Origin of the sequence: Gloeothece verrucosa PCC 7822, assembly GCF_000147335.1 — a bacterium.
Taxonomy (GTDB): Bacteria; Cyanobacteriota; Cyanobacteriia; order Cyanobacteriales; family Microcystaceae; genus Gloeothece; species Gloeothece verrucosa.
The window spans coordinates 1,627,501-1,685,171 of sequence record NC_014501.1 but is presented as its reverse complement, the minus strand read 5'-3'; the positions used below and the strand labels follow the sequence as shown (position 1 = coordinate 1,685,171).

General features: G+C 40.1%; 41 protein-coding genes, 1 tRNA gene, 2 rRNA genes, 2 pseudogenes and 1 riboswitch (2 of these 47 only partly in view). Of the genes and pseudogenes, 18 read left to right on the top strand and 28 right to left on the bottom strand.

Annotated features, from left to right (window positions below; translation table 11 throughout):
• Together CYAN7822_RS07505 and pbpC are read right to left on the bottom strand one after the other, a co-directional pair.
• A protein-coding gene (locus tag CYAN7822_RS07505; protein ID WP_013321637.1) for a PEP-CTERM sorting domain-containing protein crosses the window boundary here: on the bottom strand, positions 1–88 show its beginning. It extends 689 nt beyond the left edge of the window; 88 of the gene's 777 nt are visible here — the first part of the coding sequence; its start codon is at positions 86–88; its stop codon lies off the left edge, out of view.
• 164 nt (positions 89–252) lie between these two features.
• Positions 253–2,592 (bottom strand): penicillin-binding protein 1C, encoded by a 2,340-nt coding sequence (gene pbpC, locus CYAN7822_RS07500; RefSeq protein WP_013321636.1) that lies wholly within the window; start codon positions 2,590–2,592, stop codon positions 253–255.
• A 172-nt stretch (positions 2,593–2,764) separates the two neighbouring features.
• On the opposite strand from pbpC, the gene CYAN7822_RS07495 reads away from it, so the two are divergent.
• On the top strand, positions 2,765–3,334 hold the full coding sequence (locus tag CYAN7822_RS07495; RefSeq protein ID WP_013321635.1) for a Uma2 family endonuclease: 570 nt from the start codon (positions 2,765–2,767) through the stop codon (positions 3,332–3,334).
• Between the two features lie 14 nt (positions 3,335–3,348).
• On the opposite strand, the gene CYAN7822_RS07490 is transcribed toward CYAN7822_RS07495, so the two are convergent.
• On the bottom strand, positions 3,349–4,428 hold the full coding sequence (locus CYAN7822_RS07490) for an OST-HTH/LOTUS domain-containing protein (RefSeq protein ID WP_013321634.1): 1,080 nt from the start codon (positions 4,426–4,428) through the stop codon (positions 3,349–3,351).
• 12 nt (positions 4,429–4,440) lie between these two features.
• Positions 4,441–10,140 carry an alpha-2-macroglobulin family protein gene (locus tag CYAN7822_RS07485; RefSeq protein ID WP_013321633.1) on the bottom strand — a complete coding sequence of 1,900 codons (5,700 nt, stop codon included), beginning with the start codon at positions 10,138–10,140 and terminating at the stop codon, positions 4,441–4,443.
• Positions 10,141–10,367: 227 nt separating this feature from the next.
• On the opposite strand from CYAN7822_RS07485, the gene CYAN7822_RS07480 reads away from it, so the two are divergent.
• Positions 10,368–12,785 carry a GH116 family glycosyl hydrolase gene (locus CYAN7822_RS07480; RefSeq protein ID WP_013321632.1) on the top strand — a complete coding sequence of 806 codons (2,418 nt, stop codon included), beginning with the start codon at positions 10,368–10,370 and terminating at the stop codon, positions 12,783–12,785.
• Positions 12,786–13,121: 336 nt separating this feature from the next.
• Here the strand turns inward: CYAN7822_RS07480 and CYAN7822_RS35575 are convergent, their stop codons facing one another.
• The 3 genes and pseudogenes from CYAN7822_RS35575 to CYAN7822_RS07470 all read right to left on the bottom strand — a co-directional run bounded on the left by CYAN7822_RS35575 (position 13,122) and on the right by CYAN7822_RS07470 (position 18,784).
• Positions 13,122–13,355, bottom strand: coding sequence for a hypothetical protein (locus CYAN7822_RS35575; RefSeq protein ID WP_013321631.1), 234 nt, complete (start codon positions 13,353–13,355; stop codon positions 13,122–13,124).
• A gap of 154 nt (positions 13,356–13,509) precedes the next feature.
• Entirely contained in the window at positions 13,510–17,001 is a 3,492-nt protein-coding gene (locus CYAN7822_RS07475; RefSeq protein WP_013321630.1) for a WD40 domain-containing protein, read from the bottom strand.
• Positions 17,002–17,469: 468 nt separating this feature from the next.
• Positions 17,470–18,784 (bottom strand): annotated as a pseudogene (locus tag CYAN7822_RS07470) (RNA-guided endonuclease InsQ/TnpB family protein).
• A gap of 191 nt (positions 18,785–18,975) precedes the next feature.
• Here CYAN7822_RS07470 and CYAN7822_RS07465 point away from each other — a divergent pair.
• Positions 18,976–19,197, top strand: a complete 222-nt coding sequence (locus CYAN7822_RS07465; protein ID WP_041933168.1) for a hypothetical protein — start codon at positions 18,976–18,978, stop codon at positions 19,195–19,197.
• A gap of 55 nt (positions 19,198–19,252) precedes the next feature.
• On the opposite strand, the gene dprA is transcribed toward CYAN7822_RS07465, so the two are convergent.
• Entirely contained in the window at positions 19,253–20,383 is a 1,131-nt protein-coding gene (dprA, locus tag CYAN7822_RS07460; RefSeq protein WP_041933575.1) for a DNA-processing protein DprA, read from the bottom strand.
• A 187-nt stretch (positions 20,384–20,570) separates the two neighbouring features.
• Between dprA and CYAN7822_RS07455 the strand changes: the two genes are divergently transcribed.
• Entirely contained in the window at positions 20,571–21,113 is a 543-nt protein-coding gene (locus tag CYAN7822_RS07455; RefSeq protein ID WP_013321627.1) for a pilus assembly FimT family protein, read from the top strand.
• A 325-nt stretch (positions 21,114–21,438) separates the two neighbouring features.
• Here CYAN7822_RS07455 and CYAN7822_RS07450 read toward each other — a convergent pair whose 3' ends face one another.
• From CYAN7822_RS07450 to rimM, 7 genes are all read right to left on the bottom strand, one after another.
• Complete coding sequence (locus CYAN7822_RS07450; RefSeq protein ID WP_013321625.1) at positions 21,439–21,894, bottom strand: hypothetical protein; 456 nt, start codon at positions 21,892–21,894, stop codon at positions 21,439–21,441.
• Positions 21,895–22,007: 113 nt separating this feature from the next.
• Positions 22,008–23,813: a pyruvate kinase gene (gene pyk, locus CYAN7822_RS07445; protein ID WP_013321624.1), complete on the bottom strand. Its 1,806-nt coding sequence runs from the start codon at positions 23,811–23,813 to the stop codon at positions 22,008–22,010.
• Positions 23,814–24,362: 549 nt separating this feature from the next.
• The gene (locus CYAN7822_RS07435) at positions 24,363–25,520 is read right to left on the bottom strand and encodes an AI-2E family transporter (RefSeq protein WP_013321622.1); all 1,158 of its coding nucleotides are present in this window, start codon (positions 25,518–25,520) and stop codon (positions 24,363–24,365) included.
• A 34-nt stretch (positions 25,521–25,554) separates the two neighbouring features.
• Positions 25,555–25,905: a Rieske (2Fe-2S) protein gene (locus tag CYAN7822_RS07430; protein ID WP_013321621.1), complete on the bottom strand. Its 351-nt coding sequence runs from the start codon at positions 25,903–25,905 to the stop codon at positions 25,555–25,557.
• 275 nt (positions 25,906–26,180) lie between these two features.
• Positions 26,181–27,188, bottom strand: coding sequence for a DnaJ C-terminal domain-containing protein (locus tag CYAN7822_RS07425; protein WP_013321620.1), 1,008 nt, complete (start codon positions 27,186–27,188; stop codon positions 26,181–26,183).
• Positions 27,189–27,488: 300 nt separating this feature from the next.
• Positions 27,489–29,351, bottom strand: coding sequence for an ABC transporter ATP-binding protein (locus CYAN7822_RS07420; protein WP_013321619.1), 1,863 nt, complete (start codon positions 29,349–29,351; stop codon positions 27,489–27,491).
• Between the two features lie 104 nt (positions 29,352–29,455).
• On the bottom strand, positions 29,456–30,088 hold the full coding sequence (gene rimM, locus CYAN7822_RS07415; RefSeq protein ID WP_013321618.1) for a ribosome maturation factor RimM: 633 nt from the start codon (positions 30,086–30,088) through the stop codon (positions 29,456–29,458).
• A gap of 62 nt (positions 30,089–30,150) precedes the next feature.
• Between rimM and CYAN7822_RS07410 the strand changes: the two genes are divergently transcribed.
• Positions 30,151–30,987: a Tab2/Atab2 family RNA-binding protein gene (locus tag CYAN7822_RS07410; protein WP_013321617.1), complete on the top strand. Its 837-nt coding sequence runs from the start codon at positions 30,151–30,153 to the stop codon at positions 30,985–30,987.
• Positions 30,988–32,025: 1,038 nt separating this feature from the next.
• Here the strand turns inward: CYAN7822_RS07410 and CYAN7822_RS07400 are convergent.
• The 3 genes from CYAN7822_RS07400 to CYAN7822_RS07390 all read right to left on the bottom strand — a co-directional run bounded on the left by CYAN7822_RS07400 (position 32,026) and on the right by CYAN7822_RS07390 (position 35,025).
• Positions 32,026–32,982, bottom strand: coding sequence for a polyphosphate kinase 2 family protein (locus CYAN7822_RS07400; protein ID WP_013321615.1), 957 nt, complete (start codon positions 32,980–32,982; stop codon positions 32,026–32,028).
• Positions 32,983–33,172: 190 nt separating this feature from the next.
• Positions 33,173–33,988, bottom strand: coding sequence for a TIGR03943 family putative permease subunit (locus CYAN7822_RS07395; RefSeq protein WP_013321614.1), 816 nt, complete (start codon positions 33,986–33,988; stop codon positions 33,173–33,175).
• A 17-nt stretch (positions 33,989–34,005) separates the two neighbouring features.
• A complete protein-coding gene (locus CYAN7822_RS07390) occupies positions 34,006–35,025 on the bottom strand; it encodes a permease (protein WP_041933573.1) in 1,020 nt (339 codons plus the stop codon).
• Positions 35,026–35,328: 303 nt separating this feature from the next.
• Between CYAN7822_RS07390 and CYAN7822_RS07385 the strand changes: the two genes are divergently transcribed.
• The 8 genes from CYAN7822_RS07385 to CYAN7822_RS07350 all read left to right on the top strand — a co-directional run bounded on the left by CYAN7822_RS07385 (position 35,329) and on the right by CYAN7822_RS07350 (position 45,036).
• The gene (locus CYAN7822_RS07385; protein ID WP_013321612.1) at positions 35,329–37,125 is read left to right on the top strand and encodes an SLC13 family permease; all 1,797 of its coding nucleotides are present in this window, start codon (positions 35,329–35,331) and stop codon (positions 37,123–37,125) included.
• Between the two features lie 47 nt (positions 37,126–37,172).
• A riboswitch (cyclic di-AMP (ydaO/yuaA leader) is annotated at positions 37,173–37,331 on the top strand.
• Positions 37,332–37,643: 312 nt separating this feature from the next.
• A complete protein-coding gene (locus tag CYAN7822_RS07380) occupies positions 37,644–38,981 on the top strand; it encodes an ArsB/NhaD family transporter (protein WP_013321611.1) in 1,338 nt (445 codons plus the stop codon).
• 17 nt (positions 38,982–38,998) lie between these two features.
• Positions 38,999–39,595 (top strand): exopolysaccharide biosynthesis protein, encoded by a 597-nt coding sequence (locus tag CYAN7822_RS07375; protein ID WP_013321610.1) that lies wholly within the window; start codon positions 38,999–39,001, stop codon positions 39,593–39,595.
• A 155-nt stretch (positions 39,596–39,750) separates the two neighbouring features.
• Entirely contained in the window at positions 39,751–40,524 is a 774-nt protein-coding gene (gene hisA, locus CYAN7822_RS07370) for a 1-(5-phosphoribosyl)-5-[(5-phosphoribosylamino)methylideneamino]imidazole-4-carboxamide isomerase (RefSeq protein WP_013321609.1), read from the top strand.
• A gap of 142 nt (positions 40,525–40,666) precedes the next feature.
• Positions 40,667–41,428: a type I methionyl aminopeptidase gene (map, locus tag CYAN7822_RS07365; RefSeq protein ID WP_013321608.1), complete on the top strand. Its 762-nt coding sequence runs from the start codon at positions 40,667–40,669 to the stop codon at positions 41,426–41,428.
• Positions 41,429–41,840: 412 nt separating this feature from the next.
• Positions 41,841–42,500, top strand: a complete 660-nt coding sequence (locus CYAN7822_RS07360) for a hypothetical protein (protein WP_041933167.1) — start codon at positions 41,841–41,843, stop codon at positions 42,498–42,500.
• A 138-nt stretch (positions 42,501–42,638) separates the two neighbouring features.
• Positions 42,639–44,495 carry a flotillin family protein gene (locus CYAN7822_RS07355; RefSeq protein WP_013321606.1) on the top strand — a complete coding sequence of 619 codons (1,857 nt, stop codon included), beginning with the start codon at positions 42,639–42,641 and terminating at the stop codon, positions 44,493–44,495.
• 166 nt (positions 44,496–44,661) lie between these two features.
• A complete protein-coding gene (locus CYAN7822_RS07350; protein WP_013321605.1) occupies positions 44,662–45,036 on the top strand; it encodes a VOC family protein in 375 nt (124 codons plus the stop codon).
• Positions 45,037–45,055: 19 nt separating this feature from the next.
• Here CYAN7822_RS07350 and CYAN7822_RS07345 read toward each other — a convergent pair whose 3' ends face one another.
• From CYAN7822_RS07345 to CYAN7822_RS07320, 6 genes and pseudogenes are all read right to left on the bottom strand, one after another.
• Positions 45,056–46,261, bottom strand: a complete 1,206-nt coding sequence (locus CYAN7822_RS07345) for an RNA-guided endonuclease InsQ/TnpB family protein (protein ID WP_013321604.1) — start codon at positions 46,259–46,261, stop codon at positions 45,056–45,058.
• Between the two features lie 49 nt (positions 46,262–46,310).
• Positions 46,311–46,562, bottom strand: a complete 252-nt coding sequence (locus CYAN7822_RS40485) for an HNH endonuclease (RefSeq protein WP_049802508.1) — start codon at positions 46,560–46,562, stop codon at positions 46,311–46,313.
• Positions 46,563–46,612: 50 nt separating this feature from the next.
• Positions 46,613–47,254 (bottom strand): annotated as a pseudogene (locus tag CYAN7822_RS07335) (reverse transcriptase N-terminal domain-containing protein); the annotation flags it as partial.
• Between the two features lie 796 nt (positions 47,255–48,050).
• Positions 48,051–49,058, bottom strand: coding sequence for a GTPase ObgE (gene obgE / locus CYAN7822_RS07330; protein ID WP_013321603.1), 1,008 nt, complete (start codon positions 49,056–49,058; stop codon positions 48,051–48,053).
• Positions 49,059–49,099: 41 nt separating this feature from the next.
• Positions 49,100–49,795 carry a Mo-dependent nitrogenase C-terminal domain-containing protein gene (locus CYAN7822_RS07325; protein ID WP_013321602.1) on the bottom strand — a complete coding sequence of 232 codons (696 nt, stop codon included), beginning with the start codon at positions 49,793–49,795 and terminating at the stop codon, positions 49,100–49,102.
• 294 nt (positions 49,796–50,089) lie between these two features.
• Positions 50,090–51,151: a glucokinase gene (locus tag CYAN7822_RS07320; RefSeq protein ID WP_013321601.1), complete on the bottom strand. Its 1,062-nt coding sequence runs from the start codon at positions 51,149–51,151 to the stop codon at positions 50,090–50,092.
• Between the two features lie 293 nt (positions 51,152–51,444).
• Between CYAN7822_RS07320 and CYAN7822_RS07315 the strand changes: the two genes are divergently transcribed.
• On the top strand, positions 51,445–51,675 hold the full coding sequence (locus tag CYAN7822_RS07315; protein WP_013321600.1) for a hypothetical protein: 231 nt from the start codon (positions 51,445–51,447) through the stop codon (positions 51,673–51,675).
• Positions 51,676–51,767: 92 nt separating this feature from the next.
• Here CYAN7822_RS07315 and CYAN7822_RS07310 read toward each other — a convergent pair whose 3' ends face one another.
• Positions 51,768–52,514 (bottom strand): LmeA family phospholipid-binding protein, encoded by a 747-nt coding sequence (locus CYAN7822_RS07310; RefSeq protein ID WP_013321599.1) that lies wholly within the window; start codon positions 52,512–52,514, stop codon positions 51,768–51,770.
• Between the two features lie 216 nt (positions 52,515–52,730).
• Between CYAN7822_RS07310 and CYAN7822_RS07305 the strand changes: the two genes are divergently transcribed.
• The gene (locus CYAN7822_RS07305) at positions 52,731–53,360 is read left to right on the top strand and encodes a 4Fe-4S single cluster domain-containing protein (protein ID WP_013321598.1); all 630 of its coding nucleotides are present in this window, start codon (positions 52,731–52,733) and stop codon (positions 53,358–53,360) included.
• Between the two features lie 111 nt (positions 53,361–53,471).
• On the opposite strand, the gene CYAN7822_RS07300 is transcribed toward CYAN7822_RS07305, so the two are convergent.
• The 3 genes from CYAN7822_RS07300 to CYAN7822_RS07290 all read right to left on the bottom strand — a co-directional run bounded on the left by CYAN7822_RS07300 (position 53,472) and on the right by CYAN7822_RS07290 (position 55,053).
• Complete coding sequence (locus CYAN7822_RS07300; protein WP_013321597.1) at positions 53,472–53,693, bottom strand: hypothetical protein; 222 nt, start codon at positions 53,691–53,693, stop codon at positions 53,472–53,474.
• A gap of 363 nt (positions 53,694–54,056) precedes the next feature.
• The gene (locus tag CYAN7822_RS07295) at positions 54,057–54,422 is read right to left on the bottom strand and encodes a hypothetical protein (protein WP_013321595.1); all 366 of its coding nucleotides are present in this window, start codon (positions 54,420–54,422) and stop codon (positions 54,057–54,059) included.
• A gap of 82 nt (positions 54,423–54,504) precedes the next feature.
• Positions 54,505–55,053, bottom strand: a complete 549-nt coding sequence (locus CYAN7822_RS07290; protein WP_013321594.1) for a thioredoxin family protein — start codon at positions 55,051–55,053, stop codon at positions 54,505–54,507.
• Between the two features lie 541 nt (positions 55,054–55,594).
• On the opposite strand from CYAN7822_RS07290, the gene CYAN7822_RS07280 reads away from it, so the two are divergent.
• The 3 genes from CYAN7822_RS07280 to CYAN7822_RS07270 form a co-directional block, all read left to right on the top strand.
• Positions 55,595–57,085, top strand: a 16S ribosomal RNA gene (locus tag CYAN7822_RS07280).
• A 121-nt stretch (positions 57,086–57,206) separates the two neighbouring features.
• A tRNA-Ile gene (locus tag CYAN7822_RS07275) sits at positions 57,207–57,280 on the top strand.
• 131 nt (positions 57,281–57,411) lie between these two features.
• Positions 57,412–57,671: ribosomal RNA gene (locus CYAN7822_RS07270) — 23S ribosomal RNA — on the top strand; it runs 2,625 nt beyond the window's last position.
• Together the 16S and 23S rRNA genes with 1 tRNA gene alongside form the textbook arrangement of a ribosomal RNA operon.

The window sequence follows — 57,671 nt, the reverse complement described above, 5'->3', positions numbered from 1 at the left end:
GACTAGCCGCCTGTGAAGCTGTACAGGTTCCATTCAATAAAAGCACAGCTATAGGAATAATCCCAAAAATAGATGCTCTAAATTTCATTTACAAAATACTTATTGCTAATTAACTCAAACTGTTTTACCCTATTAAAATAAAACCTTTAAACAGCTAAATCAATCAATTATTTTTAGGCAGAAGCGGCTAGAAATTCAAAAAGAAGTGAATTGACTTTATTCAAACAATTAATGTACTAACCGATCACTTCTTTAACGCTCTTTAGCCACAGAAAACCCCCTCGGATAAGAACGCATCCTCGCCAAACGAACCTCAAAACTGACTCTTTTAACACTCTCTCCACTTCTAACTTCTAGAGTCCATTGTCCAGGATGAACCGGCCAGAAAAAACTTGAAGCGGTTCCTACCCCTAATTTTTGCCCATTTAAACGCCATTCTATAGCTTTATCGAAACTGCCGCCCACTTTAAAAGCTAAACGTTGATTTTCCCCGTTGCTCAAGAATATATCACCCTGACGAGGAAAAAGAATGCGTAAAGACGCAGACTCATAAGTGCTATTATCTTGCTGTTTTGCCAACCACTCATCATATTCAGGGGGTAAATTGAGACGGTATGCAGGTGAATTTCCCCCTCTGACAAGCTGATAAAACCTATCCGGATGAGTCTCATAATCCGCCAGATCGGCTGGTAAAAAGTATTCTTGTACTATAAAGGGACAAGCCGCACCGGGTTTTAATCCCGATAAAGCGCATACAGGACGTTTTACCATTCCTCGGGGTGATGGGAAAGGCGCAGGCGGATGATTTTCATGCAAATGAAGCATAATCCGATTCCAGAGGGGAGCGGCTCCCATAACGCCTGATACTTGTCGCATCGGTTCCCCATTAAAATTCCCTACCCATGTGGCGACTGTATAGTCAGTGGTAAACCCTACCGTCCAAGTATCGCGAAAATGGGAAGAGGTTCCGGTTTTTACGGCTGCCGGAAAGGGTAAATTGAGGACAGAATCTACCCCAAAAGCCTTTGCACGGGCATAGCGATCACTTAATATATCGGTAATGAGGGACCATGTAGGAGAAGAGGGAAAAGCCGACGAAGCACTGACTTTTGTACAGACATTGCAGGCCACCTCTTTTCTGAGTTGTCCTTGTTGTGCCAAAATTCGATAAGCATGGGCGAGTTCTAGAAGACTCACTTCCCCACTCCCGAGGGTCAATCCTAAACCATAATATTCGGGAGACTGGTTAAGATGAGTAAAACCGAGTTGATGCAAGCGTTCTAAAAAAACCGATACTCCCACTTTTTCTAAAACCCGCACTGCCGGAACGTTGAGAGAATTGGCCAAAGCAATACGAACCCGAGCCGGACCGTAGAAGGTTTCGCTATAATCACTAGGGCTGTAGAGTTTGGCTCCCGGAATAGCATAATGAGTGGGAACATCGGCTAAGACGGTATTCGGGCGAATGAGCCGCTTTTCTAAGGCTAATTGATAGAGAAAAGGTTTTAAGGTCGATCCCGGTTGACGTAATGCCTGTACGCCATCATTGCGCCCAAATTGCGCTGAATTAAAGTAATCCAGCGAACCCACATAAGCTAAAATTTCTCCGCTATGATTATCAATGACGATGGCGGCGGCTTGCTGAACGTTATGAGGGGCGAGGGTGCGAACCACTTCCCTTACTTGGGTTTCTACAAACTGCTGTAAAGGGCGATCTAGGGTGGTTTGAATTTGGGGAGGATGTTGTTTAGGTAATTGACTGGCTACCCAAAACAGGAAATGAGGAGCCGCTATAATTCCCTGTTGGCGAGGTTGTAAGCTGATGGCTTCATCTAGGGCGCGATCTCGTTGCGCGTCGGTAATATAACCCTCTTGCACCATACGATTGAGGACGTAGCGCTGTCGACGTTTGAGGGGTTGCCAGTTTTCGTAAGGGTTCAGTCTAGAGGGATCGTTGGGAATAGCCGCTAGGAGACTGGCTTGGGCGAGGGTTAATTCGGCTGCGGGAATGCCAAAATACACCCGAGAAGCGGCTTCTACACCATAAATATTGCTCCCCATCGGTAAACGGTTGATATAGGCGGCTAATATTTCATCTTTGTTCATTCCTGCACTGATGCGCCAAGAAAGCCAGATTTCTGCGCCTTTTGCTGTCAAAGTACGGGGAGCGGGTTCTAACATACGGGCGAGTTGCATGGTAATCGTCGAGGCACCACTGACAACCCGTTTTGCTTTAATGGCTTGTACGATAGCACGGGCGGTTGCTTTTAAGTCTAAGGCCCCATGATGATAGAAGTCCCCATCTTCGGTGGCTAAAATCGCTTGAATAAAGGTAGGAGAAACCGCTTTTAGACTCACAGCTACGGTATGGTCTTGGTCCCGCGTGAGGAGTGTGCCGAGGGGTAAACCGTTGCGGTCGCTAAATTGGGCGGCTTGGTCTTCTTGTTGGATATCTTGAGGGTGAATGGGGGCAAAATAGGGCAGTAAGCGACCGATAAAAAGGGATAAGAGGATGATTAAACCTAGCCGCGTTTTGTTGCTGCGTCGTTGCCAGAGGTGTTGATAAATAAACTCATACCCAATCTTTTTCATAGGATGCTTTAATTCTGGGTAGTTAACTTACAGATTAACAAATTTCTTCTCTAATTAAGTCAATAATCTCTAAAATCGAAAGAGAAACACCCGGATGAACCTTTAGGATAGATGTCCTTTGCCGGCATGGACAGATTTAAGATAAGATAAAAACACTAGGGAGGTAAAACTGATGCTAATAACCGAACCCTCGCCCATTCGCTGGACAACTGCCGATCTAGAATTATTTCCCGATGATGATAAACGTTATGAAATCATTGATGGAGAGTTATTTGTGACAAGAGCGCCTCACCTAAGACATCAACAAGTTTGTGTGAGAATTGCGACTCAGTTAGAAATTTGGTCAAATCAAACTGATTTAGGAATAACGGCTTTTGCACCGGGAATTATTTTTTCTGAGGATGATAATGTTATTCCTGATCTCATTTGGGCAAGCCGTGAACGTCTAGCAGAAATTATGGACGAAGCAGGACATTTAATCGGTGCGCCAGAATTGATTGTAGAAGTTTTATCCCCAGGAGAAAAGCAAGAAAAACGAGATAGACAGTTGAAATTAAAGCTTTATTCAGTTCAGGGGGTTCAAGAATATTGGATTGTTGATCGTCACCTACAAAAAATAGAAATTTATCGTCGGGAAAAGGCTATCTTAAAATTAGTCGCAACCTTGTTTAAAACCGATATTTTAACCAGTCCTCTATTACCCCAGTTTAGTTGTTCTGTTGAAGGGTTATTTAAAGAGTAAGCTTATCAAGAAAATTAGATGATGTTTTTTCCTAAAAAACGAAAATAAACTGTGTAGATTTTCTTATTTTTATGGTTATTTTTTTTAATTTCAAACAGATTTGAGCTTTCTATAATTTCAAGAAATTTATTAAATCCGTATTTTTCAGGCTTTATTTCAGGGTATTTTTTTCTAATCTCTTGACAACAAGCCGACAAAGATACCCATCCATCTTGATCGGCTATTTCTTTGGAAACATCTCGTACTGCTTCAATTATTTTAGTTTTTTGCCATGATTTTTGTTTTTCTTGCTGTAGATTAGATTTATCTATTTTATGTGTTTCAAAATTTTCTAGTAGTAAATTGTCAAGATATTTATCAAAATTTTGGTTCATCTCATGATAACTTATTTTTAATAAACCATTATCTTTTTTTAAAGAGTCATCCAAAAGCGAGTAAAGGTAATCTATCTTTTTTTGAATCTTTTCAAAGTCTTCCTCTTCTATAACTTTAACATTTTGATAAAGCATGATATAGACAGAGTATAAAATAGGAGCGAAAAGCTCATTAATACATTCTATAGTTTCTCTATACTGTTCTAAAAATTTTATTCCTGTATCTATACCTTCCTCTGTATAAAGATGAAAGCCAGGGACTTTGAAAATATGATGCACAACCTGATTTCTTTCCTCAATAAATTTATCAATCATAAATTGGGCATCTTCATTTAAAGTCATTCCCCAGTTTTTAAATTTATTAAAAATAAACCCTAGAGTTTTTTTTTCTAAACTTTTTTCTCTGGCAAAAAAATCTTCTTTAGGAATAGGAAAAATAAATTCATCAGGAGTGCGAGGGGTAAATCTACTTAAATGTTTTAGAATAATTTCAATTTGTTGACCTTCATATATACTAATTCCCAGTAATAAGAAGTATTTTTTCTGCTTCTTTAAAAGCTTATTTTCTTCTTCTTTCCGCTCTTGAAAGCTTATTTCTGCTGGTGGTTTTATAGATAAAGTTACTCGTTGTTTGAGGTCTTCTAAAAGGAGGCTTTGTTCTGTAATCGGAAGTTGATCAATTAAAGTTTTAATTTCTTCAAGGGTAGGGTTAGAAGTCATAATAATTTAAAGTTATTGAGTTGATTTAATCTCTAATCTTGAGGAAGTACAGCGCCCAAATTCTTCGGGAGCATATTGTAAGGAAACGGTTGCACCAGGCCAGTCAAAGCTACCAGGAGTAACAGAACGAACGAGATAATGTAAAGTATAAACGCCGGCTTCTAAATGATCGCTATAAGCCGCTATTTTATCCCGATAAATTTGCTGATAATTAATAGCCCAACTACTCTGTTGAGATTGGTAGTAACTCGAAGCGGTTTGAAAACTCGTATCAATGGCTTCTAATCCTGCGGGAAGAGGGTCTATAATTAATAGATGATCTATCGGATGATCGCTAATAATTTCTAAACCAATATCAAAGACTTCTCCTGGAGAAAGGGTTAAAGCTTTTTCGGATGGATAGAGTCCTTGTTTATCTAATAGTTTCGGTTGATTAGCCGCAAAAATTAGGCGGTTGACTCGCAGTCCATTAAATCGTCCATTTTGTTCTCCTTGTGGACGATAGTGCAAGGCAGTTAAATAATGAAGAGTTCCGTTGCCCGAGTTTTTCAACATTAAATTATGCTGCCCTCTGGGCAAAGATTGCATGGGAATTTTTAACGCATAATTCGCATTACGATTCTGTTTAAATTGAACATTTGCTAAAACTTTATTATCCAGTAAAATAGTGGTTTTAAAATTAGATAAGGGGGGTTGTTGTTGGCTATATTCAACTAAAGCGGCTAAAGCTTGGGCGGTATCATAACTATTAACCCAAGTTCCTTGACGCTGCATAGCAACTAATCCCTGCCAGAGACGATCTATAATTTCAGGTTGGGCATTTTGCGCCATAAATAAGCGTAAGGTTTGCGCTTGGGCGGTGGTATTCGAATTAAACCAATCCCAATTTTGGGGCAAGTTAACGGTTGCTGTCCGTCCCGTTTCATAAATAAATTCTTCTCTTTCGCGGCTTAAGCTTTGGGCTTCGGTTTTCCAGTCAGTAAATTGAGAGAGATAACGGGCTAATTTAATTTGTCCTACCCGGTCTAATTCTTGGCGTTGTTCATACAAAGACTGTAAAAAATCGCTTCGTTTTTCTCCTAATTGGGCTAAGGCGATTAAAGCTTCTAATCGAATTTGATTTTTACAAGCGATGGTATCACAAAATTTTTCTTGACTCGGATTAGCTAATCTTTGTTGTAAATAAGTTTTCAGAGGTTTAATCAGTTGAGGATTGACAAAAAATCCGGCTTTTTTTGCTTGGTAAAGACTTTCGGCCGCATAAGCCGTTAATAATGGATTAGCGGTTTTTTCTCGGGGAATGGTGGCAAATCCTCCATCAGCGAGTTGTAATTTTTGTAGGTTTTCTAAAGCTTTATTAGCGGCATCAGTTAGATTGAGTTCAGTAAATTTTTGCTTATAGGTTTGATTGAGAAGTTCTAAGTTGGCGGCAATGCTTAATTGACTGGCAGAGGTTTCTAAAAAGGGAAATTGATCTTGATCAAATACTTGTTCTGCTGAAACGGTAATCGACGGAACTAATGTACCCGATAGAGAGATGTCTAATCCCCCAACATCAGAGACAACATTCTGATCAATATTGATGGGAATTCTGATTTCATTTTTCGTTGTTCCAGAGGTAATCACTTGTTCAGTAATATCCAGTTTTTCAACTTCCAAAGGAACAGAAAAAGCATCTCTTTGTTGACCATTTAATTGAGTTAAAAATTGCACATTGCCGGTTCCCGTTTTTACCGCTTCCATCGGGAAACGATAAGCTTGTGTTCCTTCCGTTGCATCGGTGCGTAAATGGGAGTTATTGGTTAATTTGAGAAATTGATTTACATACCCTTCAATCGTTAAGTTACCGCCTTTTCCTGTGGTATTGGTGACAGCAACTCCGCCCGAAAAGCGATCACCATTACGCGCAAATGGCGGTAAAACGGGGTTAGTCGCGAGGGGTTTAGTGGTGATAAAAGTCGCTTCACCATTCCCAAAATGAAAGTTTCCATCAGTTGCAACCGCCATCACTCGCCAAGTGGTTAAATCATCAGGTAAATAAAAGCTAACTTTGGCTTTTCCGTTTCTATCGGTTAACACAGAACCATTGTAATAAGCTAGAGGACGAAAATTTGTGCGTATTTCTGTACTACCGAGGGCGGCTGATAATCCTCCTCCATATCCCCATCCTTTTTCTAAGGGGGAAGCGGGCGATTTTAACACTACTTGAGGACGATTATCGGATAAACGAGTGGTAATGTCTTGATCAGCATAAACCGTTTTTACTAAGTCGGGAGGACGATAACCGGTTAATTGTAAAATGGCTTCATTGACTACCATTAATGTCAATTGTCCTTGTAGGGGAGTTCCCTGATCATTTTTCAATTCTAGGTCTAGGGTTTGTTGTTTTCCGGGCTGTTGTTGGGTCGTTTGAGGAGTCAGTTTTACCTGTAAATATTTATCATCTAAGTTAGTATTAAAAGGCGCAAAGCCAATGCGGATTAAATTAGACACTTGACCGGATTCGACTTCAGATAAGGGTTTTCCCTGCCGCACTAAAACCGCTTCGACTGCCGCATTAGGGAGCATTTCTGGCGTGATTTTAAATTGAATTTTTGGGGCACTACTCTTGATTTTTTCTAAGGTACTATAGAGGATATTATGACGCACAACGGCAAAGTATAATTCCCCTTCTGGATAGGGAGATTGAATTAAAGCAGTGGCGATGTCTCCCACCTGATAATTTTGTTTATCTAGTTCAATTTCTAAGCGATTATTCTCATATCTATCACCCCAGTCGACGGCCGTTTCTCCCGTTACCCAAATTTGTGTGTCTGTAGCGGTTACCTCGTCTTTTTGGTTAGCAAAGTTAGCTTGAAGGCGATAGGAACCGGACTCTGAAGGGGTAAAAGAAATAGTTTGAGGTTCGTTTGCTGAAACGATTTCTTGTTGAGTGATAGTTTTGTATTCTACCTGATTTTGATCAGTGCTACTTCCTTCTTGTAATTGAGTGATACTGCTGTATTTCATCGCTTGCAGTTCTACCCGGATTTTTTCCCCTGAAATCGGTTCGCCTTGAGGATTTGTGACAATCAGTTTTATCGGGAAAGCTTGATTAGCATTGGCAACAAAATCATTCTGTAAACCGATTAATTTTTCATCGGGTAAAGCGGTGAAGGTTTTTACATTAGAAACCGATATATTAGACACATCAGTCACTTGTGCTTCCACCCGATAAGTCATCGGATAGGGTAAGTCTTTTGCGATAGGAATTTGTTGACTATTTTTCCCTGAATTATCTAAGCTTTGTGAAGATTGCAAAACATCATTAGGAACTTGCGGCGGTTCTTCTGGCCAAAACCACTGACGGCCAAAGGTGAATTTTTCCCAACCTTTCGGAATAAAATTGGTTTGCTGTCTCGTGACAAAGTAGTTTAATTTTCCGCTTTCTACAGGAGAACCAAAGAAATAATGACTATCAGTATTAGCGGTGACCACTTGATCGATACTGGCAAATTCTTTATCTAAATTGAGGTCAACTCCAAAAGTAGGCGGCTTAAATTCGGCTAGGCGAAATTCTCCATTAATTTCTACTCCTGCTTTGCTTTTTGCCACTAGAGAATAATAACCTAGCGGCAGATTTTTATCGATGGTAAATTCTAGAGAAAATGTCCCAAAGTTATTAGTCTTTTGAGTCCCTAAATTTGTTTTTTTGCCATCGGGATTAGTTAGAGTAATTTGATAGGCTGTATTTTTATCTTGCTGAAGACTGCCATTTTTTAAATAATAAGCTGTGCCGCTAAAATAGGCTGTTTCTCCGGGTTGATATAACTGCCGATCAGAAAAAATAACTCCCCTAGAAATGGGTTTCCCCTCATCCCATCCCGCATTAATTCCATATTCATAAGACCCACTGTATTCATCGGTGCGAGTATATGCCCAATCTTCTCCTTCTCGGGCAATGACTAAGAGTTTTGTTGCTCCGTTTTGGCTTATACATTGTTGCCAATTTTCTCCTTCAATAATGGCGATTCCGTTTAAATCTGTTTGAGAAGTGGCACAGGGTTTAGTTCCTATTTTCGTTTTTTGCTCTAACTTAGACTGATAAATTTCTATCTGGGCATTTTCTACCGCCGAACCATCAGAAAGATGATTGACTCGAATTAATCCTGATTCAGGAAACCACTGAGCAAATACGCCTAAATTCGTTAACTGAACTAACCCATAAAATTCGGGTTCTCGCCACAAGGTTTGATTATTTTCTTGATAGGTATAAGTTTTTGCTTTTACCCCATAAGCTAACATTCCAGTTAACCCACCGAGTTTTTCTTTTAAGGGGACAGGATTATCATAAGTTTGGTTTTTGGTTCCTCTGACGGGAAAGGTTGACCACTGTTGAGAACTGGGCAATAAATCCGTATCTGAACCACTGGGATAAGCGGATTCTGTATAGATTAAATCAGTTGGGTTAACCACTTGAAAAGCCGCTTGATAGTTAGACTCCGGTAAATTAACGGTAGAGATATCTAGTTGTAGATTATTGCCTGACGGAAAAATATTTAATCCACTGGGAACCCATATATCCCCTTCTACATCCCCAGTATTAAAAGTTAGGGTGACGGGTTTTTCTAAAGTTTGCCCAAATTTGTCTTTTAGGTCTTTGTTGATGGTAATACTATAATTCGTTTGTGGTTCTAATGCCCAAGGATTGAGGTTAATGATATTATCATCATCATAAGCTTCAAAGAGTTTTATTTTTTGTTTGGAGGCTGGAGAAAGGGTAATACTATTAAGGGCTGATTGGGCAACTAATCCATTATTAAACTTTAATTGAGGACTGCCTTTAACAAATCTTCCAGAAGTTCCCCCGGCATCGGGTTGGCCGTAATAATCCAGGCTTTTTAAGGCTAGGGGTGAATAGGTAAATACTTGAGAGGAGTAATTGAGAGAACTCGCTAAATTGCCATGCAGAGGACGCAACCCTGGCGAAAATTCTAAACGATAACGGGTGGCTTTTTTTAGGGTGGTGTTAGGGGTAATGGTATAAATCCAGTTACGCCCTGAAGGCTCAAATTTTTCCTCGGGATTATTGTTGGTGTTATCGTCGGGTTTTAAGGCGGCTTTTAGGTTAATGCCTTGCTGTTTTCCTTCTGGGATAAGCTGTGAATGTTCGCTAATCGAAGCTAGGTCTAGTTCTACGTTGGAGGTGAATTCTAAGATGGGTTTAATATCAATGGGTTGGGGGTCTTCTGAATTGGGAGGGTTGCCCGGTAAATTTGTGATTTGAATCGCTTCTGTCTGAAATGTCCAGGCAATATCTTGGTCGAGTTGATGGTTTTTTAAGTCTTTTAAGCCGCTTTTTAGGGTGACTTTTACTCGCGTGGCTTTGGGAATGGCTTCGTCTGCTTGAAACCCTACCATTCTCGGGGTTAAAAAGCGAAATTGACCGGCTAATGGGGGTATGATTTCAAATTTATTCAGTAAAGATTGTTGTTGTGTACTGTCGAGACTTTCGACGGGAATTAAGGGTTCTTTGAAGCGAATAAGAATTTGAGATAAAGGTTGTGCGTCGCCAGTGGGGCTAATTTGTTCTATCCACTGCGGGAGTTGAGGCAGGGGAAGGGATTCGACGACTGGGAGGGGTTCAACGCCCGATCCTATTTGTACTAGATTACAGCCGCCTAGACTCAGGATGAGGAGTAATATCCAGCAAAATTGATAAATTTTTTTCACGTTTCACTCCCCTTTCAATCACTCCATTTCCTGTAATATCTTATAGGACCAGGTTTTCAGGGGATTTCGCTATAATTCTTAATAACATAAAAGAATTTTGTCCGCCTTGTAAATTAGTTCTACGTTGCTTGAAAGAACAGCTATCGGCCAAAACTTGACCGGGTGGGGTAAATAAAAGGAGAGGTCATATTTTCTCAAAGCGCCACTCTCAATTTACAATAAAACACATGAAGAACCTGATCACCCTACCCGAAATCCCCCCTTTCGCTTGGAAACGTCCCATCGGCAAAGCATGGGACAACCCCTACACCGTTCGCTACAACAGTAACTTAGACGATGGCCCTTGGCATGGAGTGCCCCTTGGTGGGTTTGGTGCCGGCTGTATCGGACGTTCCCCAAAAGGAGATTTTAACCTCTGGCATCTCGACGGCGGCGAACACATCTTTCGCACTCTTGCCGCTTGTCAATTTAGCATCTTTGAACAACCTGAAGGCGGAGAGGCCCAAGCTTATGCCCTTTCCACTGAACCCCCAGAAGACGGAACCCTTTCGCGTTGGTCTTGGTATCCTACTGAAAAAGGAACCTATCACGCCCTCTATCCCCGCAGTTGGTATGAATACGAGGGAGTCTTTCAAACAAAAATTATCTGTGAGCAATATTCCCCCATTTGGGCAGGAAACTATCAAGAAACTAGCTATCCGGTAGCTATCTTTGCATGGACTATTCATAACCCTACCGATCGCCCCATCACCCTCAGCATCATGATGTCGTGGCAAAATACAGTAGGCTGGTTTAGCAATGCTATCAAAACCCCCGAAGTTAAAGTCAGAGATGATGGAAGTCCCGTCTATGAATATCAACCCCGATGGGGCGATAGTACCGGCAACTATAATCAGTGGATAGTCGATAATTTTCGAGTGGGTTGTTTACTCAACCGCATTCAACCCCACCCACAAGTCCAAGAAGGCGAAGGACAACTGTGCATCGCCAGCATCCTTAACCCCAGTGTAGAAGTTTTTTATAATACCCGTTGGAACCCAATGGGGGATGGATCAGAAATTTGGGATTATTTTGCTATGAATGGGATGCTAGGAGATTATGAAAATGAATCTGCTGCCGCACCCGGTGAACAAATTGCCGCCGCCATGGCCATTCGTTTTACTATCCCCCCGGGTAAAACTCGCCTCATTCCTTTTATCCTCGCTTGGGACTTACCCATTACCGAATTTTCCCAAGGAATTAATTATTATCGCCGCTATACCGACTTTTTCGGACGCAACGGGCAAAATGTCTGGTCAGTGGTGCGGACAGCCCTAAAAAACGTTGATATCTGGCGGGATCGGATTATAGACTGGCAGTCTCCTATTCTCAAGGACCAAGACTTACCTGACTGGTTCAAAATGGCTTTATTTAATGAATTATATTTACTCGCCGATGGGGGGACATTATGGACAGCCGCTACAGAAGATGACCCGGTAGGACAGTTTGCTGTTCTTGAATGTATAGATTATCGTTGGTATGAAAGCCTCGATGTGCGTTTATATGGATCATTTGCGTTAGGGATGTTATGGCCCCGCTTAGATAAAGCAGTAATGGAAGCGTTTGCTAGGGCAATTCCTCAAGCCGATGATACCCCGAGAATTATCGGTTATAACGGGGCAAAAGCGATTCGTAAAGCTAAAGGGGCAACTCCCCATGATTTAGGGGCCCCCAATGAACATCCTTGGGAAAAAACCAATTACACCAGTTATCAAGATTGCAATCTTTGGAAAGATTTAGGGTCGGATTTTGTTTTACTGCTGTATCGGTCTTTTTTGTGGACCGGAGGCAATAATCAAGATTATTTATGGGAACATTGGCATTCGGTTACTGAAACTTTAGCTTATCTCAAAGCATTTGACCTAGATGGGGACGGGATACCCGAAAATTCCGGGGCACCCGATCAAACTTTTGATGATTGGCAATTACGGGGAATTAGTGCTTATTGTGGCGCGTTGTGGATAGCCGCCTTAGAAGCTGCCATAAAAATGGGTGAAATCTTGCTGCAACGTCCCCCCATGAACCCCCAATTACAACCGCAAAATGCGGCAGAATCGATCGAGGAAGCCATCACGACTTACCGTCATTGGTTACAACAGGCGAGGTCTTTATATCATGATACTCTCTGGAATGGGGAATATTACCGCCTCGATAGTGAGAGTGGTTCGGATGTGGTGATGAGTGATCAACTTTGTGGTCAATTTTACGCCCGTTTGTTAGGGTTGCCGGATGTGGTGGAACCTCAATACACCACCTCTGCTTTAAGAAAGATTTATGAAGCCTGTTTTTTAAAGTTTCATGGGGGAAAATATGGGGCGGCTAATGGCGTTAAACCCGATGGAACGCCAGAAAATCCTGATGCTACTCATCCCCTAGAAGTATGGACGGGAATTAATTTTGGCTTAGCGGCTTTTATGATACAAATGGGGATGAAAGAAGAAGCATTTAAGATTACTGAAGCGGTTGTTAAACAGGTGTATGAAAATGGCTTACAATTTCGGACTCCAGAAGCGATAACGGCAGTGGGAACTTTTCGGGCTAGTCATTATCTTAGGGCAATGGCTATTTGGGCAGTTTATGGAATTTTAAAAGGATTTAAAAGCTAAGATACACCTTTATCTGTGTTCATCTATCATTAATTATTTTCTCTTGCTGATGGGAATTTTTCCCCTGAGTCCTAGAGACGGTAGACTTCTTGCACAAGTAAGTCAAAAGTCACTCATTTAAAAGTCAGAAAAATTTAGGCTTTCTTTACTGTAGTGATTTGATTTTGGATTTATGCAAGAGGTCTGCTGTAGGCAACGTCTCTAGTGGGAATATTATGCGCTTGTCAAAAGGAGGGAAGGAAATTTATTAGTAAGTTCTAATGGTTTTTTTAGACTATATAATCATATTAATCCTTTTTTTAACCCATAAGAGTGCGCGACAAAACCCATCGCCACTTATGGCAAAGGATTACTAATCTCATAGAAGCCTTCCCCCATAACTTCTACCACATCTCCGGATTGTAGAAGAGGATAAATACATCTCATGCGTCTATTCCAAACCCGTAAAGCAGTAGCAAAATCAGGGCAGACTATCCGATAGGTGACATTTTTGACGATGGTACATTTGCATCCTGTCGGCAGGATGAGAGACATTAAATATAAAGTTGGACTTTGAGCAATTTGGAACACGGCAACTCAAAAAAAACTGTATTTCTATACACATTTTACAGTAAAAGAGCCTCTTTTGAGAATTGAACATTTAACAAAAATGTGGGCAGAAGTCCCCACCGGTAAACTATCTCGCTAAATACACGGGTGGCGGGAAAATCGAGCAAAATGATGATTAATTTTTGTTACAAACCCCTAACTTTTCCTTTTCACTCCGACGAGTCACAAAGTAATCTCCCAACCACTGACAACCTTGTTTTAGCAAAGTTTCTAGACGGGCAGATTCTTCTTGAACTTGCCACTGCCGCAACATTCCATCCCGAGACACCGTTGTCACGATTTTGCTGTTCGGGCTAAAGTTAACACCATAAATTGTGTCTTGATGTCCTTTAAATTCTGCCCGCAAATTTCCCTTAATATCCCATAACCGAGTGGTACCATCACTAGAACCTGTAGCAATATATTTTTCATCGGGACTAAAGGCAATACGATAAACTGGAAATAAATCTCCTTGCAAAGCGGCTATTTGTTGTCCCTCTTGATTCCATAAAAGGGCAGTACCATCCTTAGAAGCCGTAGCAATATATTTCCCATCAGGGCTAAAAATCGCCCCATAAACCGCTTCTTGATGTTCCTTCAACTCGGCTTGTAAATTTCCTTGTAAATCCCATAATTTAGCCAATCCATCCGCAGAAGCCGTTAAGATATTTTGCCCATCAGGACTAAAATTCAGACTATTAATCATATCTTTATGGGCAGAAAAATTAGACAAGAGTTGAGGGGGATTACCGGTTAGGTTCCACACTTTAACTTTACCCTCTTGATTCCCCGTTGCTAATAGTTTTCCGTCAGGACTAAAAGCCAGACTGTAAATATTATTAGAATCTCCTAGCCATTCTCTAGAGGGTTTGCCGGTCAGGTCCCAAATTTTAATCATTCCGCCTCGGGAAACAGCCGCAATCTGTTGACCATCAGGGCTAAAGCGAAGATCATATATCCACTCTAAACCTGAATCAAACTGATGTTTTAAATTTCCTTGAAGGTCAGTTAAATAAATTTCTCCATCTTTATAAGCTTTAGCTAGTAATGAGCCATTGAAATTAAAACTAACGTTAGTAATTCCTCTTTGGGCATTACTAATTAAGGTCAAATTTTTCTCATTAATTTGCCATAACTTGACTGTTCCATCTCCAGAAGCCGTTGCTAATTCTTTTCCATCAGAACTCCAATATATATCATAAATTGATTCTTGATGACCTCTAAGGGTTAAGAGTTCTTTTCCTTTTAAATTCCATAATTTAGCCGTTCCATCACTCGAAGCCGTAGCAATCCATTGACCATTAGGACTAAAACGAACTCGATTAACAAAATCTTGATGTCCTTTAATAGTAACAATTAAATTGCCTTGTAGATCAGAGACTTTAACCACACCATCACTAGAAGCAACGGCGATTAATTTACCATCATGGCTAAAATCAACACTGTAAAAAGCGACATCATCCTGCTTTAAGTTACCTAAAAAATTTCCTTTTGTATCCCAGAGTTTTACCGTTCCGTCTCGTGATGCCGTAGCAATTCGTTTACTGTCAGGACTAAAACTCAGATCATCTACCGATTTTTTATGACCTCGCAAAATGGCAATTTTATCTCCTTTTTTATCCCATAAAATTGCCGTAGAATCTCTAGAAGTAGTAGCAATTAATTTACCATCAGGGCTAAAAGTGACGTTATAAACTGAGCCTTTATGTCCTCGTAGAGTCGCGATTAATTTTCCTTCTTTTGTCCATAATTTCGCGGTTTTATCTCGGGAAGCCGTAGCAATATATTGGCCATCAGGACTAAAACTAACTCCATAAATAGTTCCTTCGTGTCCTCTGAGGGTAGCTAGTTGTTTTCCTTGTGGATTCCAAATTTTGACGGTTCCATCCCTAGAGGCACTAGCAATCAGCTTTTTATCCGGACTAATACTGACACTATAGACGGTATCTTGATGCCCTTTTAAACTATTTTTTTCAGTAATTTGTTCTAAAATTTGTTCTAAGGTCACTAAGGGGCTAGTGGCGGGATAATTTTCTAATAGGCGGCCATCTTTGACGGTATTTTTTAATTCTTGTCCGGTTTGCATTGCCGACAGTAAAGCTTCAATTTCATCAAATTCAAATTGTCGCCAAGCCGTATCTCCACTGCGTTGTAATTGGGTTCCTATTTGCGCTTCCCGTTGTTTATCTGAGGCAGATTTCGCTTGGATGATCGCTATTACGGCTCCCATTAGAGAAAGCATTAAAATCGCTAATCCAATCCGAATTCGTCGGGTCGCTTTCCCGTTAGCTGTAGTCAGAATTTCATTGGCTTTTTTTTGGGTTTCTAAATTGAGTTCGGCTTCTCGTTTGTCGAGTTTTTGACTAGCGGTTAAAAATTGATAATCCAGGTTAGTTAAACTCTTACCCATCGCCCAAGCTAGGGCATCTTTTAACGTTTGTCCTCGTAAAAGACGAGAGTCATCGGTAAACCGTGAGGCTTCCCAACCCGCTATCGCTTCTGAGTAGGGACGGAGTTTTTCTAATTGTTTATTGACCCATTCTTGATTAAAAACGGCTTGATAAATTGGGTTATAAACTTGTAAGCGTCCTTCTCGTTTAACCACTAACCCTGAAAGTCTTAATTCTGCTTGTTCAGGGCTATCATCAGCCTCAATAAATCCTTGTTTTAAAATATTTTGATAGATTCCTAAAAGTCTGCCGGCCCGTTGTTCATTTCGCAGCAGACGGTCTTTAATCGTTTTTAAATGCACAGGTTCATCGACTGATTCCCAATTTTCTATCACTTGAGAATCCACTACAGTTTTAACCGCTAGTTGTTCTTCTCCTTGGGGAATTAAAGATACAGAATTCAGGAGCAGTTGACAGAGTTTTTGAGTCAGAAAAGGTTGTCCACCTGTCCAATATAAGATTTCTTTTAAAACCGATGAGGGACATTCAGCCGCTTCAGTCAATCCGGCTTCTAAAGGTTGGACTTCATCGAGAGTAAAACCGGTTAATTCTACGGCTTGACCAATATTAAAAGAAGTTTGCGTTTTTTCTCGAATTAAATCTGAAGGGGTAGCCACACCAAAGAGAGCAAAAGTAATGCGATTGTAGGCTGAATTTTCGGCGCGTTGGTTATAACAAAAGCGGATGAGCGAGAAAAAGTCATCTAGCGAAAACGGAAGACTCAAAATTTTATCAATTTCATCGATAAAAATAAAAATTTTTTTCCCAGGACATTTAACTAATAAAACATCTTCTATAAACTGAGCGAATTTTTGTACCGGCGATAATTCTTCTCTTTCCCGTAGCCAAGCTTTTAAATTAATTTTTCCGACTAAATTAAAGCCTAAAAATAACTGGGTAATTACACCGCTATACCACTGATCTCGACTAATATCGCTGCCGAGACTGGTAATATCTACCGAGGCGCAACTCATGCCGGCTGCCTGCAATTGATGCATGATTCGCACCCGCAGACTCGATTTTCCCATCTGACGACAGTTGAACACATAACAAAAGTTTCCGGCCTCTAGGGCGGCTAAAAGTTCTTTGTCTGCTTGTCTTTCTACATAGGTAGGATGATTGTAGGCTAGACTTCCACCGACTCGATAGTGATAGTCAACGCTTGCGATTGTGTTCATCAGGTTCGCCGCTATATTTGTATCTTCTAGGATAGACTTATGCTTGGGCGAATGGTAGTCTCTGTCTGTGCATCTAAATTTTTCAGTCAGTAGCTCGCTAAAATTGACATCTCCTTTGGTTAAAACACAAAGGATTCTAAGCTGAAATTGCGGTCGAATAAAATTGCTTTCGCTTGTGATCGAGATCACTGCTTTTTTTAGTTAACCTTCATATCATGAGGGTAACAATAGATTTTACTTGGTTCCCATCAAACAAATAGCCCCGCTAAAATGGCAGGGCTAAGAAATCGAGGAAAAATGCTGACAGCTATACCCTCTTATGATCTATAGCTGTCTTTCTTATTCTTAGATCATCCATATCAAAAAGTCAATAAATTAAAAACTTTATAATCGGCTCAGTACCTTGACATAAATCAAGCTTACTTTTTGTCAGAGCCTGTGGGGCGATTGCAAAAAATTTACAATTCTTTACATTATGTCTAGATTAGACCTCTTGCCTAAATAAAGATTTGACACTCCCCAGCCGCGTATGCGTGGGGATTCTTGGTTCACAGAAGATCCTTGCTCTGACAGGATTGCTCCAACCAAAGTAGAGGCATCTTCTCCCCCATTAGCCGTAGCTAACGCCCTCAAGAATCTCACTTTCAAAAGCTTTAGATCCCGTATGCCCTACGGTACTTAATCCCTTCTGTAGAATGTTTAATGCCGCGTTGACATCTCTATCTAAAATACAGCCACAAGAACAAACATGAGTTCTAGTTGATAGAGATTTTTGGACTTTTTGCCCACAGCTAGAGCAATTTAGAGAGGTGTTATGGGGAGAAACGGCAACCGTCACCTTTCCATATTTGTACCCAAAATACTCCAACCAACGCCTAAATAATGACCATCCTACATCTGATATCGACTTCGCTAGATGCCGATTTTTAACCAGGCTTTTAACATTTAAATCTTCATAGGCTATCAAATCGTTAGATTGAATTAAGCGGAGTGCCTTTCTCTTGGCAAACTCTTCTCGCTGCCTACTTACCCTTAAATGCTTCCGAGCATATCGACATCTCGCTTTGTGATAGTTTCGGGATTGTTTCTGTCCCTTGCGGAACTTTTTAGATTTCTTTCTATTAGCCCTATTTAATTGACGCTCTGCCTTCCGATAAAATTGTGGAATGGGTTCGATATTTCCTTGACTATCCGCATAGAAATATTTCAAGCCTACGTCCACCCCTACGGCTTTTTGAGAAGGGATTAACGGTTCAACCCTATCTCTAGGGTCTAAATGAATTGAAAACTGCACGTAATACCCATCGGCTCTCCTGATTATTCTTACTCGTTTTATTTGCTCTATTTGGTAATAATTTAAGTCTCTAGTCCCTATCAGTTTTAACTTCCCGATGTTTTTCTTATCGGTGAAAGTGATATGCTTTCTATTTTCTGATAGCTTCCATCCTGAGACTTTGTACTCTACCGAGCGAGTATTTTGCTTGAACTTTGGATAGCCTTTCTTTCCGGGTATTTTCTTTTTACAGTTATCAAAAAACTTGTTGATTGCTCTAAGCACTCTTTCTACCGCCGTTTGACAGGCATGGGAGTTTAAATCATCAACAAATTTGTATTCTTTCCTCAACCTCGTGTTGTATCGAAAGAGTTCAGTTTTGCCCACACCTCGATTATCCATCCAATAGCGAAGCACCTTATTTCGGACAAACTGAGATGTCCTGATGGCTTCATCAATTGATTGAATTTGTTGAGGTTTTGGTTTAACTTTGCACTCTATGACAAACACACTTTGATACTCGACTTCTGGATATCAATATTGTAGCATAGGTTTTGAAAAGCCGTCCCTTCGTTGTCACTCAGGACAAGCCTAAAAGGACGGGGCTTGTACCCAAAAATTTTCGGTCAAACTCAGGTGGTAACAACTAGCGGCGTTTGTGGGCACTATATAAATACAACTACCTCATGATTAATGATCAAATGAGATTATTACATAGCCCTGTTCTGCTGGTCTTTAGCATCGCTGCATTGACTATTCTGGTTTTAAGTGCTGTAACTTGGGAGTATCTCCTAGAATGGGCAGAAGGTGTAATTAGTTTTGCCCTTCTGTTTTTCTTAATTTCATCTGTGATGAAAACGAAACATCTGATCGTTTCTTCAGGTTGCGATCACTGTGCTGATATTGGTACCTTGTTGCTGTGAGTTGATCTTTCAAAAGCACAGTCGACTTTATTGATCTGCGACTACTTAGTTAGCCTCACGTTCTTTGATATCTCATACCGGGCAACTGAGCAATAACCCCGAATAATTCCAATTGTAATAAAGCGGCTGAAACCTCACCAGTACATAACCCCGTCTTTTGCACAATTAAATCAAAAGCAGTAGGTTCAACGCCCACCGCTTGCAAGACCTCAGTTAATTGAATACTTAAGTCTGGCATGGCTTTGATGGGCGTTTGCTCAAAAATAGATAACTGTTTTTGTTTTTCTGTATCCAAATTGGGCATAGCACCTAAACTTTCGAGTAACTCTTCCACTTCTACAATAACTTCTGCTCCTTGATGGAGTAATTTTAAACAGCCTTTTGCCTCTTCTACCTCTGGAGAATTGGGTAAAGTGTAAACATCTCGTCCAAATTCATTCCCATAACGAGCCGTAATTAAAGCACCAGATTTAAGCGGTGCTTCCATCACCAAGATGGCGCGACATAAACCCGCAATAATGCGGTTACGAGCCGGAAAATTGCTGCGGTCAACTTTTGTGCCCTGAGAATACTCACTCAATAGTAACCCCTGTTGTTGAATTTCTTGATGTAACTGGCGATGACTGGAAGGATAAGCGATATCTACCCCTGTACCTAATACAGCTAGGGTACGTCCACCGTTTTCAAGACAGGAACGATGGGCCTGTCCATCAATTCCGGCTGCCATTCCAGAAACAACAGTAAAGCCCTGTTGAGCTAAGGTAGAACTAATTTTATGAGTCCAGCGACGGCCATGTTCTGTTGGGTAACGAGTCCCCACAATAGCGATCATCGGAGTAATACCTTGATTTTCTTCGGCTTTAACTTGACCTCGATAATATAACACTGGAGGGGGACTGGGAATTTCCCATAACAGTTGAGGATATTCCGAATCAGCAGGAGTCCAAAAATAAGGATTTTTCTGCATGTGTTGTTGTAGGAATTGTTCAGGATTAAGTTTTGAGCGCGTTTCACTGATGGCTGCTAGAATTCGTTTTCCGAGTCCTTCCACTGCTCCTAATTCGGCTGTGGAGGCACTCCAGGCAATTTCTAAGCTTTGAAAATGCTGATAAATTCGTTTTAATAATACTGGCCCTATGCCTGAAATTTGGGACCAAGCTACCCAATAAGCACGTTCAATGGACAATTTTGACTCCTTTTTTTCCTGGCTTCCAAGTGATCCAAAATTTTTATTTAGTGTATTTTTAAACATCCCTTCTGTCATCGGTAAAATCGCCTCCTTATTTTTTATGAAACTGATAGCGATCAATGTTTTCTTTGTGATATTCTCAAAGTTAATATTTATTTTAGACGATTAAAGAGCAAATTTTCGGATGAAAAGGCAAAAACAGGGAATCAAAGGCTATAGTCTTTTAGAGTTAATGATTACAGTCCTCGTTATGGCTATTTTAGTGGCTATAGCTTGGCCTTTATTGCAGCAGTTGATGGGATTAATCCGACTGAATTTGGCGATTTGGACTTTAGCCCAACACTGGAAAATGACCCGTTTGGATGCAACCGGCAATGGAAATATTCCTATGACTTTGTGTATGAATGAGACAAATGAAGGTGTACAGTTTGCTCAGATTTTAGGAAATAATTGTGAGTCCATTACTTCATGGCTTTCTCTAACCAATGGAGTCAGTATTGATCAGGCTAATTCAACTTTACGAACACAATCATCTGTAGCCGGCAATGGCGGACAAATTTATCGGGTTAGTTGGGCTGATACTAACGCCGGACTCGGTGGTTCTTGGGGACAACTCGGTCGTTTAGTTTTGATTGCTGATGGAACCACTGCTAAAAAGTGTTTATTTCTGTTTGATACGGATGGGAGTTGGAATATTCGTCTGGATAAAAAGTGTAATAAAAGTTAACCATCTGGCTCATCCAAATGGAGGAAGTAAGTTTAATACTGTTTCGTTTTAAAATAATTAATATAAAGCAATTAAGCAAAGATTATGAAAAACTTTGTCCAAGAATGGCTGAAAAAATATATCGCGCAAGAAGTCCCGCCAGAGCTTGCTATTTGTGAGTTTGAATGTAATAAAATTTATTGTCATCGCTCTGATTGCTCAAATTGTGAACTATGGAAAAGTTACAATTGTTTTCTCAAAGCCCCTCTAAATTAGTGAAATACCGGTATAGGCCGTTCAGGGGCAGCCTAGATGATTTGATCTAGGCTTGTGAAATAAATTTAAATTATTTTGATTGACTCAGTTGGCGGCTTTGTAAATATTGTCTGTGATTTATCCATTTTCCCTGGAAAATAAATCCCCATTCTCGAACTTTAGGTCCCCTGAAAAATAAGCTCCAAGACCCATCAGAGCCATCAGGAATTTCTAGGCGATGCAAAGATTTAGGATTACTAATTCTGAAATGACCAGGGTTTCGCCAAAATCTGCCTTGTGGCGTGATTTCCCAATAGCCGCCTTTTAAAATTAAGGTAGCGTACCACCAAGGGTGATCATGTAGCTCATCGGGATCACTCAGACAAATTTTGTGTAACATGAGGTTGAAGGGAATGTTGCTAGAATCTTCTTTATCAGTAGTTTTATCGGGAAAAATTAGATAATAACGATACATATAGGCTAAGGTTCCCTCTCGGTCATAAATGATACGTTTACGCCCTAGTTTTTCTAGTAGTTTTAATAACATATTAAGATTGCTTAATAAAATTTATTTGATTTAAAGCATAAACCGGGAGAGACGTAAGGGCAACGTCTCTACATTGAGAAATATAATCAGAGCTTTAATTCCTCAACAAAAACTTAAGGAATTGGTAAATTAGCCTCCATCCCTTTTAAGGCATTATTAATCATTGCTCCTGAATAAACTAAACCGCGTTGAGCATCAATCGTGACAATTGTTCCCTCACGAATCAGTTCAGTTGCATTACTCAAGCCGACGATAACCGGAATCCCTAAGCGTAAGCCAATAATAGCCGCATGACTGGTGAGACTTGCTTCTTCAGTAATAATTCCTGATGCTTTACGCATTACCTCTACAAATTCCTTATTAGTCGAGGATGCGACCAAAATCTCCCCTGCCTCAAAATGGCTTAAATCTTGCGCTCTGTAAGCTACCCTGGCTCGACCACTCACTGAACCTTGTCCAATACCAATTCCTTTACCGAGGACGGCTTTAACCATTTCCACTTTGACTAAATCTGTGGAACCTGAAACCCCTTGAAGGGTTCCTGCTGTCATCACCACTAAATCCCCATCCGCAAGCAGATAATTTTCTTGAGCGACATTAATGGCGGCTTGAAATGTCTGACTGGTAGAGGGTAAATCTAGCACTAATAAAGGTTTAACCCCCCAAACTAACTGTAATTGCCTAGCCACATCCACATGGGGAGTAACCGCTAAAATCGGCGTTTTAGGACGGAATTTAGAAACATTACGGGCTGTCGCTCCGCTTTTAGTTAAAGTCATGATGGCGGCTGCTTCTAGTTGTTCAGCAATTTGGCTGACGGCACTCGAGATGGCATTAGGAATAGAATGTTTATTGCTCGGGTATGAACGAGCGGTAAAATGTTCTCTTTCTTGTTCGATGCGTTCAGCAATTTTAGCCATAGTGGCTACAGCTTCTATGGGGTATTTTCCTACTGCTGTCTCATTGGAGAGCATAACCGCATCTGTACCATCCAAGATCGCATTAGCCACATCAGAAACCTCAGCCCGAGTTGGACGGGGGTTACTGACCATACTGTCTAACATTTGAGTTGCTGTAATAATGGGAATGCCCAATTTATTAGCCGTGACGATCAGACGCTTTTGCAAAATCGGTACATCTTCAGCCGGCAATTCTACCCCTAAATCTCCTCGGGCCACCATTACCCCATTACATAACGATAAAATCGCCTCCATTTCTTTGATGGCTTCATGTTTTTCGATTTTGGCAATAACCGGCACCGATTTACCGGCATTAGCAATTAAATCTTTAATCTCTAAGATATCTTGAGGATTACGAACAAAGCTGAGAGCAACCCAATCTACTCCTTGATCTAGCCCAAATACAAGGTCTTTTTTGTCTTTTTCAGTTAAAGCTTTCACCGAGAGGTAAACACCCGGAAAGTTAACCCCTTTATTGCTGGAAAGGGGGCCTCCCACGATAACTCGACAATGTAGATTTTTTTGCTGGAGGTCGACTTTTTCTACCAGCATCTCCACTTTACCATCGTCTAAAAGAATTCGAGAGCCTTCAGGTACTTCCTCAGCTAGATATTCATAAGTAACACAACTAATATCTTGATTGCACTCTACTTCTAAACGACTGGTGAGTATAAACGAATCACCTGGGTTAAGCAGAATGGATTGACATTGAAATTTACCTAGACGAATTTTAGGCCCTTGCAAGTCTTGCAAGATCCCCACCGGCTGATTAAGTTCAAAAGCGGTTTGACGAATCAGACGGATATTTCGTTGATGATCATCATGGGTTCCGTGAGAAAAATTTAGCCGAAACGTCGTCGCACCAGCTTGAATCAGTTGACGGAGAGTTTCTTTATCTTGGCTAGCCGGTCCGATGGTAGCCACTATTTTAGTTCGACGAGGCAATGTGCGCGGTTGCATAAGCTCAACCAAACAAACGAGCAAATAATAATAATACTAAATTTATGGGTTTTGCGCTAGAGCCTACATCAGCTTTCTGTTAAGTATTATTAACTCACTATTGAGACAGATTCATCTACTTAGGTAGAGTGAAATGTCATAGAGTCATTTTTTTTATCAAGTTGTTGTAAATAATTTTTAATGTCTCTGTCTAGAAACCTTGTTAGAAATTTCTAAATAAGCAAAGGGAAGAACCAGCGGCCACAAACTTGTTCCAATGATTAAAACCAACCAAGACATAAGATCTGTTTTCTCGGTTGTGGTGTCGGCCATAAAAACTTTCAACCAAAAGCTAAAAACAAGTACAGCAATGACAATATAGTATACAACTGCAACTGATAGCATTTTTTTCTCACTTAGATTCTTTTAGACTCAAGAACCTCTCAAGCCGGTAACACCTTCACAATAGTCAATTTAACTGTTTAGAACATCGTGAATTGTACGGAAAATTTGAGCTTGTGTGTTTATAATCTCTTTAATTCTGCTTAATCTCTGATCCTTGTTAATTTACTACCGTTGAGTAGCTGTGGTTGATGATTCATTTCGGGTTAAGCTAGAGAGCAGATCATCACCCGTCGGAACTGTACGAATTGCACTTAACGCTTCTTTAATCATTACAGCCGTAGGAACTGCCACGATCACCCCTAATAATCCCCCGATTCTAGCTCCACTTAACAGAGCCAACAAAATCCAAAAGGGATTTAATCCGGTCACACTGCCTAAGATTCTGGGGGCAATGCCATTTTCTACCACTTGTTGAACCACCAGAGCGCAGGCTAATACCTGTAGGGCTAATTTAATATCCCGCAGTGCTATGAGTAAAGTCACTGTAACAATTCCCGCCGATCCGCCAAAGGGAATTAAAGCCATAACCCCAATAGTTAAGCCAAACAACAAGCCAAAGGGGACTTTTAGCACTAAGAAGCTAGACACTAAACCCACAGCCATACAGGTTGCGCTGATAATTTGTCCCAAAAAATAATTTTGAAAACTACTACGTAGCGTTTGGGAAAATGGCCCTTGAATGGGTTTAGGTAACCATTCTATTAAACTCTGCCATATATCCCGTGTATGCAAGAGTAAATAGAAGGTTAGAATGATGGTTAATAAAACATCTAATGATTTGACAACGGTAAACACTGTCAAACTAACCGCTAAATTTAGGGTTTTTCCGCCAAGAGTTTGTAACTCGGATGCCAGTCTGCTATTGATTTGAGCGATTAACCCATCTAGACTGATAGGCAAACCCCACAGATCCACTTGTTCATTGAGCCTCATCAGTTGATGTTGACCGGAGTCTAGCCATTCTGGTAAACGAGCCACTAATTGCTGAGCCTGATTGTAAGCCAGTGGGACTAAAGTAACAGCTACTGCCAGAAAAATGAGTAATGTCACCAAGAAAACGCCGATGGCGGCTTGAGGTCGGTTGATGCCTTTGTTTTCTAACCAATTGACCGGATAGCTCAGTAAAAAAGCTACCACAGAGGCTAAGAGAATAATGACAAATAATGACTGAAAATAACCAAAGATGGTGGAGAATGCCCAAGCATTCAAAACTGTCAAGGGTGCTGCTAGAGTAATTGCCAGCAGACGGGAAAGAGGATTTAAAGTTCCCCACCATCGTTGTAACCAGTTTACTTTTGGTTTAGATGAGCCAGCATTGACCATAAAACCCTCTATCTAAAAGTTGAGATTAATTTTTTTAAACTTCAACCCAAATACTGTCTTCTTCTACTCGAACGGGAAAGACTTGTAAAGGTTTGGGTTTAGCAACCATAGCCATTGCTTTTCCTACTACAGGAGGCCAAGGAGTCCAGTCTGTTGCTTCCCCACTACGAAGATCAAATGAACTTTTATGCCAAGGGCATATAATTGATCCCTCTTCAGTGATCTTACCGTTTTTCATTGAAAGTTTCAGATGAGGACAAGCTTTATCAACGGCGTATAGCTGTCCGTTATGATTGATTAATAAAATTTTTTGTTGACCAACTGTAACAATTTTTCTTTGTCCAGGGGCAAGAGCATCCACAGAAAGCACTTTTGTCCAACTCATAGAATTATTTCTTCAACTATTGCTATTTTTTATTATGAAGCTAATGCTCCTCTTTTTTATCTAGTTTTTCTTGAGTTGGTATTTCAAGGTCAGTGGCGTTAAAATTTCTCGGGTGAAAATTAGTAATAACTCTTAGTTAATTATACTTATTGCTACCTGCCTGTATTTTTAGCAATGACAATTCAGCCTTCGGGTGGGAAATAGTTGAGAGTGGAACAACTTCCACACCCAGACCAAGGCAGTCATCAAAACAATTGTTCTCTACCCGAAGTCAGTTAAAGACGAACCTGTTGCAAATGACTACGAGGATTATAACTGCGGCTATCGCGGATTTTTTCATAATATTCTCGTTCAGCCGCACTAACGGTTTTAGGAGTATCTATGACAATGCGAACTAATTGATCGCCTCGTCCTCCTTTAGGGTTGGGCCAACCTTTAGAGCGCAAGCGTAGCGTTTGACCGGAACGAATTCCAGGGGGGATTCTCATCGTTACCATTCCATCTGGGGTAGGAACTTCAATAGAAGCCCCTAAAACCGCTTCATCTGGCGTAATGGGAATTTCACAGATCAGGTTATCTCCTTCAAATTGGAAAAATGAATGAGGTTCTAATTCAACCACGAGATATAAATCCCCTCGCCCAGAAGAATAGCTATTAGTTTGCCCTTTCCCTCGAACCCGCAGACGATTGCCGGATTTTGTTCCCGCAGGAATACGAACATCCACCATTTCATTGCCGATTTTTAGGCGTTTTTGACTTCCTTGAAAGGCTTCAGCAAAGGTTAAGCGCAGATTGACTTCTCTATCCAAAGAAACTGGACTTTGATTGCCAAATCCACTGTTAAAATCCTTAAATCCTCCTACATTCCCATATCCTGAAGGGTTGGTGCTAGTGCGATAACTATAAGTTCGAGTTCTTTGTCCACCCGGCGAGGAAACACGTCCTAGTAATTCATTAATAAATTCTTCAAAAGACCCAAATTGACTGAAGTCAAAGTCAGCAAAGTCAACCCCTGCACCATTCGGCGACCACCCACCACCGGCACTGGCTTGTTTCCAATATTGACCAAATTGGTCATACTTGCTGCGTTTATCTGCATCTGAAAGCACTTCATAAGCTTCGCTGATTTCCTTGAAACGTTCTTCAGCTTGTTTGTTATCTGGGTTGCGATCAGGATGGTATTTGACAGCTAGTTTACGGAAGGCTTTTTTAATTTCATCCGCGCTGGCAGTTTTGTTGACCCCTAAAACCGCGTAATAATCTTTATAGTCAGTGGAAGCCATCTATATCTCTCTCCTCTTGGGTTGCTAAGTTTTACAATAGTGTTTTGACTGGGGGACCGAACGAGTTCCGAACTGTTAATATTTAGTGCGTCTTGTTTAGGATTATTTATAATTCTCCTTATTATAGGGTAACAAGTTGTCAAGCCGGTTAGGATCGGTTCTTACTCTCGGTTTACGGGGAAATTTCCGTACTCTGAGGAGTTTTATAGTTCGGGCTAAGGCGCAAAGCCGCCAAGAGAATGCCAAGGAGTTTTTTGATAAATTTAGGATTGATAAAATCTGGCTAAATAGGTAAATTTATTAACTCAATAATTCAGCCGCTCCTAACATTTGTAATCGGTACAAACTCGCATATAAACCTTTTTGTTCTAATAATTTTTCATGACTTCCTTGTTCGATTAATTCCCCTCGTTTAAGGACTAAAATTCGATCTACATCTCGAATTGTCGATAGTCGGTGAGCAATAATAATGGCGGTTCGTTCTTTTAATAATTCTTCTAAAGCTTGTTGAATTAATGCTTCTGTCCCTACATCTAAACTCGCCGTTGCTTCATCTAAAACTAAAACTCGCGGCTTACGAATCGCTACCCTAGCAAAAGCTAATAATTGTTTTTGTCCCCCAGATAAATTTGCCCCTCTTTCTCTTAAAACCGTGTCATAACTTTGGGGTAATTCTTCAATAAATTGGTTAATGTTAGTTAATTGAGCCGCTTCTTTTACCTGGTCAAGAGAATAGTCTTCTCCTAAAGTAATATTGCGTTTGATATCACCGGCAAAAAGAAAGCTTTCCTGAAGAATAACCCCTATATATCGGCGTAACTGGGCTTGTGGAATATCTCTAATATCAATTCCATCTAGTAAAATCCGTCCTTTTGTCGGTTCATAAAGGCGGCATAATAGACGGATAATTGAACTTTTGCCGGCACCGGTAGGACCAACTAAAGCGACTTTTTCGCCTGGACGAATGGTAAAATCTAAATTTTTCAGGACATATTCATGAGCTTTATAAGCAAACCAAACGTTTTCAAAGCGTATTTCTCCGCCTTGTTGGTTATTGCTGATTATTTGCCCTGGAGAAATGGCATTTTGATAAATTTCTGGGTCTCGAATTTCGATGGGTTCGCTGAGTAATTCGCTAATTCGTTCAATGGCAGTAAAACCCGCTTGGAACATGGTAAATTTGTCGGCAAATTGCCGTATCGGGTCAAATAAACGCCTACCATAAAGGATAAAAGCTGATAGGGTTCCCAAGGTAATCATGCCTTTAACAACAAAAATTCCTCCTAACCCGAGAACTCCTGCAATGGCTACTAATCCTACCCATTCTAAAGTAGCAGAAATCGCCGAATCATGAAAAATCGTTTTATCTACCTCCATGCGATAACGTTTATTGATGGTGCGGAACATATCGCTATTAAAACGTTCTCGGCGAAACAATTGCACCACATTGATCCCCATGACATTTTCTTGCAACATGGAGTTGAGTTGGGATAATTCTTCTCGTACCTGATAATTAGCCTTGCGATACTGCTGCTGAAAATAAATGATTAATCCGGTAACCGGAATAAGCATTAAAAATAACATCAAGGATAACTGCCATTGCAGGCTAAAAATGGTGATTAAAATGACGACAAAATACACAAAATCACTCAGGACTCCGATGGCCCCACTGGCGAATACATCCCCCAAGGCTTCTACATCGCTGGCGATGCGAGTAACTAAGCGTCCTACAGGGGTGCGATCAAAGAAACTCGCTGACAAAGAGGTGATGTGAGTAAATAGGTCTTGTCGAACTTGTGCGGTTATATCCTGTCCGACTTGTTGAATAATGTATCCTTGAGTAGCACTAAAGATTACTCTGATAATAATTGTCACTAGCAAAAGAACTGCTAAAAAATTTAGCCCTTGTGCTAAGGTCATCTTTTCTAGATACGGCCAAGCGGCTTCAGATCGTAGCAGTGAAATGGCCTGACCGATGATGAGAGGTTGGATCGCCCCGGCCACTGATACAGGGAGTAATAACAAAATTGACCACAGTAATAATTTTCGACTACGACGGGTATAAGGCAGTAGTTTTAAGATCAGCCGCCAGTCGTTTTCTCGAGGTCTAGGAGGTCTAGGTCTGTCTTGTCTGTCTGGTGGGGGAGGGGGAAAGAACGCCATTAATTTACTGTCAGGAAATTTTGTCTTTTTATTATGACACCTTCTTTTTAGCCAGCAAAACCTACCTTTAGTTAAAAGTTTGACCTAGTGACCAGTAATTATGCTTAGTTAACCGCCTGCTCGCTGTTAACTTCTAATAAACCCGCAGGGGGGTTAATTTCGATGCGTCTGCTTTGGAGATCTACTACAGGAACAATTTCTTTGACAAAGGGTATTAAGACGGTTAAGGGTTTTTTGACTTTGGGTTTTAGCTTGCGATGCTTGCTTTTTCTCACCTTGGATAAATCCAGTTCGGGTGTTGGTTTGATTTCGGGTTGTTGATGGAGTGTGACTTCTAGTAAATCATTGCCGGCCCATAATAGTTCAGTGACTATCCCGACATTCTCTCCGGTCTGTTGGTTATAGACTTCTAGATTAATGAGGTCCGCTACGTGATATTCATCCTCGGAAAGTGACGGGCGATCGCTGAGTGGGACTAAAAGTTTATATCCCCGTAAGGCTTCAGCTTCCTCTCTGTCTTCAATGCCTGCTAATTGTACCACGTAGATATTTTTACCGGGAATATATCTGCCCGAGAGCAATTCTACTTCTTGAACTTGTACACTATTAGGAGGAACTAACCAGCGTTTTCCAGGTTCTTCAAATCTTTCTGGGAAATCCGACTCAGAAGAAACTCTGACTTCTCCTTTTAATCCTTGGGGCGCGACAATTGTTCCTATTTCTAACCAATCATCCATTGTCAGTCTTAGCTCATAAGTATTGTATTCTTCCTAATCTATAGTTTAGCTTTATTAAGTTTATGTTGATTTGGCAAGCTGATTTTTATAAGCGGCAGCAAATGAATCAAGCAGGAGAAATTCTGTGGGAACTGTTGATCACCGACTCTTTGGGAAAAATTATTTATGAGCGTCAATGTCCTCAATCAATGGCTAATAGCGATTGGTTATTGGTACAGTTACAGCAAGCAACTGAGCAATTTTCTCCGGATGTAATTCAAGTATTTCGCCCTCAATCTCTGGCTTTGTTGACCTCCTGTGCCGAAAAATTGGGGTTAACGGTGGTGGCTACTCGGCGCACATGGGCTTTAAAAAAGGTTTTACAACAACGGGCAGCCGCCACAAAAGATCCTCAAGATATTTTAGATAAGCCGCCTCCACAACCTTTGCCGGCAAACCTATGGGGGGAAGAATGGCGCTTTGCTCATGTAGCGGCTGGCGATTTAATTGAATTTTTTAAGGACCGTCCTATTCCTCTTTTAAATATTCCTGAAGAGTTACTTCCTATTAATTTAGGGTTGGCTTCTACTCTTCCTATTCCGGGTATGGTTATTTATGGGGGAAGAACTTCTATGTATTTAGCCCGTTGGTTAAACCAAGAAAATCCTGTAGCTATTAATTATATTTCTACTGAGGTTGGTAAATCTGGAGGTTTAGTTTTAGAGTCTGGTTTGGTCAACCGTTGGATTCTCGCTACTTTTGAAGATCCTGAAGTGGTTGTGGCAGCCGAAAAATATGAACAGCGAAAACAATTGTGTCGTGGATTACATTTTTTAACAATTCAACCTGATTCTTCAGGAATGACTTATTCGGGTTTTTGGCTATTACAAGAAGAATATAGCCATCATTTAAAAGTTTAAATATTGTTTTTTTTGATTGACATATTTTTTTTTAATGATATAATATAATGCTTTTCTAGAAACCATTTTGAGCAAGGCATATAATTATAAATAAAATATTAAGATTTTAAAGTTTGCTGCTATAATCTGTCTTAGTGTTTACCGAAATTTTACCTAAATAGGTTATGGTAAGTGAGTCCACTTATCTGAAATGAGGTTAATTATGTGTAACATTACACAATGAGCGAATTAATAAATTTTAGTTTCTAAGCATGAACCCTGTGGTGGCTTAGAGCCATAAAGATTAATTAAAAAACTACTTAAACGAAATCCTTATGATTTTAAAATGGTTTTGTCCTAATTGTTCTTCCCTAAACGGTTTTTATTATGGACACCAAGATGAAATAACATCTTGCTTAAAATGTAAAAAATGTCATGTAAAGATTTCTATGGAAGAGTTTGAAACAATTTCCCTCGCTAGGCAGCTTGAAGCTGTGGTCAGCCAACGAGCCTCATAATTTAAACCGCAATTAAGCTATAGTTAAATTTCTGCAATTTTTTTGGCTAAATCCGGCTTGATTGCTTCTTAATAGACTACAACTACTATTTATAGTGTCCACTATAGCTTGGCAATAAAACTGGATTTGAAATTATTTTTAACATTAGTCCTTAATCATAAAGTTTGTAGAGCGTGAAGTTGAGCAAATAAACTCTGATTAGCGATTAGTTGAGTATAGATACCTATCTCAACTATTTGCCCTTTTTCCATCACGACAATAAAATTAGCTTGGCGAATTTAAGTATTTTAAAAGTTGTTATCCCTGATACTTTAAAGTCGTCAAGTTACTCATGAGGCCTCACTTTTTGTTTTGATTAAGTACCTGGACATAAATAAAGCCTAGCTCCGCGCCATTGGGTGTACATTATGTTAAGAAATGTAAAAGCTTTAAAAGCCTTTCCTGTTCCCTGTTCCGGTGATCACACAGTTAACTTTAATGGGTGTCCGACTACTTATAGCAAAAGGCAGGAGGCTATAGGCAAAAGATTATAGGCAAAAAGTTATTCCTCTTGTTCTAAAAGTTCTTTGGCTAATAAAAGCTGCTGTTTGTGTTCTTCGGTAACTGTAGGATATTTCAAATCCAAATTTTCTAAGGTTTTATAGATAATATAAGCCACCGCCAAGCGTGTAAACCATTTTCGATCAGCCGGAATAATATACCAGGGTGCCCATTCTGTACTGGTATGATTAAAAACCTCTTCATAAGCTTTCATATAATCATCCCAAAAAGCTCTCTCTTTAGCATCATTTACCGAAAATTTCCAATTTTTTTCTGGCTTATTAATACGATCTAAAAACCTTTTTTTTTGTTCTTCTTTTGAAACATTCAAAAAAAACTTTAGAATAATAATACCATTATTGACTAAATATTTTTCAAAATTATTAATTTCTTCAAATCGATGTTGCCAAATTTTTTTCCCTTTGGCTTCTGGAGGGAGTTGTTGCTTATTTAAAATTTCTGGATGTACCCTGACCACTAATACTTCTTCATAGTAGGAACGATTAAAAATTCCAATTCTTCCCCTTTCGGGAAGGGCTTTCATCGAGCGCCACAAATAATCATGATCTAACTCTTCTGCTGAAGGACCTTTAAAGCTAAATACCTGACATCCTTGAGGGTTTACCCCTGACATGACGTGCTTAATAGTTCCATCTTTACCTGCCGCATCCATCGCTTGAAAAATTACCAGTAAAGCATAATTATTTTGAGCATAAAGCATATCTTGGTATTTGGCTAACTGTTCAATACCAATGGTCAACAATTCAGAAGCCAGAGTTTTATTAAGCTCTCCGCTATACTCTAAATTGCTTTCTTTGATCCTCTCAATGGTTGTTGCATCGAAAAAGTTGTTTTTGTCTTTGGGGTTATAATCTTTTAAACTGATTTTTTGACCAGGGGGAACAATAAACTGTTTAAACATAATTTTTAAATCCGGAGTTAGCGGTCTATTGTCCATTGAAGCGCAGTCTAATGGTTCAGTTTCATAATTTTATAAAATTCTTTACAGTCTGATGAAAAGCTTGACTAATGATTTTAGGGAACAGGGAACAGGGAACACCGGATCTGGGAACAGGGGCACTTGCAAAAGACAAAAAGTCTAATGACTAATGACTATTGACTATTGACCAATGACCAATGACTAATGACTAATATCCATAAGGATCTGCCGGAGTGGGAATGGGTTTAACTGAATTAGCTTTAATCACCAATTGACGTTTGCCGCTATCTGTAGCTTGTAAAGTTTGACTATTAACCGTTAAAATTTCTGTCATCATCTCTCCTTGAACTTCTAACCAAGTATCCGGGGGATATTGAGAGCGGCTTGACTGAAGTTTAACGGGTAACCCGACAGGATAAGCATCCACAGCACAACAAGTCAAAATAAAACGAGTTAAAAGCAGATAATTATCACCTAATTGGGGTAAATGAACTACAAATCCTTTAACATTGACTTTTTGACCAGTATAGTCATCAGGTTCAGGATAAGCATTGAGGGTCCTTACCCAGTCAATTAAAGTCCGTTCTTCAGGTTTAATGGTCGCTTGGAAAGCTTCGGGTTGTTCTCGGGTTAGGGGTAAAGTTTCACTGACTCCCCTTTGTAGTGCTACTTGAGAATTTAAGACCCCTGGACTAATTAAAAAACCTGCTAATGCAGCCATGACTAGCAACCCACTGGCCCAACCAGGAGGGAAAATAGTGATATGTTGCACGGTTTCGCGGCCATTATGGGAACGTTTGCTCAATGATTTGAACCACTGCCATCCTTTTAACCCTCCTAACACTAACAGAATGATGCTTGTACCAAACACCAGCCCAAAATAGTTCGGATGAATGAGTAATTTTAACTGCCCTGTGAGCCAATATTTGAATAATAATACTCCCCATCCTAATAAGGCTAGGATATCTAATACAGGTACAAGAAATTTGAAATTTAGGGATTTGAGTTTAGCTTGGGAAATCATTAGTCCGATGCCAGAAATTAAAAGAAGTAACTATGACACAAAGTCAAAATCAAGGTTAATTGTGCCGCTAAAGCAAATAGATAAATCAGCATTCTAGGCTTAAAAATGGATAACATCAACCCCATAGACTTGATATCAATCATTGGGCCGAATACCAAAAAAGCTAACAATGAGCTAGAGGTAAAGGTAGCGGCAAAAGAAAGAGCAAAAAAAGAATCTACGGTCGAGCAAATAGAAATAATGCCCGCTAATAACATCATCGCTAGAATTGAGGTCAAAGAATCTTGACCTAAACTGAGAATAATTTCTCGGGGGACAAAAATTTGAATTCCGGCGGCTATCACACTGCCTAAAACCAGCATTCCTCCCAACTCTCGCAACTCCTGCACCACATTATCTAGAAAAACTTGATATTTTGAGTTAGAAGCAGAAAAATTTGTCTTGGCTGCCAGATCATCCATCCGTAGCGGTTGCCCTCCAGAGCCGATTAAATAGGTTCCTGATTGCAATAGACTGGGTACAGTGGGCGATGGTGCCACTACCGTAGCGAGTTGTTGAGGACTTGGGGAACTCAAACAGCGAACTCGTTTAGCTAACACCGGTTGTAGCAGAGGACGGGGATCTTTTTGTACACTAAACACACAAGCGATACAAATGGCAATAGCTAAAGAAAATACCACGCGCCCGATCACGATTTCTGGTTGGTCTCGAAAAGCTACCCAAGTAGACCAGACTACCACAGGATTAATAGTCGGGGCTGCCAATAAAAAAGCAATCGCTACTGAAGTCGGCATTCCTTCCAATAATAAACGCCTAGCCACAGGAACATTCCCGCATTCACACACAGGGAATAAAAAGCCGATACAACTCCCGACAATGGCCCCTAAAATAGGATTTCGCGGCATGACCTTGATTAACTTATCCACATCAATGAAGATTAACAACGCACTGGATAGCATCACGCCTAATAAAAGAAAGGGGATAGCCTCGACTAACAGACTCAGAAAGAGTGTGAAGGCACTGTATAGCTGATTAATCATAATGGCCTTCTCAGATGGTTTGCTTTAATTAGACGAGCATATAAGGACAAAAGGTTCAATATTCATAGCCTCCATCGCTCAGTTTTTTGAGTTGCTGGTCAAATTTAGCCGTTTGCTTAATATTTTTTAATATACCTCAGATCTGGCGGACTTCAATCAGTTTGTGCTTTAGTTACTCCTGCTTCAACAGATTTGACTAATCCATATTATTATTTACACTATTTTGATATAATTTAGTTATAAAGATTCCCTTGAGCCGTATTACATCCGAGTTTTCAGGCTCGGTGGTCTAGCATATCTATGGACAAAGTATTTCTTACCCTAGGCGTTGTTATTGTTGCTTTAATATTTTTTATTGGTGAGTGGTTGCCGGTTGATTTTATTGCCCTGTGCATTCCAGTTATTTTAATTGTTTTAAATTTAGTGACTCCAGATGAAGCCCTTTCTGGGTTTAGTAATTCCGCTACCATTACCGTGATGGCTATGTTTATTCTCAGCACCGGCATTAGCCGCACAGGAGTCATGCAAATGGTAAGAGATTTATTGGTTCGATGGGGAGGCAAGACTATCTCTAACCAAATTTTAGCTCTAGGCTTAATTATTGGCCCGATTAGTGGTTTTATTAATAATACGGCTGTTGTTGCTGTTTTTTTGCCGATAATCGAAGAATGGTGTAATCAACAAAAAATTGCTGTGTCTAAAATGTTTATTCCTCTTTCCTATGTAACGATTTTAGGAGGAATGCTCACGGTAATAGGCACATCAACTAATGTTTTAGCCAGTGGATTATCTAAACAATTAGGTTATGAAGAATTTAAATTATTCCAGTTTACGCCACTAGGAATGATTACTTTTTCAGTTGGCTTAATTTATTTAGCTTTTATTGCTCCTCTTCTTTTGCCAAAAAGAGAACAAAGTTCTGATTCATTAAGTCAAGATTATAAATTAGAAGATTATGTTACTGAAGTCATTATTACGCCAGGCTCAAGTTTAATTGGGCAAACGCTACGACAAAGCGGAATTCAAAGAAAATTTGACTTAGATGTTCTAGAAATTATTCATAATGGCAATCATTTTCCTCAACCTTTAGCTGATAAAACTTTATCGGCGGGAGATATTTTATTAGTGAGAGGAACGAGAAAAGATTTGCTAAAAGTCCGAGATGCTAAAGATATTGAAATTTTACCTGACCTGAAATTCGCAGAAAAAACGTTAGAATCTGAACTAACAACCGGAGAAGAAAAAGTCGCTGAAGTGTTAATTCTTTCTAACTCTCGCTTAATCGGTTCCACCTTAAAAGATTTGCGCTTTAGACAGCGTTATAATGGCACAGTTCTCGCCATTCGTCGTGGACAAGAATTGGCAAGAGAACGCTTAGGAAAAATCCCTTTACGTTTCGGAGATTTATTACTGGTTCAGGGGCCGAAAGAAAGTTTTATCGGTTTACAAACCACTCGAGAACTTCTAGTTATTGAAGAACGAGATGTAGAAACCTTAAAACAAGATAAAGCCCTCATTGCTCTAGGGATTATTTTAGGGGTTGTGGTGATAGCCGCTATGAACTGGTTCCCCATTTTAGTGACAGCTTTAATCGGTGTGATTTTAATGGTATTGACTGGCTGTCTCAAACCCGGAGAAATTTATGGTGCAGTGCGTTGGGATGTGATTTTTTTATTAGCTGGATTAATTCCTTTGGGAATAGCAATGGATAAATCGGGGGCTACTCAATGGTTAGCTGATAATCTAGTGACTTTAGGAGGCGGCTTATCAGGTTTTTGGATTTTACTCTTTTTCTTTATCATTACTTCTATACTAACAGAAATTCTTTCTAACAATGCCTCTGTAGTCTTAATGATGCCCATTGCTGTAAAAGTAGCAGAAAGTTTGCATCTGAGTCCTTACGCTTTTATGCTGGCTGTTACTTTTGCCGCTTCTAATAGTTTTATGACTCCCATTGGTTATCAAACAAACACGATGGTGTATAGTGCTGGCGGCTATCGGTTTTTAGATTTTACTCGGGTGGGTGGGCCGTTAAATTTATTGATGATAGTCATCACACCCATATTTATTGTTTTGCTTTACGGACTTAACGGTTAGATAAAATTCCCTCCTTCTTTGGGACTGTGCTATGCTTGAATATCAAATGAGTAAGTCAGCCTAATCCTCTTGAGATAGAAGATAGAGGTACGGGGGAACCAACTTTGGGGCGTATTTTGACAGAAAAAGCATCCTAGTTTCTGCTAAGAGGGACATCTCTCAGTCCTAGCCCATCAGCTAACCTCGTCGGCATTGGGAGAAGCCTGAAAAATTACAGCATTTTCAGTAATGTCTAAATTTCTTCAGTCCGCTTCGCTGCTACTCGATTAATTGATTGTTTAGTTAATCTATCCAGTTGAGGCATTACTATGAAAAACGCTTTCGCTCAGATCTTCTAAAATTATTAGAACTCTTGTCTAATTCAAGTTTACTTCAATTCTTTTAAGTTTTGCTTTTTACCTGATGGTATTTTGCCTGAGTGCCTTTTTAAATTCTCCTCCTCAATCTGCTATCTTTTTAGTTTTGAACTAACTTATGCAAACGGATTTTTAAATTTTGTAAATTTTGCTATTTTACTTATGGAAAACTTACCCGCGATTATTGCTGCCTTAACTTTTATAGGTGTCATCGGCATCATCATGGCAGAAACATTACATCTGACAGTAGCCGCTTTATTGGGAGCATTAATATTAGTTTTTACCCATGTAATGACGTTATCAGAAGCGATCAACTATATTAGTGCTTCTTATGCCACCCTAGCCTTATTTTTTGGCGTAATGGTTTTAGTGAGAGCTTTTGAACCGACTAAAATCTTTGATTATTTAGCCACCCAAATGATTTTATTAGCTAAGGGAGAAGGAAAATTTTTACTGTTAGGAGTAGTGGCTATTACAACCCCCATTTGTGCCGTTTTACCCAATGCTACGACGGTGATGTTATTGGCTCCTTTAATTCCGCCAATTGCTCAAGATATTGGCGTTGATTTTGTTCCTTTATTAATTTTAATGGTATTTGTGGCTAATAGTTCGGGTTTAATGACTTTAGTAGGAGACCCCGCCACCTTTATTGTGGGAGACGCTATTAATATTAGTTTTAATGACTATTTATCTCGCTTGAGTTTAGGCGGAGGACTTGCTGTTATTACCATTGTGGTTATGGTTCCTTTCCTATTTTCTGACCTTTGGAACAAGAAATTTAGTCACTTAGAAGATTTACCTCATCCAAAAATTAATCATCCAAGAGTGTTAATGCTAGGAGGATTAATTGTTTTATTTGTTTTGACCTTTTTTGTGGTGGGGGAATCTTTTCCGGTGCCGATTTCTCCGGCAGCAGTAGCGTTATTAGGTGCGGCTTTAGCCCTACTCTTAGCCCATCAAAGTAAAATTGACACGGTGAATAATATTTTAAGAGATGTGGATTGGAGTACCTTAATATTTTTTATGTCAATTTTTGTCTTGATTGGAGGATTAGAAAAAACCGGAGTTGTCAATCAATTATCGGCAGTGCTGGCAGCAATTTTAGGAAAAAATATTGCTTTAGGAGCGGTCAGTTTATTATTTTTAGTCGGACTTTTGTCGGCTGTAGTGCCGAATATTCCTCTAGTAGTCGCTATGGTACCTTTATTAAAACAATATTTAGTCAATGTGGGCTTAGCTACTCCCGAAGTGCTTACCCCAGCTTTTGATGGCCAATTTGCCCCCGAAGTCTTGCCATTATTTTATGCTATGATGTTTGGAGCGACTTTAGGAGGAAATGGCACATTAGTAGGAGCCTCTTCTAATATTGTCGCGGCTGGAATTTCTGAACAACATGGTAAAAGCATCTCCTTCAAGAGGTTTCTAAAATACGGAATTCCCGTCATGTTTATGCAACTGGTAACCTCGACTATTTATATCACTGTTTTCTTTCTTCTTTAGCGTAATTAAGAAAGCTTATGCACCTGAAGTTTTCTCAAGATTTAGATTCTCTGCTAAGGCGGTTAGCCCTTGATCCGCTAACGCTTAAAGACATTCTAGAACAAACTTCAGAACGCGGCTTTAGTTTAATGATTGGTTTGTTAGCGTTACCCTTCCTATTTCCCTCGATTCCAGGATTACCGGTTTTTTTTAGTTCCGCCAGCATTTTATTATCAATACAAATGGCGTTGGGTAAACGGAAACCTTGGCTACCCAAAAAAGTTGCTCAAGTTCAATTTCCTCGAAGATTAAGCCGACAATTGCTCAAACGAGTGAAAGGATTACTCAAACTGGTGGAAAAAGTTACTCGTCCTCGCTGGTTGATCGTGGCTAATCATGCTTATACTTGGCAAATTAACGGATATTTGATGACTTGGTTAGCGATATTATTGATCCTACCGGTCCCTTTTACTAATCCTTTACCTAGTGTAGGGATTTTACTGTTAGCAATAGCCACCCTAGAATCAGATGGCTTATTAATGTGTTTGGGCTATATCTGGAGTCTTGGCGTTACGATCTTTTTTGTATTTATTGGCTATACCTTCTGGCAAGCTTCCACTCAGTTAATCAACTGAATCATAAAAAAAGCCAATCTACAATAATTGTAGAAAATCCCTTCTTCTTTGCGCCCTTTGCGTGAAAACAAAAGACCCATTTGCATTACGCTTCACGCCTTACCCAATACTGGTTATGATCATTGATAAACCAATCTAAAGCTAAAAAATGAATTATGGAAATTATCCCCGCAATTGATTTACTCGAAGGACGCTGTGTCCGCTTATATCAAGGAGATTATCAGCAATCCCAAGTCTTTAACGATAATCCTGTCGCTGTGGCGCGTCAATGGGTAGAACAGGGAGCAACCCGCCTTCATGTAGTAGACTTAGACGGTGCTAAAGCCGGTAAACCTGTAAATTTATCAGCCATAAAAGCGATTGTTAGGGCGGTATCTATTCCTGTACAAGTAGGAGGAGGATTACGTGATCGTAGCAGTGTCGCCGCCTTACTCAATTTAGGGGTAAATCGAACCATATTAGGAACAGTTGCGGTAGAAAACCCTCAGCTAGTTCAAGAACTTGCTCAAGAATTTCCCGATCAAATTGTGGTGGGTATTGATGCCCGAGATGGTAAAGTCGCTACGAGAGGATGGTTAGAAACCTCCCAAGTAGAGGCCAAAGACCTTGCTCAAAAGATGGCAGATTTAGGAGCGGCAGCGATTATTTATACTGATATTCATCGAGATGGAACCTTAAGCGGTCCCAATTTACCTGCGTTGCGAGAATTAGCTAAAGCAGTGAATATTCCTATTATTGCCTCTGGGGGAGTTAGTTCTTTAACTGATTTATTAAGCTTACTCGCTTTAGAACCTTCAGGTGTAACCGGAGTCATTGTGGGAAAAGCTTTATATACTGGAGAAGTAGATTTATCAGAAGCAATTCGAGCCATAGGAGATGGACGCTGGCAGGATATTCCCCCAGACCTAGGGTTTTCAGCTTTTGCTTAAATTTGTATCAGGATCAAGAACTAGGTCTAATCTCTGCAATTTGCTAGGATTAACTATATAGCAAATCCTATAATCATATAGGAAAGCTAGACCTATCTGAAAAATTTTAAGCAATTGTTCTTAATTGTCTCTATAAACTCGAATGGGAAACGAAACAATTACACTATTATCGAAACGGGAAATAGAAAAAATGCGTCGAGCGGGACAGTTAGCCGCCGAACTATTAGATCATCTAGCACCCATGATCCAACCAGGAATTAGTACCCTAGAAATTAACGATGAAGCAGAACGTTGGACACAAGCTCATGGAGCTATCAGCGCACCTCTAGGCTATCATGGATTTCCTAAATCGATTTGTACCAGTGTTAATCATGTCATCTGTCACGGAATTCCTAATGAGGCGCAAATTCTTCAAGATGGAGATATTATTAACATTGATGTCACCCCAATCATAGACGGTTATCACGGCGATAGCTCTAAGACTTTTTTTGTCGGTACGCCTTCCCCAGTGGCTAAAAAGTTAGTAGAAGTGACGGAAGAATGTTTAAAACGAGGAATTTCTGCCGTTGGCCCTGGAACAAAAATTGGTGATATTGGCGCGGCTATCCAAGAATATGCGGAAGGACATGGCTTTTCGGTAGTTAGAGATTTTGTCGGTCATGGTATCGGTAGAGAATTTCATACCGCTCCTCAAGTTCCCCATTATGGGACAAAAGGAAAAGGCAAACGACTTCGTCCAGGTATGGTCTTTACCATTGAACCGATGATTAATGAAGGGACTTATGAAGCGGTAGTTTTAGAGGATGGTTGGACAGCCATTACTAAAGACTATAAATTATCGGCTCAGTTTGAACATACCATTGCGGTTACTGAAGATGGCGTTGACATTCTAACTCTGCCTTAGTTTTATATAGCAATCCTATATGAGTTATTGCCTTTTTCGACAAGCACTCCTGTACAAAAAAAAGTAATAACCACAGATGAAAACAGATAAATCTGTATCTTAACCACTTAATAACTTATTTGGGATTGCTATATTTTATTGATTATTATTTTCCAATTCATTGGCGTTTATCTAATTTAAATGAACAGATAATCATTAAAATTTACAATTAATTTAGATACTAAACTTAACATCATATTGCCAATGAACAACTGATCGATTACACTATAGATTAAATAAAGTTCTAGAGCTAAAAAAGCTTTTCCTGTAGGTGTGATGAGCAATCTAAATCATACATAAGTTTAATGGGTAACTTAGAATACAAATAACAGCGAAAGCACGGACTACACCAACAATTATTTTATATAAAAAAATGACTTCCCCTTTCGATCCGATCAATCGTGGGTTTATTATCATCGCCATTGTAGGCTTAATGCTTTTGATGGTAGCAGTTTTAACCGGGGCTGCACCAGATTTGATCGAAGATGAAGGCGAAAAAAGACTGTTCATTCTTCGTATTCCCTTAATTGGCCCTTTACTGGCTCTGTTAGGTGTTGGGGAAGTGCCTATCTTGTTTCTGTTAGGAATTTACCCCTTTATGATTGGAACTGTGGGATGGAGTGGGAATTTACTTTGGCATTGGTATTATAACGTCTATCCTACCACCTCCCCCGGTTGGTGGGTCGTTCGTCTTATAGGGGTTGTCCTTGCTAGAGGGTTTACTTTTATAGCTGGTAGACTCAGGCGCTTATTAAAAACCCACACCGTAGCCGAAAAAATGATCCCTGAGCGTTTTATTGGCATAACAGGCAAGGTTTTAGCAGTTTTGGGGAATGGAATGCTAGAAGTAGGGGTTCATGATGACTTAGGAAAATGCCTCGTTCAAATTTATTGTCTTCCCTGGGAAAATGCCACAGATAAAAGCTTTGCTGTCGGAGATCAAGTTTATATTGTGGACTTAATTGCTCCGAGGCGCTATTCAGTTGTTAAGTTTGATAGTGAAGATCAAATGCGAACTATGGCCAACTATTAACAAACTTTACCACCGCAAAATGATTCTAATTCCGATTCTTATTAATTTTTTTCAGCTATAACAACCGCCAAGACGGTTAAGGCAATCTGAAAAACTTTTATCTCTTGCCTCTTGCCTTTTACTATTTTTGGAGCGACTATGAATCCTAAATTTCAACTCAGCTTGTTAAATCATCTCTTTGAACAACAAAATACTCAGACCTTTATAGAAGTTTCTGCTAATCCCACCTACGAACAACCTATATTAGCACAAATGCCCACCAGTCAGGATTTAGGCTGGCTAATACCAGTAGGAATTATTTCGGGCAGTCTGATTACAGTTTTAATCACTATTTATGTTCTCTTTTCTAAATTTTATCGCGTTTGTAATACCAATGAGGCTTTTGTAATTTCAGGTCCCACTCGTGATAAGCAAGTGGTTACCCGTTCTACCTTATTTTTTCCGGGATTTGAAACCATTACCGTTGTATCTTTAAATCAAGTTACCGTGACCGTTGTACGCGGCAATACGATTGAAAAACCTTTGCGAACCAAAGACTATTTAAAAGCCGTATTTAATGGCAGTCTTCAAGTGCGAGTTAATCCCGATCAAGATAGTGTTCGTAATGCCGCTATGTTACTTGGGGCGGGAAAAAAAGGAGAACAAGAAATTGTTGTCGCCGAAGACGAAATTAAAAAGCGGGTTAATGATATTCTCGAGGGCCATTTACGGGATGCCGCTTCTCAAGCGAGTCTAGGGGAACTACAAGGCAGTGTAGAAACCGTCACTAACTATTTAAAATCGAAAGTAGAACCCGATTTAGCGCGTTATGGACTACAACTTTTAAATATTGCTATCACAAATATTGATGAGTTAAATCACTACAACCCAGATAATTATCTAGATATTCAAGCCGTCGTCACCCGAGAATCTATCGTTCAACAAAACAAAAAAGAACTAGAAAAAGTTCAAGAAGTAACTAAAACCGAAATTGCTCAATTAAAGTTATTAGAAACCCAAAAACAACTTGATGCTGAACGAGAACTGAAACAAAAACAATTAGAAAATACCCTCCAAATAGAACGAATGACCTCAGAAAACGAACGGGCAGTTCTAGAAGTTAAACAGACAGAAAGGGCAAAACAAGAAATCCTCAAAGTGATTAAAGAACAAGAAATAGAAGAAGGGTCGATTATTTCTCAACAACAACTGCGAGAGAAACATATTCAACAACAGCAAGTCATTCAAGAAGCAGAAATTGCCAAAGGCATTGCTATTAATCAGAAAAATCAACAACTTGCCGAAGCAGAAAAAGCGTTAATTGAGTCTCGAAAAGCTGTTGCCTTAGCCGAAACCGATAAAGAAACCGCGATTAAAATGGCTGAAGAAGACCGCTTAAAAGAACTAGCTAAAATTAAAGCCCAACAAGAAAAAGAAACCGCCCTAATTGCTAAACAAGGGGAATTAGAACAAAAACGACTCGCAGCCGAAAACCAAAAAACAATGGCTGTTCAAGAAGCAGAAGCCATTACCACTATAGCGGCGGCTGAACTCGAAAAAGCCCTTAAAGAAGCCGAAGGGGAAAAAGCTAAAATTGCGGCACAAAATACCTTATCCATTAAAGCGCTGACGATTCAACTCGCTGATCAACACATGGATACGTTAATTGCTACTCTACCTCAAGTGATGAAAGCCTTAGCGCCTCAGCCGGGAGTTTTGGGGAATAATCCGATTATTTTAGCAGGAGGACAGGGTGATAATAACGGTGATCCGACTAAAATTTTATTAGCCACCAGTGGGTTAACCTTGCTCACTAAACTTTTACAAAGTCCTATGATGACTAATTTGGGTAAGCAGCTAGTTCAAGGATTAAATGATAGTGGACAGGTGGATCTCAGTAGTATAGTAGAGTCGGTGACACAAAACCCGCAAACTATTGAGCAAATTTCCCAAAAAGAAGCTCAGGTTACTCAGTCGGTTCATAAAACCACTACGACTTATAAAACTAGCAGTTAAGGTTGCTGTTTAATCTTGTGCGGCCCGATGTAGGTGTAGAAAAAGCGGTTAAACAAAATTTGGCTGTATAGTTCATCAGCTAAGGCTTTGAGAGGCATCGAGATAGAAAAGTCGGGCCACTCCATTGAATCTTTATGAGGGATTGAAACCTTCTTACTAGAAAACAATGACTTTAAAATATACAGAAGTTTTTGTTGCATTAGCCGCCAGTAATTTTGAAACATTAGTTAACTTCTATAGCAACTTATTAAACCAAAAACCCAATCCATACCTGCCCAATAATTATGCTGAATTTAGGCTAAGCGGTCTAAAACTCGGAATATTTTCTCCTAAAAAAAGTCATCAGTCCGAATTTTATCACTCTGCCAAAACTCGGATGAGCTTATGTTTTGAAGTAGAAGATTTAGAAGCCGCCATTAATCATTTAACCCAGATGGGATATCCGCCGCCAGGAGAAATAATCATCGAAAATCACGGGCGAGAAATTTATGCTTATGATGCCGAAGACAACCGCTTAATATTACATCAAACAAACAGTTAAGTGAACAACCCACAGCGAATCAAAGATTACGCTGTGGGCTTCTTCCATACCCAGAAACAAGCGGAACAGTGGATTTTTTACGTCCACCGCTACGTCTTACAGTTTGGCGATAGGCTTTGCCCCCCGTTCCAGAGGTCAAGATTCGTAGTCCCTCATCTCTGAGGTTAATAGCTGCATTAACGTCCCTGTCGTGAGTTGTTTGGCAGTTTTCACAAGTCCATGCCCTAATATCAAGAGGTAAACTATCTACTTGATTTAAGCAGACATGGCAAGTTTTAGAACTAGGAAAAAACCTATCTACTTCTTGATAAACTTTTCCTTCTTGTTCTGCCTTATATTTAAGCATCGTCATAAACATTCCCCAACCGACTTGATGGATTGCTTTAGATAGTTTATGATTCTGCATCATATTTTTTACAGCTAGATTTTCTACAATAATGACTTGGTTTTCGTTAACTATTCTACGTGATAGCTTATGCAGAAAATCTTCACGACAGTTCGTTATTTTTCTATGAACTTTAGCAACTTTTAATCTAGACTTGTTACGATTAATAGAACCTTTTTGTTTTCTAGATAACTGTTGCTGTTTAATTTTTAAATTCTTTTCATGTTTTTTCCCAAATCTAGGGTTATCAAACTTAGATCCTTCGCTTGTTATACAAAAATGGGTCAACCCTAAATCAATACCAATTGCCTTTCCTTCTGTAGATGATAATGGTTTCTCTTTGCCCTCACGCAGTGGCGCGGAGCGCTCTTCAAACAAGACGGCAGCAAAATATTGCTGAGAACGGTTTTTTGAAATAGTTACAGTCTTAATCTTTCCTTTAATAGGTCTATGAATAACTGCTTTGACTTTTCCTATTTTAGGAACTTCCAAATAATTATCAAAGATCTTAACGTTATGAGGGTATTGAATGGATTGTTTACCATGTTTTGACTTAAATCTTGGATACTTGGCTCGTTTCTCAAAGAAGTTAGTAAAAGCAACTCCTAGATTAAGACAGACTTGTTGCAAACAAGCAGAATAAGCCAAAGACAACCACTCATACTCTTTTTTAAGTTTTGGGATGATCTTTTTGACATCATATCCCGATAATCCTTTCCCCGTCTCTTTATATGTTTGATTCATCAAGTTAAGGCAATGATTCCATAGCCAGCGACAATTACCGAAAGATTGCTCCAACGATTGTTGCTGGTCTGTATCTGGTTGCCCTAAGCCAGATATGTCACCATTCTAGCTCGGCTTCAGAACGTAGCATGAGACTTTCACCTCACTACGCTCCTCTCTCTAATGGCTCTTTGTCATGAGTACCAGTTATATCCTGTGCAGTTTTCAGGTCGTGGCAATGTCGATGGAGTAGCTGCTTATTATCTTTTGAGTTTTTACCCCCTTTAAACTTGGGGATAATGTGGTCGGTTTCTATTAAATCTCCTTCTTGGAAGTGTAATCCACATTCAGCACATCGTCCTTTCTGTTTTTTCAATAGATAGGCTTTTTCGGCTGGCATTTCTGGGTGTGACCCCATTCGACTACTCCAGTAGATTAAATCCCCATCGTATGGACTTCTATTACCTTTACTCCCCCTTTTAACCAGGCTTTGATTTGTCGTCTTAGCTTGGGGTAAGTGTGGAGTTTTGCCAACAATTTTTGGTGGTTAATTTTATCGAAGCATTTTGATATATCCGCATCAAGCACATATTTAGGCTTTTTATTGATGCTTATGTATATTGCTCCGACTGCGTCATGGGCTGAACGACCTGGGCGGAATCCATAAGAGTTTGGCTCAAACACTGCCTCCCATTCAGGCTCTAGGGCGAGTTTAACTAAAGCTTGTAAGGCTCTGTCTTTCATCACCGGTATCCCTAGAGGTCTTTTTTCATCCGTTCCAGGTTTCGGAATCCATATTCTACGAGTTGGTTTTGATTTGTTGCCAATTTTTAATTCCTTAGCAAGTGCCATTCTTTGAGATGGGGTTAATGATTTAACTCCGTCAATTCCTGCGGTTTTCTTGCCAGTATTATCTTGACTAACTCGTCTTACTGCTAATAATTTAGCTGACCAACTTTTTAGGAGTAGCCTTTGTAATTTGTGGATTAATTTGACATTACCCTGTTGACTGGCTTTGTATATTCGTTTTTGAAGTTTAAAGACACATCTTTCGGCTTTTCGCCAATTAATGTCCTTCCATTCATACATCGGTTTTAACACCGTGTTCATAACTTTTACGCTTCTACTAGCAACTATACATTCCATTAGACAGTGTGTACGTCAGCTTATCCTTATTGTTATTTAAGGCTTTGGCTTCTTAGACAATCCTTCCCTCTATATACCTTGCGCTGGTTACTTCTCAAGTTTCGACCTTTTCTTGAGAGGTCTATAGGGGTTATTTCGTTCCCAATAACCGTATTTCTAACCTTAGTGTCTTCCTCTATACCGAGACTTTGTAGATGTTCCTGATTAAGCTATATCTTCTTTCAGTACCTTAGTCTTTTGACTTTTGTCTCCAGCCAATAATCTGCGTAGGCTGGTTGTAAGTAACGATACTTCTATCGGAAGTTCTTATTCATACACATAGTTAGATTCTAGACGGGATTTAAGGTCAGATTCCTTATTACCGCCGTTTAACCCCGCTTTTCCCATTTTGATGACCATTCTTCATAGGAAGGGGTTATGCTGTCACTCCAACATCTAGAGGGATGGGCTTTCACCATCACGGTTATTAAGTTGTTAAGGTTTATCACCTTACCCTACCCACGTCTGTTAGACTTTTGGTAAGAACGAATCGCACGATATAACCTTACTTTGACAACTCTTAACATATTTAGAGTAAACATGGATTTACCATAAAAGAGTATAGCATATAGTTTTTGGTTTGTGTCACAATTATGCTCCGCGATTCATGAGGGGCTGCGGGGCGAATTACTTCGCCCCTTTAAAAGCCCCGTCTCACGGTGATTTGTGGGTATTTTTATCGAAAATTCACCTTTTAGCTTCTCGCAGGAGAAGCTAAATTTTATTCATCCCTGGCATTATTGCCCTCCAACTTATCCCAAACAGCTTGTAACAACTGTTCCAGACCAATTCTAGCCACCCCAGAAATCATAAAAACAGGGTCTTGTGTTAGCTGTGCTAAATCATCCTTAACCCTGAGTGCTACAGATTCATCAATAGCATCTAACTTATTAAGTCCGATAATTTGGGGACGATCAATTAAACCTCGCCCATAAGCGGCTAACTCTTGTTGAATAATTTGATAATCATTAATGGGATCATCTGCCGTCAGATCCACCAAATGTAACAGTAATCGAGTACGCTCAATATGACGAAGGAAATCATAACCCAATCCTACCCCCTCATGCGCTCCCTCAATTAACCCCGGAATATCAGCAAAAACCGTACCATCTCCCGTTGGTTTGCGAACAACTCCTAAATTGGGGACTAAAGTTGTAAAAGGATAATCAGCAATTTTCGGACGAGCAGAAGAAACCGCAGAAATTAGCGTTGATTTTCCCGCATTAGGTAAGCCAATAATGCCCACTTGGGCCAGTAACTTTAACTCTAGACGGATGTGGCGATGTTCTCCCTCTAAACCCGGTAACGCATATTCTGGCGCACGATTTTGATTACTTAAAAAATGTTGATTTCCTAAGCCGCCCTTACCGCCTTTAGCTATACACAACTTTTGCTCTTTGTCAACTAAATCTCCTAAAATTTCTTCAGTCTCAGCATCATAAACCATAGTACCAAGCGGCACTTGAATAAGCCGATCCTGGCCATTTGCGCCTGTACGGTTACTCGGTCCGCCGCGTTTACCGTCATCAGCTTTAAAATGACGACTATATTTAAAATCTAAAAGGGTTTGGAGATGTTCAACCGCCACTAAAATAACGGAACCTCCCCGCCCCCCATTTCCTCCCGAAGGACCGCCGGCAGGTACATATTTCTCCCGGCGAAAGGCGACTATTCCATCGCCTCCCTTTCCTCCTTCGACTTCAATTTCGGCTTGATCAATAAATTGCATGATTTGCTAATAAAAAAGAGTGTTCTCCTGTAAGAAGAATGTTAGATATAAGGCGTGATATCCTCCTTACAGTCATCGGCCAGGTAAGACAAAGCGCGAAAACGAAGACCCACTAACTGATCATAAAGAGGATTCAGTTTACACATGGGGGGGATATGTACTATTTTATGGCCAAAAAGGGTAATGTCCCTTTCAAATGGACATTGAGGAGGAACCATTTTACAAATAAATCTCGCTAGGCGAGGGTCATGAATTTCCATCCCATCTAACCACTGTTTTAACGGGTTTAGGACATTAGGATGGGGTTGAGGTGGACTTACTAAAGAATGTTTAGCCGGAGGTTGTGAAGGATCGCTTACAGGTTCGGCCGGTTGGCAAAGGGTTTGTTCAAGAGACTCGAGGGCTTCAATTTTAAGCTCTAAAGCTTCGCTATATTGACGTAGAAGGTCCGCTTCTGTGGTAGAAAAAATTCCATCAGCGATCGCTACTAATACAGCAGTCCTCAAAAAGTTTTCAGCCGTATTTTTATCTTTACCTAATCCTGCAACTAATTCCTCTGGCGTAATCGATTCAAACAGAACAAACTCATCATCAAAAGTCAATTCATGAGTAATATCAGCGATCATTTCCTGCTCTTTAGGGTTATAATCCCCATCAGACCAGGCAATCGTTAATAAACCTCTTAACCATGTTGCAATTTGCTCGTTAGAGTAGGAAGGTTGAGCTACGCTAACCATAGATATCCCTAGCCATTTGACTACACATCTGTATATGATTCGATCTTATCGTTAATTGGTCAGTTAGTGATTGAGCGTTAAGTTTTGGCAATGATCGCAAGTAAATGACACCATTAATTAACAATGTCCATCCTCATGTCGGAATTTTAAGTTTTGTTAGTTTGTTTACAGACTTTAGTACCAAAATGATCACGAGTATTTTACCCCATGTGAGCTACATAGCTTGATCAGTAAGCCCTTTAACCTTTTTAGCCGCTAAAATTTGTTTAAGTCTCAATAACTGATAAGTCTTAACTAAAGTTGTGCCGCGTGTAATGCCGCCCCAATTAAACCCACTTTAGGATTGAGTACCAGATGAACCGGAATTTTTCTGAGTAATGAACTGACTCTTCCCTTATGTAAGAAAGCCTTCATAAAATTCCCCTGCTTCATCAGAGATAAATTTTTAGTCGTGATGCCCCCTGATACATATAACCCCCCGTAAGGCAGCAATTTTAAAGCTAAATTTCCCGCTTCTGCCCCATAAGCTTCTACAAATAACTTCATCGTCTGTTGACACAGATAATCGAGTTTTTCATGGGCGGCTTTAGAAATTTCTGCGGCTAGATCGATGGTTTTATGACTCTTTCCTAGTTCCCGTTCCCAAGTCTGATAAATCGGAGCAAAATAAGAAGATTCTTGGGACGGGTCTTGATGTCTAAGAAATTGATAAATGCTGACAATTCCTTGTCCTGACACAACTCTTTCTACAGATACCCGGTCAATATTAAGAGTTTCTAATAAATAACTCAGGAGTTGAAATTCTAAAGTGGAGCGAGGGGGAAAATCGGCATGAGAACCCTCACTCGAACAAACCCGGTAACTTCCATCAGACAGAGGAATTAAATAACCTTCTCCTAACCCTGTTCCTGCCCCGATAATAGCAATAGGCGCATTTTCGTCTGCCGGCACATCCTGCAAAGTCGATAGGTCATCTTTTGTCAGTCCTACTACTCCATAACCGATGGCGGCAAAGTCATTAATTAAGCTAACTTTCCCAATACTCAGTTCTCTAGCAAGGCGATCACTCGATAGTGACCAACTGAGGTTAGTCAGTTCTGAGGTATTATTTATCACTGGTCCAGCGATGCCAAAACACCCTTTTTCTATGGTTACTGCTGTATTAAGCTTATCAGTTGCCTCCTGAAGAAATAAACGTACAATGGGGACTAAATCGGGAAATTCTTGACTAGCATAACTGTTTTCCCATAGGGTTGTTTGTTTAGGCAACTGCTTAGGAGTCTCGGTTGGTTGTGAGTTGACTAATCTAAGAATGGTTTTGGTTCCGCCGATATCTCCGGCCAGTAAGATGGTCATAACCTTTAAAAATTGATAGGGAATGAATAGGGCTAAAGTTGCTTGATAATCCAGTTTTATAGCCCTTTGAATGTCTTGATATTTTTTATTATTACTGTGATAAGGGTAAAAAACTGGGTTTTATCTTACATTATTAGAGAACCTAATCCATAGACCAAGTTCCTTTAGGAAGATTGTTGTCAAGCACTCACCCTACAACCGAGTTAAAAACCCTAAACTGTGACGATTTTAGGCGTTATTAGTTGAAAAATATTGGGAACAATAAGTCTGTAGTTTTGTGAGTGATAAAACTCATGGATGAAGACCTTAATGTTTGTTTGTTCATTCAGCGCAGACCTTCACGAAAGTTTTCTCTTCCCGGAAAGGCCGCTCGTGAAATGGCAGAAGAACTCGTCATCTTGACTAATGGCGATCGCGCTCAAATACAAGCCATACTCAGTGATTTAGTTGGCCAATATCCTGATAAGTGTATTGATTGGTATATTGAACAGGCAGTCAATCAACTACAAAAACAACGAATGTAAGGTCAAGCTATTGACTTTTCAAGACTTGTGATGAAAAGAAAAGTTATTTAGATGGGCGTATTTTCTACGCCCTTACATTAATCAAATCGACTTTAATTTGAGTTAAAATTTTCGATTTGGGCTTGGCAAATAAGAGTCATTTTACCTGGAGATACTTTTAATTCTGTTAAATAAAGCTGCATACCTTCAAGTTCAAAATTGCTCAAATCCAAAAGGTCATGAGTCTGTTTAAGCAAAGCATCTGTTACTTCAGAAGAAAGATCTTCTCCTTTAGTATATTCGATATGATCCAATTTTACCTGTTGATGGTCACTACTAATATGAGGCTCTGCGGTAAAAGCAATTTCTCGATTTTCTCCCGTCTCTGGCCAAACAATTTGGGCTTCGAGAAAAATTTTATTATCTTCGGGTAAGCGGAATTCTATTTTTTGAGCATCTAGAGTGACCGGTTTACCATCCACAGTTATTTTTAAATTTTCTTGCAATTTCTGATGAAGATAATCAGAGTTAAAAGCCCGATTAATATCTACTTCTGTTAAAATTACTTGAGCTTTTGCTTCAGTAGGATGTGTTAACTCGATTTGACCAATAGCAAGTTTTAAGGGATTAATAGCAATAGAATCGGTTTCAAGCCGCATTTTCTCGACTCTTAAGTCTTCTTGCATGACCATACCTTTTCCTTGTATGGATACAGCATCAACTTGCCCTTGCATAGCTTTGAGGGGGTCAGTTTTAACGTCAACATTAATATCTTCCACCTCATCAAGTTGACTTTTAATGCCCATTTCTGCTACTTTACTTAATGCTTTTTCCCCTAAATCAGCATTATCTTGACTCATGAATGATTTTCTCCTTTTTCAAATCCTAAAAGCTGATCGTCTTAACTGTTTGATGCACTGTTTTTAAAGTCTCACAGGTAAATCGGAAATTCATCAGCCTTTTGAGGGAGCTAAAAAAAACAAAACTTAAAACTTTCTCTATATTTTTGTGTAGATAAAAGGACAACATCAATAATCTAGATATCATAGGAAAGAAATTATGATGAGGAAATGCCCATGACCACTGTAATCAATAATCTATCCCATCCCTCTGTTAATATTCCCTCTGGATATCTCAATATTATGGGTTATGTAGATGAATCACAAGTCAATGGACCTGGTTGTCGTGCAGTGGTTTGGGTTCAGGGATGCAAAAGAGAATGTCCAGGATGCTTTAATCCGGCTTCTTGGTCCTTTGAGATTAATCAATTAATTAGTGTAGAAGAACTTGCCCAAAAAATTATCAGTAACCCACGCAATGAGGGGGTAACTTTTTCTGGGGGTGAACCCTTTTGGCAAGCGGCTGCTTTGGCCGAATTAGCAAAAAGGGTTAAAGCCGCAGGTTTAAATGTTATGTCTTTTAGTGGATTAACTTTAAATGAATTACAATCTGAGTATGCTCCTCCAGCAGCCAAAGAATTATTAGCTCAACTAGATATTTTAATCGATGGTCCTTATGTAGAGTCTTTAGCGATTAATTCTCCTGAGTCTCCAGTTTCATCCCGCAATCAAAAAGTAAGAATTTTTAATCCAGCTTTTGAAGATAAAATTAGTTGGGCCAGCGATCAGATAGAAATTCATATTCTCAAAGATGGAAGCCGTATTATTACAGGTTTTCGAGGTCAACTGGGCATTAGTGATGACTAGATTAGATTGCTTGCCTAATTCTTTGAGCTATCTTTATTCATATTTTTTAAAGCTGATGAGAGATGAGTTAGACTGTAAAGCCCATAAATTCTCATCTCTCAGATTAATCAGTTATTTCATCAACAGATTTTCAGATTCTGTAAAAGTTGTTTTTAATTTGGATAACTCTTGATGAAACTGACTGATGTCTTCTTGTAATTCACTGACAACCTGACTAGCTTTTTGGGTTAGCTGAGGTTGTAGGAAAGCAGATGTTTTTGCCGCTCCATCGATATGAACTAATAAGTAAAGGGGAAATGTAATTGTCCCTGCTAAAAATAATCTTTTCAACATCTCACACCACACCCGGTAAATACATAAGTAGCAAGCTAGTTCTTGCCTATTTCATCATAACCCATTAAGTCTTAAATAGCCTCTTTGGTGTGACACTTATTGAGGTGTTTTTTCTTTTAAGTAAATAGGCATAATTAAAAGGGAAATAAAACCGCATCCAACGGTGGCGATTTTTGATTAGCTAGAATTTATTATCACTAAGAATTATTGATTTGATTTAAATATTAAATTTTATTTAAATTTAATATTTAATTAGAGATTTTGTTAATTAGATTACCTATCTCTAAACATTGACTGAAGACTTTTTTATGGTATTTTATTCCGTTTTTTTTAATTCCTGTTTCTCCATAGCTTTCTTCTAGACTAAATCCAGTCTTCATCCTCCTCATCAGAGTCTTCATTAAAATCTTCATTAAAATCTTGCTCTTGTTCTTCTCCTTCTATATATGGACTATCTAAAAGAGGTTGAACCGGGGTAGAAATGATCTCCGGTAAAATTTCCGAAGGCTTTTTCCCATCTATTTCTGTCACGATAATCTCATTACTTCTCAACCAGACTATTCTTCCTTTAACATCACAAGCAACCAGCATCATAACTTTATCTGAGTTATCACTGGTGAAAAGATCATTTAAAACTCTTGAAGGAAGGGAACTTTTGGATGCTCCCAAGCCTGCATTCAATAAAATATATTCGTTTCCTGAATCGAGATGTTTGATGATAACTGTCATGATTTAATTCGTCAGTAGTCAGTTGTTAATCGACGCTTATGTTCTATTTTTTACTCCTTACTTTTTGAAGTGCTAATTTTAATTATTGCTGTTGGGCACTATGAGTGCGAGGTGCTGTGGTAGCTGCGTTAACAGGAGGACTAAAAGTCGAGGTTTGACCGCTAGAATAAGCATAAGGTAAAGAGGTTTCTGCAATTAAAGCATCCAGATTGGCTTCTATCACAGATGAAGGTTGTTCCCCGATGCTTTCGGCAATTGCTTCTCCACGACCATTGAAATAGACAAACTCGGGAATTCCATCTACTCGATAACGTAGGATTTCAGGTAACCATTTACTGTTATCGACATTAAGCATAACAAAATTTACCTTTTCGGTATATTTCTTTTTAATGGCGGCCAGATCGTCTGCCATAGCCTGGCAGCTAGTACACCAGTCCGCATAAAATTCCGTTAAGGTGGGTTTTCCGTTGGTGAGGGCAACCTCTAACGGCGTAGCTTTTTGAGCTTGTGCTTCTAAAGACGTTGAGTTAGCCTGTGTTTGAAAACCGAGAAATATAGTCGCACTAAGGACAACGGCGACTATGGCGATTAAAGTATTTCTAATTCGAGTTGCGGCTGTTGCTGTTGACATTGATACACAAAGGTTAAAGAAGACAGTTGTTAACTACTTTAATAAAATTTTTGGGCATCTGCCCAGTAGTTAAGATTGCAGCCAGCCTTATTATTTTCCCAATTTTCCCCAGTTCGCAACATTCTGACTCAATTTTTTGAGTAAAAATACTTAATATTGAATGACTTCAAGTTAAATCTAGTCTTAAACTAAAAAAATTTTCCCCTGATGAGAGGTGGTCGGAGGGGATCAGGTGAAGGCAAAAGCTCAAAAGCTTGCTGGGAGGAGGTTACAAGAATTTCCCAAAAAAACTTGCCAAAGGGTTGACAACCCCTGTGCAATTGAGTATATTGGTAAATGCGCGGTTGAGAGAAACCACTCTGAACGCGCCCCGAACCTAGACAAAACAATAGTTTGAAAGCCTTAATAAGCCAAACCCTTGTTAAAAAAAATTATAAGTCTTGATGCCTAGTTTGTCTAGGAGCAAGACAAAAAAACAAGAAAAAACTTCTATAGGCTTTAAGTTTATAGAAGGAGCTAGAGAAAAAGAACATTCATGTTCACCATGGAGAGTTTGATCCTGGCTCAGGATGAACGCTGGCGGCGTGCCTAACACATGCAAGTCGAACGGGGTAGCAATACCTAGTGGCGGACGGGTGAGTAACGCGTGAGAATCTGCCTTGAGGATGGGGATAACAGTGGGAAACCAATGCTAATACCCAATAGGCTGAGAAGTGAAAGATTTATCGCCTGAAGAGGAGCTCGCGTCTGATTAGCTAGTTGGTGGGGTAAGAGCCTACCAAGGCGACGATCAGTAGCTGGTCTGAGAGGATGAGCAGCCACACTGGGACTGAGACACGGCCCAGACTCCTACGGGAGGCAGCAGTGGGGAATTTTCCGCAATGGGCGAAAGCCTGACGGAGCAACGCCGCGTGAGGGAGGAAGGCCTTTGGGTTGTAAACCTCTTTTCTTAGGGAAGAAGCAAGTGACGGTACTTAAGGAATCAGCATCGGCTAACTCCGTGCCAGCAGCCGCGGTAATACGGAGGATGCAAGCGTTATCCGGAATTATTGGGCGTAAAGCGTCCGCAGGTGGAATTTCAAGTCGGCTGTCAAAGCCCGTAGCTTAACTACGGTCAGGCAGTGGAAACTGAAAGACTAGAGGCCGGTAGGGGTAGCAGGAATTCCCAGTGTAGCGGTGAAATGCGTAGAGATTGGGAAGAACATCGGTGGCGAAAGCGTGCTACTGGGCCGGACCTGACACTGAGGGACGAAAGCTAGGGGAGCGAAAGGGATTAGATACCCCTGTAGTCCTAGCCGTAAACGATGGAGACTAGGCGTAGCTTGTATCGACCCGAGCTGTGCCGAAGCTAACGCGTTAAGTCTCCCGCCTGGGGAGTACGCACGCAAGTGTGAAACTCAAAGGAATTGACGGGGGCCCGCACAAGCGGTGGAGTATGTGGTTTAATTCGATGCAACGCGAAGAACCTTACCAGGGCTTGACATCTGTAGAACCTAGGGGAAACTCTGGGGTGCCTTCGGGAGCTACAAGACAGGTGGTGCATGGCTGTCGTCAGCTCGTGTCGTGAGATGTTGGGTTAAGTCCCGCAACGAGCGCAACCCTCGTTCTTAGTTGCCAGCATTAAGTTGGGCACTCTAGGAAGACTGCCGGTGACAAACCGGAGGAAGGTGGGGATGACGTCAAGTCAGCATGCCCCTTACGTCCTGGGCGACACACGTACTACAATGGTCGGGACAAAGGGCAGCAAACTCGCGAGAGTAAGCGAATCTCATCAAACCCGGCCTCAGTTCAGATTGCAGGCTGCAACTCGCCTGCATGAAGGAGGAATCGCTAGTAATCGCCGGTCAGCATACGGCGGTGAATTCGTTCCCGGGCCTTGTACACACCGCCCGTCACACCATGGGAGCTGGCCACGCCCGAAGTCGTTACCCTAACCCCTTGTGGGAGGGGGATGCCGAAGGCAGGGCTAGTGACTGGGGTGAAGTCGTAACAAGGTAGCCGTACCGGAAGGTGTGGCTGGATCACCTCCTTAAAGGGAGACCAATGATTAACTCAACTGGTAAATTCTATAACCGTTGAAGTTAAGGAAATCCCAAGGTCGGAACAAGGAAAAAGGTAGAGGCTTTCAAACTATAGTCGAGGTTGTGGGAATCGGGCTATTAGCTCAGGTGGTTAGAGCGCACCCCTGATAAGGGTGAGGTCCCTGGTTCAAGTCCAGGATGGCCCACCTGCCCCGAACTAAAAAGGACAGCAGCGACTTTTGAGCGACAAAAGCGAATGCTGGACTTGAAAAGTCCGGTCAACAGCACCTTGAAAACTGCATAAGAAAGAGAAAGAGTCAAAGAAACTAGAGAATCTGGTCAAGCTACCAAGAGCTAACGGCGGATACCTAGGCACACAGAGGCGAAGAAGGACGTGGCGACCCACGAAAGGCTTCGGGGAGTTGGAAGCAAGCAGTGATCCGAAGATATCCGAATGGGGCAACCCTAGAAACGGTCAGTTGAATCCATAGACTGAAACGAGCCAACCGGGCGAATTGAAACATCTTAGTAGTCCGAGGAAGAGAAAGCAAAAGCGATTCCCTAAGTAGCGGCGAGCGAAAGGGGACCAGCCCAAAC

Coding starts and splice junctions, on each gene's coding strand:
- pbpC (WP_013321636.1), bottom strand. CDS start 2,592: ATGAAAAAGATTGGGTATGAGTTTATTTATCAACACCTCTGGCAACGA.
- CYAN7822_RS07495 (WP_013321635.1), top strand. CDS start 2,765: ATGCTAATAACCGAACCCTCGCCCATTCGCTGGACAACTGCCGATCTA.
- CYAN7822_RS07490 (WP_013321634.1), bottom strand. CDS start 4,428: ATGACTTCTAACCCTACCCTTGAAGAAATTAAAACTTTAATTGATCAA.
- CYAN7822_RS07480 (WP_013321632.1), top strand. CDS start 10,368: ATGAAGAACCTGATCACCCTACCCGAAATCCCCCCTTTCGCTTGGAAA.
- CYAN7822_RS07475 (WP_013321630.1), bottom strand. CDS start 17,001: ATGAACACAATCGCAAGCGTTGACTATCACTATCGAGTCGGTGGAAGT.
- CYAN7822_RS07465 (WP_041933168.1), top strand. CDS start 18,976: ATGAGATTATTACATAGCCCTGTTCTGCTGGTCTTTAGCATCGCTGCA.
- CYAN7822_RS07455 (WP_013321627.1), top strand. CDS start 20,571: ATGAAAAGGCAAAAACAGGGAATCAAAGGCTATAGTCTTTTAGAGTTA.
- CYAN7822_RS07450 (WP_013321625.1), bottom strand. CDS start 21,894: ATGTTATTAAAACTACTAGAAAAACTAGGGCGTAAACGTATCATTTAT.
- pyk (WP_013321624.1), bottom strand. CDS start 23,813: ATGCAACCGCGCACATTGCCTCGTCGAACTAAAATAGTGGCTACCATC.
- CYAN7822_RS07435 (WP_013321622.1), bottom strand. CDS start 25,520: ATGGTCAATGCTGGCTCATCTAAACCAAAAGTAAACTGGTTACAACGA.
- CYAN7822_RS07430 (WP_013321621.1), bottom strand. CDS start 25,905: ATGAGTTGGACAAAAGTGCTTTCTGTGGATGCTCTTGCCCCTGGACAA.
- CYAN7822_RS07425 (WP_013321620.1), bottom strand. CDS start 27,188: ATGGCTTCCACTGACTATAAAGATTATTACGCGGTTTTAGGGGTCAAC.
- CYAN7822_RS07420 (WP_013321619.1), bottom strand. CDS start 29,351: ATGGCGTTCTTTCCCCCTCCCCCACCAGACAGACAAGACAGACCTAGA.
- rimM (WP_013321618.1), bottom strand. CDS start 30,088: ATGGATGATTGGTTAGAAATAGGAACAATTGTCGCGCCCCAAGGATTA.
- CYAN7822_RS07410 (WP_013321617.1), top strand. CDS start 30,151: ATGTTGATTTGGCAAGCTGATTTTTATAAGCGGCAGCAAATGAATCAA.
- CYAN7822_RS07400 (WP_013321615.1), bottom strand. CDS start 32,982: ATGGACAATAGACCGCTAACTCCGGATTTAAAAATTATGTTTAAACAG.
- CYAN7822_RS07395 (WP_013321614.1), bottom strand. CDS start 33,988: ATGATTTCCCAAGCTAAACTCAAATCCCTAAATTTCAAATTTCTTGTA.
- CYAN7822_RS07385 (WP_013321612.1), top strand. CDS start 35,329: ATGGACAAAGTATTTCTTACCCTAGGCGTTGTTATTGTTGCTTTAATA.
- CYAN7822_RS07380 (WP_013321611.1), top strand. CDS start 37,644: ATGGAAAACTTACCCGCGATTATTGCTGCCTTAACTTTTATAGGTGTC.
- CYAN7822_RS07375 (WP_013321610.1), top strand. CDS start 38,999: ATGCACCTGAAGTTTTCTCAAGATTTAGATTCTCTGCTAAGGCGGTTA.
- hisA (WP_013321609.1), top strand. CDS start 39,751: ATGGAAATTATCCCCGCAATTGATTTACTCGAAGGACGCTGTGTCCGC.
- map (WP_013321608.1), top strand. CDS start 40,667: ATGGGAAACGAAACAATTACACTATTATCGAAACGGGAAATAGAAAAA.
- CYAN7822_RS07360 (WP_041933167.1), top strand. CDS start 41,841: ATGACTTCCCCTTTCGATCCGATCAATCGTGGGTTTATTATCATCGCC.
- CYAN7822_RS07355 (WP_013321606.1), top strand. CDS start 42,639: ATGAATCCTAAATTTCAACTCAGCTTGTTAAATCATCTCTTTGAACAA.
- CYAN7822_RS07350 (WP_013321605.1), top strand. CDS start 44,662: ATGACTTTAAAATATACAGAAGTTTTTGTTGCATTAGCCGCCAGTAAT.
- CYAN7822_RS40485 (WP_049802508.1), bottom strand. CDS start 46,562: ATGGGGTCACACCCAGAAATGCCAGCCGAAAAAGCCTATCTATTGAAA.
- obgE (WP_013321603.1), bottom strand. CDS start 49,058: ATGCAATTTATTGATCAAGCCGAAATTGAAGTCGAAGGAGGAAAGGGA.
- CYAN7822_RS07325 (WP_013321602.1), bottom strand. CDS start 49,795: ATGGTTAGCGTAGCTCAACCTTCCTACTCTAACGAGCAAATTGCAACA.
- CYAN7822_RS07320 (WP_013321601.1), bottom strand. CDS start 51,151: ATGACCATCTTACTGGCCGGAGATATCGGCGGAACCAAAACCATTCTT.
- CYAN7822_RS07315 (WP_013321600.1), top strand. CDS start 51,445: ATGGATGAAGACCTTAATGTTTGTTTGTTCATTCAGCGCAGACCTTCA.
- CYAN7822_RS07310 (WP_013321599.1), bottom strand. CDS start 52,514: ATGAGTCAAGATAATGCTGATTTAGGGGAAAAAGCATTAAGTAAAGTA.
- CYAN7822_RS07305 (WP_013321598.1), top strand. CDS start 52,731: ATGACCACTGTAATCAATAATCTATCCCATCCCTCTGTTAATATTCCC.
- CYAN7822_RS07300 (WP_013321597.1), bottom strand. CDS start 53,693: ATGTTGAAAAGATTATTTTTAGCAGGGACAATTACATTTCCCCTTTAC.
- CYAN7822_RS07295 (WP_013321595.1), bottom strand. CDS start 54,422: ATGACAGTTATCATCAAACATCTCGATTCAGGAAACGAATATATTTTA.
- CYAN7822_RS07290 (WP_013321594.1), bottom strand. CDS start 55,053: ATGTCAACAGCAACAGCCGCAACTCGAATTAGAAATACTTTAATCGCC.